The sequence below is a fragment of the Streptomyces sp. NPDC050211 genome, from assembly GCF_040656035.1.
Lineage (GTDB): Bacteria > Actinomycetota > Actinomycetes > Streptomycetales > Streptomycetaceae > Streptomyces.
Window position 1 is genome coordinate 166,643 of record NZ_JBFALC010000011.1, and the last position, 54,506, is coordinate 221,148.

General features: G+C 69.5%; 59 protein-coding genes and 1 pseudogene (2 of these 60 running past the window's edge). 28 read left to right on the forward strand and 32 right to left on the reverse strand.

The annotated features are described in order from the left end of the window. Positions 1-435 carry the 3' portion of a hypothetical protein gene (locus tag AB0I98_RS14725; RefSeq protein WP_362940571.1) on the forward strand. 93 nt of this gene lie to the left of the window's left edge, so 435 of the gene's 528 nt are visible here — the last part of the coding sequence; its start codon lies beyond the left edge, outside the window; its stop codon occupies positions 433-435. A 42-nt stretch (positions 436-477) separates the two neighbouring features. Here the strand turns inward: AB0I98_RS14725 and AB0I98_RS14730 are convergent, their stop codons facing one another. Both AB0I98_RS14730 and AB0I98_RS14735 read right to left on the reverse strand, forming a co-directional pair. Beyond that, positions 478-1,107 carry a proteophosphoglycan 5 gene (locus AB0I98_RS14730; RefSeq protein ID WP_362940574.1) on the reverse strand — a complete coding sequence of 210 codons (630 nt, stop codon included), beginning with the start codon at positions 1,105-1,107 and terminating at the stop codon, positions 478-480. 101 nt (positions 1,108-1,208) lie between these two features. Then, on the reverse strand, positions 1,209-2,192 hold the full coding sequence (locus AB0I98_RS14735; protein WP_362940577.1) for a helix-turn-helix domain-containing protein: 984 nt from the start codon (positions 2,190-2,192) through the stop codon (positions 1,209-1,211). A 172-nt stretch (positions 2,193-2,364) separates the two neighbouring features. On the opposite strand from AB0I98_RS14735, the gene AB0I98_RS14740 reads away from it, so the two are divergent. Continuing rightward, the gene (locus tag AB0I98_RS14740) at positions 2,365-3,378 is read left to right on the forward strand and encodes a methyltransferase (protein ID WP_362940580.1); all 1,014 of its coding nucleotides are present in this window, start codon (positions 2,365-2,367) and stop codon (positions 3,376-3,378) included. A 61-nt stretch (positions 3,379-3,439) separates the two neighbouring features. Here the strand turns inward: AB0I98_RS14740 and AB0I98_RS14745 are convergent, their stop codons facing one another. Both AB0I98_RS14745 and AB0I98_RS14750 read right to left on the reverse strand, forming a co-directional pair. Next, complete coding sequence (locus tag AB0I98_RS14745) at positions 3,440-4,123, reverse strand: SDR family NAD(P)-dependent oxidoreductase (protein WP_362940583.1); 684 nt, start codon at positions 4,121-4,123, stop codon at positions 3,440-3,442. A 22-nt stretch (positions 4,124-4,145) separates the two neighbouring features. Then, on the reverse strand, positions 4,146-5,204 hold the full coding sequence (locus tag AB0I98_RS14750; protein ID WP_362940586.1) for a methyltransferase: 1,059 nt from the start codon (positions 5,202-5,204) through the stop codon (positions 4,146-4,148). A 361-nt stretch (positions 5,205-5,565) separates the two neighbouring features. Between AB0I98_RS14750 and AB0I98_RS14755 the strand changes: the two genes are divergently transcribed. From AB0I98_RS14755 to AB0I98_RS14770, 4 genes are all read left to right on the forward strand, one after another. Then, positions 5,566-5,874, forward strand: coding sequence for a hypothetical protein (locus AB0I98_RS14755; RefSeq protein ID WP_155058054.1), 309 nt, complete (start codon positions 5,566-5,568; stop codon positions 5,872-5,874). A 194-nt stretch (positions 5,875-6,068) separates the two neighbouring features. Next, positions 6,069-6,434: a hypothetical protein gene (locus AB0I98_RS14760; RefSeq protein ID WP_362940589.1), complete on the forward strand. Its 366-nt coding sequence runs from the start codon at positions 6,069-6,071 to the stop codon at positions 6,432-6,434. Between the two features lie 323 nt (positions 6,435-6,757). Next, entirely contained in the window at positions 6,758-7,102 is a 345-nt protein-coding gene (locus tag AB0I98_RS14765; RefSeq protein ID WP_362940592.1) for a hypothetical protein, read from the forward strand. Between the two features lie 268 nt (positions 7,103-7,370). Next, positions 7,371-7,715 carry a hypothetical protein gene (locus AB0I98_RS14770; protein ID WP_362940595.1) on the forward strand — a complete coding sequence of 115 codons (345 nt, stop codon included), beginning with the start codon at positions 7,371-7,373 and terminating at the stop codon, positions 7,713-7,715. A gap of 87 nt (positions 7,716-7,802) precedes the next feature. On the opposite strand, the gene AB0I98_RS14775 is transcribed toward AB0I98_RS14770, so the two are convergent. The 3 genes from AB0I98_RS14775 to AB0I98_RS14785 all read right to left on the reverse strand — a co-directional run bounded on the left by AB0I98_RS14775 (position 7,803) and on the right by AB0I98_RS14785 (position 9,441). Next, complete coding sequence (locus tag AB0I98_RS14775; protein WP_362940598.1) at positions 7,803-8,144, reverse strand: hypothetical protein; 342 nt, start codon at positions 8,142-8,144, stop codon at positions 7,803-7,805. 265 nt (positions 8,145-8,409) lie between these two features. Beyond that, entirely contained in the window at positions 8,410-8,703 is a 294-nt protein-coding gene (locus tag AB0I98_RS14780; RefSeq protein ID WP_362940600.1) for a hypothetical protein, read from the reverse strand. A gap of 246 nt (positions 8,704-8,949) precedes the next feature. Then, on the reverse strand, positions 8,950-9,441 hold the full coding sequence (locus AB0I98_RS14785) for a hypothetical protein (RefSeq protein WP_362940602.1): 492 nt from the start codon (positions 9,439-9,441) through the stop codon (positions 8,950-8,952). Between the two features lie 413 nt (positions 9,442-9,854). On the opposite strand from AB0I98_RS14785, the gene AB0I98_RS14790 reads away from it, so the two are divergent. The 6 genes from AB0I98_RS14790 (at position 9,855) to AB0I98_RS14815 (ending at position 15,175) form a co-directional block, all read left to right on the forward strand. Next, complete coding sequence (locus AB0I98_RS14790) at positions 9,855-10,610, forward strand: hypothetical protein (RefSeq protein WP_362940604.1); 756 nt, start codon at positions 9,855-9,857, stop codon at positions 10,608-10,610. A gap of 62 nt (positions 10,611-10,672) precedes the next feature. After that, positions 10,673-10,945 (forward strand): hypothetical protein, encoded by a 273-nt coding sequence (locus tag AB0I98_RS14795; protein WP_301981997.1) that lies wholly within the window; start codon positions 10,673-10,675, stop codon positions 10,943-10,945. A gap of 91 nt (positions 10,946-11,036) precedes the next feature. Beyond that, entirely contained in the window at positions 11,037-12,278 is a 1,242-nt protein-coding gene (locus tag AB0I98_RS14800; RefSeq protein WP_362940607.1) for a wax ester/triacylglycerol synthase domain-containing protein, read from the forward strand. 23 nt (positions 12,279-12,301) lie between these two features. After that, positions 12,302-12,580, forward strand: a complete 279-nt coding sequence (locus AB0I98_RS14805; protein WP_210577809.1) for an acyl carrier protein — start codon at positions 12,302-12,304, stop codon at positions 12,578-12,580. Continuing rightward, positions 12,577-13,785, forward strand: a complete 1,209-nt coding sequence (locus tag AB0I98_RS14810) for a beta-ketoacyl-[acyl-carrier-protein] synthase family protein (RefSeq protein ID WP_362940610.1) — start codon at positions 12,577-12,579, stop codon at positions 13,783-13,785. The genes AB0I98_RS14805 and AB0I98_RS14810 overlap by 4 nt, the downstream gene beginning before the upstream one ends. Positions 13,786-13,840: 55 nt before the next feature. Continuing rightward, positions 13,841-15,175: a wax ester/triacylglycerol synthase domain-containing protein gene (locus AB0I98_RS14815; RefSeq protein ID WP_362940613.1), complete on the forward strand. Its 1,335-nt coding sequence runs from the start codon at positions 13,841-13,843 to the stop codon at positions 15,173-15,175. On the opposite strand, the gene AB0I98_RS14820 is transcribed toward AB0I98_RS14815, so the two are convergent. Beyond that, positions 15,111-17,087: a heavy metal translocating P-type ATPase gene (locus AB0I98_RS14820; protein WP_362940616.1), complete on the reverse strand. Its 1,977-nt coding sequence runs from the start codon at positions 17,085-17,087 to the stop codon at positions 15,111-15,113. The genes AB0I98_RS14815 and AB0I98_RS14820 overlap by 65 nt on opposite strands. A 134-nt stretch (positions 17,088-17,221) precedes the next feature. Here AB0I98_RS14820 and AB0I98_RS14825 point away from each other — a divergent pair, with 134 nt between their 5' ends. The 4 genes from AB0I98_RS14825 (at position 17,222) to AB0I98_RS14840 (ending at position 20,381) form a co-directional block, all read left to right on the forward strand. Then, positions 17,222-17,656, forward strand: coding sequence for a metalloregulator ArsR/SmtB family transcription factor (locus AB0I98_RS14825; RefSeq protein ID WP_362940619.1), 435 nt, complete (start codon positions 17,222-17,224; stop codon positions 17,654-17,656). A 110-nt stretch (positions 17,657-17,766) separates the two neighbouring features. After that, complete coding sequence (ugpC, locus tag AB0I98_RS14830; protein WP_362940622.1) at positions 17,767-18,903, forward strand: sn-glycerol-3-phosphate ABC transporter ATP-binding protein UgpC; 1,137 nt, start codon at positions 17,767-17,769, stop codon at positions 18,901-18,903. A 235-nt stretch (positions 18,904-19,138) separates the two neighbouring features. After that, a complete protein-coding gene (locus AB0I98_RS14835; RefSeq protein ID WP_362940625.1) occupies positions 19,139-19,585 on the forward strand; it encodes a hypothetical protein in 447 nt (148 codons plus the stop codon). Between the two features lie 55 nt (positions 19,586-19,640). Then, positions 19,641-20,381, forward strand: a complete 741-nt coding sequence (locus AB0I98_RS14840) for a nucleotidyltransferase family protein (protein ID WP_210577803.1) — start codon at positions 19,641-19,643, stop codon at positions 20,379-20,381. Between the two features lie 137 nt (positions 20,382-20,518). On the opposite strand, the gene AB0I98_RS14845 is transcribed toward AB0I98_RS14840, so the two are convergent. From AB0I98_RS14845 to AB0I98_RS14870, 6 genes are all read right to left on the reverse strand, one after another. Continuing rightward, on the reverse strand, positions 20,519-22,156 hold the full coding sequence (locus AB0I98_RS14845; protein WP_362940753.1) for a DoxX family membrane protein: 1,638 nt from the start codon (positions 22,154-22,156) through the stop codon (positions 20,519-20,521). Positions 22,157-22,279: 123 nt separating this feature from the next. Continuing rightward, positions 22,280-23,221, reverse strand: coding sequence for a 23S rRNA (guanosine(2251)-2'-O)-methyltransferase RlmB (gene rlmB, locus AB0I98_RS14850; protein WP_362940628.1), 942 nt, complete (start codon positions 23,219-23,221; stop codon positions 22,280-22,282). A 100-nt stretch (positions 23,222-23,321) separates the two neighbouring features. Further along, positions 23,322-24,722, reverse strand: a complete 1,401-nt coding sequence (gene cysS, locus AB0I98_RS14855) for a cysteine--tRNA ligase (RefSeq protein WP_362940631.1) — start codon at positions 24,720-24,722, stop codon at positions 23,322-23,324. Between the two features lie 104 nt (positions 24,723-24,826). Then, positions 24,827-25,318: a 2-C-methyl-D-erythritol 2,4-cyclodiphosphate synthase gene (gene ispF, locus AB0I98_RS14860; protein WP_362940634.1), complete on the reverse strand. Its 492-nt coding sequence runs from the start codon at positions 25,316-25,318 to the stop codon at positions 24,827-24,829. Continuing rightward, positions 25,308-26,060 carry a 2-C-methyl-D-erythritol 4-phosphate cytidylyltransferase gene (gene ispD / locus AB0I98_RS14865; RefSeq protein WP_362940637.1) on the reverse strand — a complete coding sequence of 251 codons (753 nt, stop codon included), beginning with the start codon at positions 26,058-26,060 and terminating at the stop codon, positions 25,308-25,310. The genes ispF and ispD overlap by 11 nt, the downstream gene beginning before the upstream one ends. Positions 26,061-26,352: 292 nt before the next feature. After that, complete coding sequence (locus tag AB0I98_RS14870) at positions 26,353-26,835, reverse strand: CarD family transcriptional regulator (RefSeq protein WP_003953493.1); 483 nt, start codon at positions 26,833-26,835, stop codon at positions 26,353-26,355. A gap of 580 nt (positions 26,836-27,415) precedes the next feature. Between AB0I98_RS14870 and AB0I98_RS14875 the strand changes: the two genes are divergently transcribed. Further along, entirely contained in the window at positions 27,416-28,081 is a 666-nt protein-coding gene (locus AB0I98_RS14875; protein WP_362940640.1) for a copper chaperone PCu(A)C, read from the forward strand. A gap of 70 nt (positions 28,082-28,151) precedes the next feature. On the opposite strand, the pseudogene AB0I98_RS14880 reads toward AB0I98_RS14875, so the two are convergent. The 3 genes and pseudogenes from AB0I98_RS14880 to AB0I98_RS14890 all read right to left on the reverse strand — a co-directional run. Continuing rightward, positions 28,152-28,223 (reverse strand): annotated as a pseudogene (locus AB0I98_RS14880) (DNA-binding response regulator); the annotation flags it as partial. Positions 28,224-28,337: 114 nt separating this feature from the next. Next, positions 28,338-29,018: a response regulator transcription factor gene (locus AB0I98_RS14885; RefSeq protein ID WP_015659563.1), complete on the reverse strand. Its 681-nt coding sequence runs from the start codon at positions 29,016-29,018 to the stop codon at positions 28,338-28,340. After that, complete coding sequence (locus tag AB0I98_RS14890) at positions 29,015-30,295, reverse strand: ATP-binding protein (protein ID WP_362940643.1); 1,281 nt, start codon at positions 30,293-30,295, stop codon at positions 29,015-29,017. Before AB0I98_RS14890 ends, AB0I98_RS14885 begins: the two co-directional genes overlap by 4 nt. Positions 30,296-30,530: 235 nt before the next feature. Between AB0I98_RS14890 and phoU the strand changes: the two genes are divergently transcribed. The 3 genes from phoU to AB0I98_RS14905 all read left to right on the forward strand — a co-directional run bounded on the left by phoU (position 30,531) and on the right by AB0I98_RS14905 (position 31,912). Continuing rightward, positions 30,531-31,232: a phosphate signaling complex protein PhoU gene (gene phoU / locus AB0I98_RS14895; protein ID WP_362940646.1), complete on the forward strand. Its 702-nt coding sequence runs from the start codon at positions 30,531-30,533 to the stop codon at positions 31,230-31,232. Positions 31,233-31,373: 141 nt separating this feature from the next. Continuing rightward, a complete protein-coding gene (locus tag AB0I98_RS14900; protein WP_301982014.1) occupies positions 31,374-31,538 on the forward strand; it encodes a hypothetical protein in 165 nt (54 codons plus the stop codon). Between the two features lie 125 nt (positions 31,539-31,663). Beyond that, positions 31,664-31,912: an SCO4226 family nickel-binding protein gene (locus AB0I98_RS14905; protein WP_210577794.1), complete on the forward strand. Its 249-nt coding sequence runs from the start codon at positions 31,664-31,666 to the stop codon at positions 31,910-31,912. A 70-nt stretch (positions 31,913-31,982) separates the two neighbouring features. On the opposite strand, the gene AB0I98_RS14910 is transcribed toward AB0I98_RS14905, so the two are convergent. Continuing rightward, positions 31,983-32,429: a VOC family protein gene (locus AB0I98_RS14910; protein WP_362940649.1), complete on the reverse strand. Its 447-nt coding sequence runs from the start codon at positions 32,427-32,429 to the stop codon at positions 31,983-31,985. 419 nt (positions 32,430-32,848) lie between these two features. Between AB0I98_RS14910 and AB0I98_RS14915 the strand changes: the two genes are divergently transcribed. Both AB0I98_RS14915 and AB0I98_RS14920 read left to right on the forward strand, forming a co-directional pair. Continuing rightward, on the forward strand, positions 32,849-33,475 hold the full coding sequence (locus tag AB0I98_RS14915) for a dihydrofolate reductase family protein (protein ID WP_362940652.1): 627 nt from the start codon (positions 32,849-32,851) through the stop codon (positions 33,473-33,475). Then, entirely contained in the window at positions 33,472-34,362 is an 891-nt protein-coding gene (locus tag AB0I98_RS14920; protein WP_362940655.1) for an alpha/beta hydrolase, read from the forward strand. The genes AB0I98_RS14915 and AB0I98_RS14920 overlap by 4 nt, the downstream gene beginning before the upstream one ends. 10 nt (positions 34,363-34,372) lie before the next feature. On the opposite strand, the gene AB0I98_RS14925 is transcribed toward AB0I98_RS14920, so the two are convergent. Further along, positions 34,373-35,134 (reverse strand): phosphoglyceromutase, encoded by a 762-nt coding sequence (locus tag AB0I98_RS14925; RefSeq protein WP_362940657.1) that lies wholly within the window; start codon positions 35,132-35,134, stop codon positions 34,373-34,375. A 171-nt stretch (positions 35,135-35,305) separates the two neighbouring features. Between AB0I98_RS14925 and AB0I98_RS14930 the strand changes: the two genes are divergently transcribed. Next, the gene (locus AB0I98_RS14930) at positions 35,306-36,556 is read left to right on the forward strand and encodes an MFS transporter (protein WP_362940660.1); all 1,251 of its coding nucleotides are present in this window, start codon (positions 35,306-35,308) and stop codon (positions 36,554-36,556) included. 16 nt (positions 36,557-36,572) lie between these two features. Here AB0I98_RS14930 and AB0I98_RS14935 read toward each other — a convergent pair whose 3' ends face one another. Continuing rightward, entirely contained in the window at positions 36,573-36,998 is a 426-nt protein-coding gene (locus AB0I98_RS14935; RefSeq protein WP_362940663.1) for a DUF2000 domain-containing protein, read from the reverse strand. 49 nt (positions 36,999-37,047) lie between these two features. Here AB0I98_RS14935 and AB0I98_RS14940 point away from each other — a divergent pair, with 49 nt between their 5' ends. Further along, positions 37,048-37,854 (forward strand): AraC family transcriptional regulator, encoded by an 807-nt coding sequence (locus tag AB0I98_RS14940; protein WP_362940666.1) that lies wholly within the window; start codon positions 37,048-37,050, stop codon positions 37,852-37,854. Here the strand turns inward: AB0I98_RS14940 and AB0I98_RS14945 are convergent. The 3 genes from AB0I98_RS14945 to mshA all read right to left on the reverse strand — a co-directional run bounded on the left by AB0I98_RS14945 (position 37,833) and on the right by mshA (position 41,456). Further along, a complete protein-coding gene (locus AB0I98_RS14945; RefSeq protein ID WP_362940669.1) occupies positions 37,833-39,494 on the reverse strand; it encodes a glycosyl hydrolase family 28-related protein in 1,662 nt (553 codons plus the stop codon). The two genes, AB0I98_RS14940 and AB0I98_RS14945, sit on opposite strands and share 22 nt — an antisense overlap. A 131-nt stretch (positions 39,495-39,625) precedes the next feature. Further along, complete coding sequence (locus AB0I98_RS14950) at positions 39,626-40,126, reverse strand: YbjN domain-containing protein (RefSeq protein WP_362940672.1); 501 nt, start codon at positions 40,124-40,126, stop codon at positions 39,626-39,628. Beyond that, a complete protein-coding gene (gene mshA / locus AB0I98_RS14955) occupies positions 40,119-41,456 on the reverse strand; it encodes a D-inositol-3-phosphate glycosyltransferase (protein ID WP_362940675.1) in 1,338 nt (445 codons plus the stop codon). Before mshA ends, AB0I98_RS14950 begins: the two co-directional genes overlap by 8 nt. Positions 41,457-41,625: 169 nt before the next feature. On the opposite strand from mshA, the gene AB0I98_RS14960 reads away from it, so the two are divergent. The 3 genes from AB0I98_RS14960 to AB0I98_RS14970 all read left to right on the forward strand — a co-directional run bounded on the left by AB0I98_RS14960 (position 41,626) and on the right by AB0I98_RS14970 (position 45,371). Beyond that, a complete protein-coding gene (locus AB0I98_RS14960) occupies positions 41,626-42,435 on the forward strand; it encodes a class I SAM-dependent methyltransferase (RefSeq protein WP_362940678.1) in 810 nt (269 codons plus the stop codon). A gap of 248 nt (positions 42,436-42,683) precedes the next feature. Next, positions 42,684-43,766, forward strand: a complete 1,083-nt coding sequence (locus AB0I98_RS14965) for an NlpC/P60 family protein (RefSeq protein ID WP_362940681.1) — start codon at positions 42,684-42,686, stop codon at positions 43,764-43,766. A gap of 294 nt (positions 43,767-44,060) precedes the next feature. Beyond that, a complete protein-coding gene (locus AB0I98_RS14970; RefSeq protein WP_362940684.1) occupies positions 44,061-45,371 on the forward strand; it encodes a SpoIIE family protein phosphatase in 1,311 nt (436 codons plus the stop codon). A gap of 95 nt (positions 45,372-45,466) precedes the next feature. On the opposite strand, the gene AB0I98_RS14975 is transcribed toward AB0I98_RS14970, so the two are convergent. The 5 genes from AB0I98_RS14975 to AB0I98_RS14995 all read right to left on the reverse strand — a co-directional run bounded on the left by AB0I98_RS14975 (position 45,467) and on the right by AB0I98_RS14995 (position 48,896). Continuing rightward, complete coding sequence (locus tag AB0I98_RS14975) at positions 45,467-45,799, reverse strand: DUF2516 family protein (RefSeq protein WP_362940687.1); 333 nt, start codon at positions 45,797-45,799, stop codon at positions 45,467-45,469. A 154-nt stretch (positions 45,800-45,953) separates the two neighbouring features. After that, positions 45,954-46,619 carry a hypothetical protein gene (locus AB0I98_RS14980; protein WP_362940690.1) on the reverse strand — a complete coding sequence of 222 codons (666 nt, stop codon included), beginning with the start codon at positions 46,617-46,619 and terminating at the stop codon, positions 45,954-45,956. A gap of 76 nt (positions 46,620-46,695) precedes the next feature. After that, positions 46,696-47,244: a helix-turn-helix domain-containing protein gene (locus AB0I98_RS14985; RefSeq protein WP_362940693.1), complete on the reverse strand. Its 549-nt coding sequence runs from the start codon at positions 47,242-47,244 to the stop codon at positions 46,696-46,698. 159 nt (positions 47,245-47,403) lie between these two features. Beyond that, the gene (locus tag AB0I98_RS14990) at positions 47,404-48,306 is read right to left on the reverse strand and encodes a hypothetical protein (RefSeq protein WP_362940696.1); all 903 of its coding nucleotides are present in this window, start codon (positions 48,304-48,306) and stop codon (positions 47,404-47,406) included. Positions 48,307-48,722: 416 nt separating this feature from the next. Continuing rightward, positions 48,723-48,896, reverse strand: coding sequence for a hypothetical protein (locus tag AB0I98_RS14995; RefSeq protein ID WP_351055728.1), 174 nt, complete (start codon positions 48,894-48,896; stop codon positions 48,723-48,725). 174 nt (positions 48,897-49,070) lie between these two features. Between AB0I98_RS14995 and AB0I98_RS15000 the strand changes: the two genes are divergently transcribed. Next, positions 49,071-51,203 carry a hypothetical protein gene (locus AB0I98_RS15000; RefSeq protein ID WP_362940699.1) on the forward strand — a complete coding sequence of 711 codons (2,133 nt, stop codon included), beginning with the start codon at positions 49,071-49,073 and terminating at the stop codon, positions 51,201-51,203. Positions 51,204-51,223: 20 nt separating this feature from the next. Here the strand turns inward: AB0I98_RS15000 and AB0I98_RS15005 are convergent, their stop codons facing one another. The 4 genes from AB0I98_RS15005 to AB0I98_RS15020 form a co-directional block, all read right to left on the reverse strand. Continuing rightward, a complete protein-coding gene (locus AB0I98_RS15005; RefSeq protein WP_362940756.1) occupies positions 51,224-51,352 on the reverse strand; it encodes a helix-turn-helix domain-containing protein in 129 nt (42 codons plus the stop codon). Between the two features lie 188 nt (positions 51,353-51,540). After that, on the reverse strand, positions 51,541-52,170 hold the full coding sequence (locus AB0I98_RS15010; RefSeq protein ID WP_362940702.1) for a class I SAM-dependent methyltransferase: 630 nt from the start codon (positions 52,168-52,170) through the stop codon (positions 51,541-51,543). 268 nt (positions 52,171-52,438) lie between these two features. Next, positions 52,439-53,011, reverse strand: coding sequence for a hypothetical protein (locus tag AB0I98_RS15015; protein WP_362940705.1), 573 nt, complete (start codon positions 53,009-53,011; stop codon positions 52,439-52,441). A gap of 248 nt (positions 53,012-53,259) precedes the next feature. Beyond that, a protein-coding gene (locus AB0I98_RS15020; protein ID WP_362940708.1) for a TniQ family protein crosses the window boundary here: on the reverse strand, positions 53,260-54,506 show its 3' portion. The gene runs 37 nt beyond the window's last position; 1,247 of the gene's 1,284 nt are visible here — the last part of the coding sequence; its start codon lies off the right edge, out of view; the stop codon is at positions 53,260-53,262.

The following is a 54,506-nucleotide window of genomic DNA, read 5'->3' on the forward strand; positions in this document are numbered from 1 at the left end:
GTCTCGACCTTCGACAGCGAGCGCACCGAAACGCAGTACATCCTCTTCGACGGCCACCGGCCCACATCGGCGTTCACCGACCCCGCCTGGTTCGGCCACCGCGATCTGCACCTGTACATCCCGTGGGGCTACAAGATCCTGCGGATGGCCCAGAAGGTGGCCCTCCACCGCCATGGTGACCTCGTACGGGAATGGCCGGTGCTGCACCGCGACCCTCGCGTCGACCCGGTGGACCCGCCCGCCGGCGAGACGCTGTACCTGGACAACTGGCGGCGCGGCGTCTGCGGATACCGGATCCTGACCTCGCCGACCACGATGACCGCCGCCGAGGACGCCTACGACTACGCCGCAGCGACCGAGATGGCCCGCGCCGCATCGCGAACCGAGGGCCGCGCTCTGGTGGTGTACATGTACGACGCCGAGGACTGGCACTGAGTACGGGCGACGTCAGCGCCGCCGCACGGGCCGGCGTCACGCTCAGGCAGCCAGGAACTCCCGGGCGGCCGCCGCCCCCGCCGCGGCGTCCCAGCCGCCCTTCCCGATCACGGCCGTCACCTGCGCTTCCGTCACGTCGCCGTCTGCTGCGATGAGTGCGTCGATGGCGTCCGCAGGAGGCTCCGCCCCGCCGAGTCCCGGCGCTCCCCGGGTGTGCGAGACGACGCTCTTGTGGATGCGGTCGGCATTCAGGGCGGGCAGGCCGACGCTGAGGAAGCCGTCCGCTAGGTCGTACTCGGCACGCTGCCACCGGGCGCCGTCGAAGCCGTACACAAAGCCCACGTACTCGTCCGACGCCATCACCTGGGACACCACCGGCCGCCACCAGTCGGGCGCCCCGGCGAGCAGGTCGGTCTCGTCCTCGCCGAAATACTCCGCCGCGGGGCCGTAGTACGTATCCGAATACTCATGGTCGTTGCCCAGCATGACCGCACGGCCCTCGCCGACGTGGTGCAGGTCCACCCAGTTGCCGCCGCCGTCGTCGAAGTGCCAGACGGAGCCGCGCGCGTAGCACCCGGATCCCCACCCTCGAGCCGCGCACACCGCGGCGAATGCCGCCCAGCGGCCCCGCATCCGTGCCGGCGCGGGCAGGTCGAGCGTCACAAGTCCCATGGTGGAGTCCGCCTCTCCGAGTCTGCCGTCGTCCCGGCGACGTTTCGGCGCCGCCCATTCAAGCGCGCACCTCTGACAGTCACCCCCGGTCCACTGCCAGGTCAGCCTTCGGCCGGCCTGGTCGAGGCCGCGTAATCGGCGGGTGTCTGGCCGTACCGCTTCTTGAAGGCGCGGATGAAGTGGCTGCTGTCGGCGAAGTGCCAGTGGGCGGCGAGTTCGGAGACACTCGGCCGCCGTCCGGACGGGGCGGTGAGGGCGAGGCGGGCTTCTTCCAGCCGCCGCCCGCGGATGTAGGCGGCCACGGACTCTCCCGTCGCGGCGAACGCCCGCTGCAAGGTACGTACGGAGACGTTGAGTTGACGAGCCAGCATCGCCGGAGACAGTTCGGGATCGGCGAGATGGATGTTGGCGAGGTCCTTCGCGGCCTGGGCGAGCGCGGGAGCCAGTCGGGGTTCCACGTCGTCGAACTGGCCCTGCACCACCGCCTTGGCCAGCTCGATCAGAGTGCTGTGAGCGGCGTGCACACCGGCCGGGCCGAGTTCGTCGATGGTCGCGTGGACCATGTTCGTGTGGGCCACCAGCAGGCGCACCTCGGCCGAGTCCGCCGGGCCGGTGATGATCCGGTTCCCGAGCACGGGGCTGAGCCTTGCGGCGGGCAGAGCGAGGATCTTCGTCGTCGTGTGCGGCGCCGTCTCGAATGCATAGGGCCGTACGAAGTGGCGAAGGCGAAACTGCCCGGCCGACACCGTGTGTTCGCCGCGATCAGGCGGGTCGTCCAACGTCCATGTGCCGCGCCGCACCACGTGCATCACCACCGCGTCGTGATCGTCACCCGGGGTGCCCGCGAGGGCTGACACGCTGCGGACATCGGCGATGGCCACGTCGTGCACCTTGGCGGCGCGGCCCTTGACCCGGAGGTCACCAATCGTGGCCGGACTGAAGCTCGGCAGTTGGAAGACATCGCCGATCTGCGTCTCCCATACGTGCCGTAAGGCGTCGAACCCGCGCGACCCGACGCCCGCGCTGGTGGAATCCAGTAAGAACGCCCCGCGCGACCCCTTCGCCTCCGGTGCGGCGTTGTTCATCGTCTGCCTCCCTGCGCTCCGACAACGTTGTCTCGTGGCGCGGATGTTCCGTTCTGATGCCGCTGTGGTTCAAGGTCGCGCCGCGGCGACCTTCCTAAGCTTCGGCGGGAGGAGCAAACCCAGGGCGGTTCCGGGTGCTTCGCACAAAATGAGGACAAAGAGGAGAGTGCTGATGAACCCGCCGACGCCGAAGCCGACAGACGTCATGTTGCAGATGACGGGAGGCTTTCAGGTCTCCCAGGCCGTCTATGTCGTGGCCAAGCTGGACCTGGCAACGATGCTGGACGAGGCCGGGGGCCCGCTCACGGTGAGCGAACTGGCGGAGAAATCCGGCGCGAAGGCCGAGCCCCTGCGCCGACTGCTGCGCACGCTCGCCTCGATGGGGTTGTTCGTCCTCGACGGCGACCGAGTGTCCCTGACACCCATAGGCGCGACGCTGTCCCGCAACGCCGCCGATTCGGTGCACGCGGTGGCGCTCATGTGGATGGAGACCCACTACGCGCCCTTCAGCGATCTGCTCCACACGCTCAGAACGGGCGAGCCCGCCGCGGACCACTACCTCGGCAAGCCCTTCTTCGACTGGCTGACCGAAGACCCGGACCGAACGCGGCAGTTCAGCGATGCGATGGCCTCGGTCACCAACGGCTTCCGCACCAGTATGTTCGACGACTACGCACTGCCCGCCGGTGAGCTCATCGCCGACCTCGGCGGAGCCGACGGCACCGTCCTGGTCGAACTCATCAAGGATCTGCCCCACCGCCGGGGGATCGTCTTCGACCTCCCCGCGATGACGCCGGCGGCGCGGTCCAACATCGCCGCCCGAGGGCTCGACGGCCGGGTCGAGGTCGTCGCCGGTGACTTCTTCGACAGCGTGCCCGCCGCGGACATCTACGTGCTCAGCTACATCCTTCACGACTGGGACGACGCCGCCTCCGTCAGCCTGCTCCAGTCAGCGGCCAAGGCGGGTGGGCCGGGTGCTCGGGTGCTGATCGTCGAGGCTGTGATGCCGGACGGCGACGAGCCGCACGTGGCCAAGACGATCGACCTCACCATGCTCGCCATGGGCTCCGGGAAGGAACGCACCCGGGCGGAGTACGAGTCGCTGCTGAACGCCGCCGGCATCAGCATCGACAGGGTCGTACCGACGTCGACTCCCTACTCGATCATCGAGGCGACGGTCAGCTGAGCGCGAGCGCAGCCAGGGCGCACGGGCGCCCTGGCTGCCGTATCGCCAGACGGTCAGCGCGTCACCACGGGACGACCCCGTCGGCACCGAGAAACTGTCCGGTCGGCCCGTCCGGGCCAAGAAGAGCGACCCTGGCGACGATCGCGGCTGCCTGGGCCGCCGGCTGCCCCACCTGCCCACCCATCATGTCGGTCGCGGTCAGACCCGGGTCGACGCAATTGATCCGCATAGCCGGGTACGCCTTGGCGTACTGCACGGTGAACATGTTGAGGGCCGCCTTGGAAGCGCGGTACACATCCTGCGGGTAGGCGGTGAACTCGTCGTCCGGATCGGCCGATTTGGCCAACGAGCCAATGCTGCTGGTCACGTTGACCACCGCCGGCCGCGCCGACTCCGCCAGGAGAGGCAGAAAGGCCGTCGTGACGCGTACGACTCCGAAGACATTGGTGTCGAAAACCTGGTGCACGAGGTCGGACGTGAGGTCTCCGATGTGCGTCGGCGGTTCCAGCACGCCCGCGTTGTTGACCAGGACGTCGAGTCGGCCGATGGTCGCGGCGGCAGCTCGGGCAGAGGCGTCATCGGTGACGTCGAGCCGTACGAATCGCCCGCCCAGCTCGCCGGCGGCGCGCTCCCCTCGGGCCTTGTCCCGACAGCCCATCCACACGGTGTGCCCCTCGGCGATGAGGGCTCGGGCCGTCTCGTAGCCAATTCCCCGATTGGCGCCGGTGATGAGAATTATTGACATGGCATTCTCCTGAACCCCCTGGTCAGATGGCCTCGAGTTCCATGGCGAAGTAGCCGCCGCCGACGGGGTAGGTCCTTCCGCGGTGCCAGCAAGTGGCCGCGAATAGCGTGTCGAACTCATCCAGGTCTCGCTCGATGCCGCCCGTGACACAGAGCATGGTCACGTCCGCGATCGTGGCGAAGTCGGGCTTGCCGATCTCCTGGTCGACGAGCATTTCCACGACCAGGGCGCGCCCGCCTTCGCCCGCCGCAGAACGGCAGTTGCGCAGGATCGTCGTACAGCGATCGTCGTCCCAGTCGTGGAGCACGGTCTTCAGGAGATAGAGATCCGCGCCGGGCACCTCAACGAAGAAGTCGCCCGGCACACCGGAGAAACGGTCGGACAGGCCCCGCCGTTCGGCCTGCCGGCTCGCATCCTCGATGGCGTGCGGCAGGTCGAGTACCTGGCCGTGCAGAGCGGGATTGGCCTCCATGAGTGCCAGTACGAGGTGTCCGTCGCCGCCACCAACGTCGACCGCGGTGGACAGGCCCTCGGTGTCGGCCTCGGCCAGAATGCCCTGCGTCACCATGCCGGCCAGGTCGCGCATGGAATCGGCGAACAGCTTGGCCTTGTCGGCCTTCTCGGGCCGCGCGTAGTAGTCGAAGACGTCCGCGCCCAACGCCTTCTTCGCCTGGCTCGCGCCCTGCCGCACCGCCTCGGGGAACAGGCTCCAGGGCTGCCAGTGCGACTCCCCGGCCTGAATCAACACCAAGGAACGCAGGGAGCCCGGCACGCCCGTACGCAGGAATTGCCCCCGCCCGGTCAGGCCGAAGCGCCCCGACCCTTCGTAGCTGAGCACTCCCAGCGAAGCGGCGGCACGCATCAGACGGAAGGTGGATCGCTCATGGCTGCCCTCGCGTTCGGCCACCTCCTTTGCCGTGCGTGCTCCATCGGCAACGTGGTCGGCGATGTTCAGTTCGGCAACCGCGTGCAGTGTCTGGAGGATCGCGCCGCCGGCGATCATCTGCATCAGGCTCGCGACATCCGCCGCCGGGTCGCCGGCGGCCTCGTCCGTTGCGCGTGTCGTGGTCAGGTCGGTCATGGAAGTCGTACCTCAGGCCTCTCGTCTCGCAGAGGCCTGCAATTTTGTTCGGGTTGGTGTGGGGGCGCTTGCAAATGAGCGACACATCGATGGGATTTCCGTGCCTTACGGCTCTGGGAGCTCACGCATTGAATCGCCGCGAGCCCGGCAGGCCGATCTTCAGACCTTCGTCAATTAAGCCCGCGTCAGCCCCTATTGAGCCGACGCCGCCGCAGAACAAGATCCCTCACACACCCTCATATCCCCGACGGGACACGGGATATCACCGGTGTGGAATAGCTTAGATCGCTACTGCTAGTGTTCGTTCAGTCACAGTAGGCAATCAGCCTCGACGTACATGTAGTGAAAGACCGAGGGTTCCATGCGCAAGCTTCAGCAGGTCATGATCGTCGCGGCCGCGGCCGGCAGCCTGACCGCCGTCGGTGCCGGTGCGGGCGCCACTGCCGCCTACGCCGACGGTGGCGGGCACGGCCACAAGTCCGACCGGCCGCACGTGTCCCACAAGCAGGCCCCCACCCGGGCGCAGGTGTCCGTCACCGACCTCTACCGGCCGTACCAGGAGTGCAGCCCGCAGACGGTGGCCGAGGGCGACCTCCCGATCGGCCTGCTCGGTCTCGCCGAGACCTTCGACACCACCTGCGGCCAGTTCAACAACGCCTTCACCGACTGAGGTCGACGCCTTCACGGGCCCCGAAGCACCAGCGCCTTCAGCAGGCCGGCCCTTCACTTCGTAAGCGAATTGGACCCCAGCGTCCCGGACATCGGCCGGACGCCGGGGTCCGCCTCTCCGACACCCCAGGACCCGGCGCGGCCGGTTCGCGGCGCACGACGCCCGGGGCACCCCTCACCAAGGAGACGCAACACATGTTCAACGGAAAGAAGATCGCGGCCGTCTCGGGGATTCTCGGCGGCCTCGCCATGACCTTCGTCGGCGTCACCCACGCATCCGCGGCAGGCGGCCCGGGCGTCTGCACACTCGACGCCGAGGGCAGCATCGTCTGCACCCAGCGGATCGTGGGCCAGACGCCCGAGGGTGACGGGTTCACCGTCCGCCGGAGCGTGAACTGCCAGCCGACGGAACCCCTGACCCTGCCCGCTCCCGGCCTGCTGAACAACGGGCAGACGCGGATCGGGCCGCACATCACCTGTGCCGGCCCGACGTCCGAGGCGCCGGCCGTCGACACCAGCAGCGACAACCGCACGGCGCTGCAACGCCTGCTGGGCGGCTGACCCCCCGTCAGCCTCCTCAACTCCCCTACGGCGGATGGCCGGACCAGGTCGACCTGGTCCGGCCATCCGCCGTTTCGGCAAACGGGTGACCGCGCCCCACTGGCCGTAACTCCCCCTCGGGGAACCGTCGTTGCCACAACGACGCCGGCTCTCTCACCCCTCTCCAAGCCCATGGCAATAGGCGGAGGAAAGGGGTGCCTCGGCATGAGCCGACACGACACACAGAAGGGCAATAGATCCCAAATTGCTACGGTTAGCGTGTATATGCTCACACTAAGTAGTCAAGCCAGGGCTTCACGCCCCGGAAAGAAAGGGTCAATTCAATGCGCAAGTTTCAGCGCGTTGCGGTCGTAGCCGCAGCGGTCGCAGGGCTGTCCGCCTTCGGTGCCGGCGCCGGCACGGCCTCCGCCCACGAGGGCGGCTGGGACGGACCGGACATCACCGCGGTGGCGACCTCGCAGGCCAACGCCGTGGCCACGTGGGGCGCTCCGTACGGAAAGCACTCCGCTCCGCACCGGGCTGCCGCGCCTCAGGCCGCTCCCCAGGCCGCTCCTCAGCCTGCCCCGCAGGCCGCTCCGCAGGCCGCCCCCCAGGCCGCTCCGTACGCTCCCCAGTACGCCGCGCCGGAGGGCTTCGGCGAGTACTCCGCTCCCTACATCGCCAAGTAAAGAAGCGCCGGGAGTTCGATGCGCGAATTTCAGGGCACTGCGATTGTCGTCATGACAGCGGCGGGGCATATCGCCTCGGAGCGTCACGGCAGGCGCATCGAATTTCATCGGAACACTTTATGCACATCACACGATGTGAAGGCAGCCCGGACGCGCGGCAGACCCACCAGGGTGCGCGGCCGGGCTGCGGCAATGCCATCGCCGGACGCAGCTGACATCGCGCCGGGCGATGGCTCTGGCATTTCGGATCCGCAAAGGAACGCAGCACATGATCGGTCGACAGAAGATCGCCACCATCTCGGGGCTCGTCGGAACCCTCGCCGTGATCTACGGCGGCGCCGGGCAGGTGTACGCCGCGGTGCCCTCGAATGATTGCAAGACCTCCGCCCAGGGTGACATCACGTGCGTTCGCAAGAGCGAGACCCTCCACAAGGGCAAGGACGGCACTGTCGTCCAGCAGAAGCACGACTGCTCGACGGTCGAACGGCCGCGCCTGGTGTTCCCCCAGCACGGGGTGGGGAACAGCGGGACCACGAGGGTCGGACCGGTCGTGGAGTGCTCCAACAATGTGCCGTTGCCCAAGGGGTTCAAGCTGCCTAAATTCGATTTCTGAGAGGCGATCGAAAAATGCCGGACCGGGATGTTCTCCCGGTCCGGCATTTTTCAGGGGAAGGGATCAGCCCTTACCGCCCTTGGTGCCTTACTTGCCACCGAAGGTGTTGTTGCAGCCCATGGACGAGCCCAGGCCGGTCTCCTGCGCGCCCGGGTTGCCCTCACCGTTCAGCAGGTTGCCGGCCGCACCGTCGAGGATGCCGACCTGGCCGAGGACGCTGACGTTGGCGTCGTGCGACTTGCAGGTCGTGCTCTGCGCGACGTTGAGGGTCGGGCTGCTCTTGCGGCCTTCGTGGTGGCTGCCGTGGTGGCCCCGATCGCCCGAACTCCAGCCGCCCGGACCGCCGTCGGCGTAGGCGGTACCGGCACCCAGGAGCCCGACGCTGCCGAGAGCGGCGACCAGGACGGCGGCCTTGCGGAGCTTGTGCATGTTCATCTCCGATGGAGTGAAGTGGTGCGATCTGTAACAGATCGGCTTCGTACGGTTACAGAGGGTAATAGGAAGAATTTTGGCACACTCGGCGGCACGCCGAATTCAGGGAATTCTCACCACCTTGGCCGATGCCAGTGAATTCCCTTTACTCAATATTAAATAGCAATATCAGTGCGCCATGCAAAAGGCCCCGGCACCGAGCCTGAGCTCGGTGCCGGGGCCTGTTTTCCGGCCGTCGGCCGCCTGTGCGACCGTCGCGCGATTAGAACGCGCTGTTGTTGCAGCCCATGGACGAGCCCAGGTGGGTGTCCTGACCACCCGAGTTGCCCTCGCCGTTGAGCGCGTTGCCCAGCAGGCCGTTGAGGACGCCGACCTGGCCGAGGACGTCGAGGTTCAGGTCGTGCGACTTGCAGTTGGAGCTCTGCAGGACGCTGAACTTGCCCCCGTCCTTGCCGCCGTGACCGTCTTGACCGTTGGCGCTGGCGGTGCCGGCGCCCAGGATGCCGACGCTGCCGAGGGCGACGACCACAACGGCGGCCTTGCGAAGCTTGTGCATGTCATCTCCGGTGGAGTGAGGTGTGGGTTCGATCTGTAAAAGATCGACTTCGTACAGTTACGGGAGGTTAATACGAAGTATCCCGGTATGTCCGGCGACGCGCCGGGTTTACCGATCGCGTGACGGAAGCACCCTGACGCCGCATCAGATACGAACGGGCCCTTGACGAGGTGATCCTCGAAGGGCCCGTTGCGGGTCGATCAGCTGACGTTCGGTCTGCTCAGGCGGACGGCCGCCCGTGCCGCCCTAGCGCGTGGTGGTGGCGCGGGCGTGGGCGAGGGAGTTTGCCTGGCTGTTGGTCTGACCGCAGTCGATGCCGCGGTTCTCGGCGGCGGCGAGTACGGCGACCGGGACAGCAGCGTTGAGCAGGGACTGCGGGCTGCACTCCTGGGACGGGCGGAAGAGGTTGGTCTGGCCGACCTCACCCTGCCCCGGGCCCGTGTGCGGGGCCGCCTGCGGGGAGATGTTCGGGCTGAGCTTCGGGTTGAACTGGGGGTTGACCTGCGGGCTGACGTCGGCGCCCCGCGTCGGGAGAGCCATCCGCCGCGGGGCCGACGAGCCGGAGTTCTGCGACGTGGCCTGCGCGGAGGTCATCGAGGTGGCCTGGGCGTCCTGCTGCGAAACCGGCGGCGGCGCACCGTTGTACGCCACAGGGGCGGAGTAGCTGGGGCCGGCACCGACGGTGGACAGACCTCCGGCTGCTGCGACGACGAGCGCGACTTGCTGAAGCTTGCGCATGAAACCTCGGCCCTTCATTGACCTGTGCACGGAACGTATTGCGTTGCTGATGACCAGTGCGGCTGTTGCTGGAACGAGCCAAGTGCGGCGCCAGTCACGTGAGTCGGGGTGTGGTCACCCATTTGCTGCGACCAAAAAACAGAACCGATAATCCGACCGTTGGCAAATGAGTGACGGTGTTTCTCACCCCGTGACCAGGCCGGGGGAAATTTCGTTGCCAGCTGAGAGAGGGCAGCGATCATGAATCAGGGAGGGCAATTGGGATCGGCTGTCGGCTCCGGCGTGAAGTCCACATGACAGCCCAGGAGTTACCCCTGTTAGGGCGCAGCACGAACATCAGACTGATCGCACGCAAGACTGCACTGAATACAACGGATTTTCCCTGTACAGGTAATGAAGGGCCGAGGGGTTCCATGCGCAAGCTTCACAAGGCCGCGCTCGTCGTAGCAACGGCCGGCGGTCTGTCCGCCATCGGCGCCGGCGTCAGCCATGCCGACTCTCCCGGGTACGGCGGTGTCAGCGCGGCGCCTCCTCCCCCGTACTACCCGGCACCTCAGTACTACGCCCCGGCGCCCGCGCCCCAATATCAGGCGCCGCCGCCGCAGTACTACGCACCGGCACCCGCCCCCCAGTACCAGGCGCCGCCGCCGCAGTACTACGCACCCGCGCCCGCCCCCCAGTACCAGGCGCCCCCTCCGCAGGCCTCGGCGGTGGCCCGTTCGCAGGGCACGGCGGAGGTCAGCGGTCCGCAGTCCTACGCCCAGCCGGCGCCCCACTACGCACCTCCGGCGCCCGCCCCAGCCCCGCACCACAGCGGTCAGGCCTCCGCCGTCGCCACGTCGACCGGCAACGCGCAGGCCTCCAGCTCACCGCACGGCTCGCACCACGCCCCCGCCCAGCAGCCGGAGGTCGTACCGCAGGTCTCCCCGCAGACGGCGCCGCAGGTCACTCCGAAGGTCGCCCCGCAGCTCGACGTACCGCAGGTCTTCGAGCCGGAGCCCGCGCCGCGCGTCGCCCCGCAGGTGAACCCGCAGTTCAACCCTGAGGTGAACCCGCTCATCAACCCGCTGATCGCGCCGACCGGCGGCACACCGCAGGTGCCCGGGCTCGGCCTCGGTCAGGTAGCGGCGCCGCCCGTGGGTCAGTTGGGTCTGCCCCGACTCGGCTGATCGCGTCACCGCAGTTCGTCATTCCGCTCGTTCAGTTCATCCGCTCGTTCAACGGAGAAGAAATGCGCAAGCTTCAGAAGGCCGCTCTCGTGGGTGCCGTCCTCGGCAGTGTCGGCTCCTTCGGCGTCAGCCCTGCCGTCGCCCACGGGCCGGGCAACGACTTCGACGTCAACCAGAGCATCGAATGCCGCTCGCACGACATGAACATCGACATCCTCGGCAGCATCGGCGCCATCAACGGTGCGCTGGGCAACGCGCTCAACGGCGAGGGGAACCCGGGTGCGCAGCCCACCGACCTCGGTTCGGACATGGGCTGCAACAGCGAAGCGTTCTGAGCAGACGGTTCGAGGCGATCGGCCTCGCAGTCCAACGCCCGCACCGTCACGGTGCGGGCGTTGGACGAGGAAGGGTATGGCGACCTATCGCATGAGACTGTCCTGTGCCGACGAGATGCTGCTGTTCAACGGGTGTCCGGGAGTTGTCGGCCTGGCGGCGGTCTTCGCCGGTGAGCAGCCCGATGTGGCGCAGGTGCGGGCGCGCGTCACCGAGCGGTGGGCACATCTGGAGCGGATGAACTGTGTGCTCGACCGTCCGGAAAGCGGCGGCGGGCGCGCGCGGTGGGTCGTACCGGGGCCGTTCGACCCCGACGTGCATGTCGTCCTGGCCCGGCACAAGGTGGACGACCTGTGGGCGCAGAGCGTGGACCGGCCGCTCGCCGGCGGGGTGCCGCCCTGGCGGCTGTACGTGGTCCCGGACGCGGCGTACGGCGGTTTCGCCCTGGCGCTCGTGGCGCAGCATGTGCTGCTGGACGGGCGCTCGCTGGCCACGTTGATGCGTGCGTTGATGGACGGCCCCGGAGCGGTGCGGGCGGCTGCCCGGCCGGCGCCGCTGTCGCGTGCCGGGCTGCGAGCGGTGGGCCGGGAACTCAGGGCGATGACGGCCGCGGGGCAGGCCCTGCCGATGCCGTCGCCGGGGCGGACGTACTCCTCGGTCGCGGTGAGTGAGCTGTCGGCGCACACGGTCCGGGCCGCCCGCCGGCAGCCTGCCGACGGGCGGGGATCGACGCTGAACGAGCTGCTGGTGGGCGCGGTGGCCGGGGCGATGCGGGATCAGTACGGTCCGGTACGGCGGTGGCGGCAGCGGGATGAACCCGTGTACACGGCCGTGCCGTGTGATCTGCGCAGCCGGGCCGATCCGGGCGAACTGGGCAATGCCCTCACGGTGATTCGGGTGCCGTTGCCCGTCGATGTGGACGAGCCCGTGGCGCGGCTGCGGGCGGGGCAGGCCGCGCTGGCCGCGGTTCCCGCGCGGGCCTCCGTGCACGCCTCGGTGCTGTTTCCCGCGGCGGAAGCGGCGCGGCGGACCGGTCCTTGGGTGACCCGACTTCTCACCAAGCGTGGTCGCCACTCCTGCTTCGCGGCGACCGCGACCACGGCCGTCAAGTGGCCCGGCGGATCGAGCACGTTCCAGGGCCACGCGCTCGTGCGCACGGTGGGGCTGCCGCCCCTGCACCACCCGGGCACCGCCAGCTTCGCCCTGGCCCAGGCAGGGGACGCGGTCACGCTGACCGTGGTGTGCAACCTGCGCCCGGACGACGCGAGTCGGCTCGCCGACGCGGTCGTCACGGAGTTTGAGACATGGGCTCGTACCTCGACGCCATCACTGTGAGCACCAGGAAACGGAGACGCTGCATGGACGTGGAACACGTGGACGTATGGGAAGCGCTGCGACCGCTGTGCGCGCGGGTGATGTCGGTGCCGGTGGAGGCGGTCGTGCCGCAGGCCCGGCTCGTGGCCGATCTGGGCGCCGACAGTCTGGACATCACCGAGCTGCAGGCGGCGTCGGAGGACGAGTTCGGGGTGTCCCTGCGGGGAACCGACACCTCCGGGGTGTCCACCGTGGGTGATGTCGCCGACCTCATCGTGAGGCTGCGCACCCACGCCGGCCACGGCCCCCTCGCCGCCCGGTGACGCCCCGCCACGCCGTCGCCGTCACGGGCCTGGGGGTTCGCTGCGCGGCCGGAGCTACTCCGGCCGCGCTGTGGGCGAGTCTGGTGGAGTGCCGTTCGGCGATCTCGCTGCATGCCTTCGACGACGAGGGAGCCGTCGTATATCCGGCGGGTCCGATGAGCGACTTCGACCCGAGCGGGCAGCTGACGCCCAAGGAGGTGCGGCGGGCGGACCGTTCGGTGCAGTTGGCGGTGTGTGCCGCCGTGGACGCCGTGGAGGATGCCGGAGGACTGCATGTGCCGGCCGGGCGGCGGGCGGTGGTCACCGGGACCGGCTACGGCGGGGTGATCAGTCAGGAGAACGGCATCGGGCGGCCCGATGTGCTGTACGCGTCGCGGCTGATGCACAACGCGGGGGCGTACTGGGTCAGCGCCAAGCTCGGTATCACCGGCCCCAGTCTGACGGTCTCCACCGCGTGTGCCTCCGGGACGCATGCGGTGGGTGAGGCGCTGCAGATGATCCGGGCGGGGGGCGCGGACGTGGTGGTGGCGGGGGGACATGAAGCTCCGCTGACTCCTACGACCGCGCTGGCCTTCGGGCGGTCCGGCGCGATGGTCACCGAGTGCGAGGAACCCGCGTCCGCGTCACGGCCGTTCGACGAGGAGCGGCGGGGCTTCGTCCTGGCCGAAGGGGCGGCTTTCCTGGTGCTGGAACGGCTGGACCTCGCCCGCGTGCGGGGTGCCCGGATCTACGCCACGCTCACCGGGTACGGGCGCACCTCCGACGCCTACCACCTCACGGCACCGCATCCCGACGGCGCCGGTGCCCGGGCGTGCATGGAGCAGGCGCTCGCCGACGCGGGCACGACGGCCGACGCCGTCACCCATGTCAACGCGCATGGCACCGGTACCCAGTTGAACGACCTCGCGGAGGCGCAGGCCATCACCGCCCTGTTCGGCCCCGGCGGGGTGCCCGTGACCGCCCCCAAGGCGGTGACCGGGCATGCGCTGGGGGCGGCGGGAGCGGTGGAGGCCGTGATCGCGGCCTGGTCGGTGCGTGAAGGGCTCGCGCCGCCGACCGCCCATCTCACGCGGCTGGACCCCCGATGCGAACTGGACGTGGTCACGGCCGAGCCACGCAAGATCCCGGACGGCCCGGTGATCAGCAGCAGTTTCGCGTTCGGCGGCCACAACGCCTGTGCCGTGTTCGACTCACCCGACGGTTGATCAACCGAGGCGGGGGCCCGGGCAGCTGCACCACCAAGGAAAGAGGCTGTGGAACATGAGGCTGTCGGCCTTCGACGAGGGGCACCTCCGCAATGGGCTGCCGGGGACGATCGGCATCGCCGCGGTGTTCCCCGGAACGCCGTTCGACCTGGAGCAGGTGCGGTCCCGAGTCCGCGAGCGATGGGGCGAACTGGACCGGATGAGCCAGGTGCTGCAGCCTCCCGCCGGGCCGGCGGCGCTGTCGGGCCACCGGTGGTCGGCCGCCCGGCCCTTCGATCCCGCCGCGCACATCACCGCCACGGACCAGGACCTGGACTCCCTGCTGACGGTCGGCGTCGGGCACCCGCTGCCGCCCGAACGGCCCCTGTGGCGGCTGCTGGTGGTCCCGCACGCCACCCCGGCGGGCGAGCACGCCATCGTGCTGCTCGCCCATCACGCGCTGCTGGACGGCAGATCGCTGGAGACGCTCTTCCGGATGCTGATGGACGACGCCGCACCGCCGTCCGCGCTCGGACCGGCCGCGGCAGCGGGGCGCCCGCGCATCAAAGCGGCCACCGTGTTCCGGGAGTTGCACCGCATCGGGGTTCCCAGCCAGCCCCTTCCGCCTGCGCCCGCCGACGGCATGCGGCCGTCGGTGGCCATGGTCGGCCTCGACCCGCAGACCATGCGCACGGCCCGCCGCCAGCCGTCCGGCGGGCGCGGAGCGACGCTCAACGAGCTGCTTCTGAGCGCCTACGCCGGCGCCCTCCGCGCCTGCTACGGGCCCCTGCGGTCCTGGCCCAAGGGACCGACCCCCCTGTACGCCACGGTGCCGGTCGACCTGCGGACCCGGCACAGCGCAGGGCAACTCGGCAACGGCGTCACCGTGCTGCGCATCCCGCTGCCCGTCGACATCGCCTCCCCGGTGGACCGTCTGCAGGCGTGCCAGGACCTGGTCGCCGCGCTGCATCACCGCTGCGACGCCCACCGCGCGATCCTGCCCGCACTGCAGGCCTCCGCGCGGACCGTGCCGTGGCTGGCCGAGGTGATGGCCAAGCGCCTTGCGCGCCCCGAGATCACCACCAGCCTGTGCACCGCGTTCAAGTGGCGGGACAGCCCCAGTCAGTTGTACGGCCGTCCCCTGGCCCGCATCGTTCCGCTGCCGCAGCTCTCCCCGCCGGGCACGGCGAACCTCTGCCTCGTCCACACCGCCGACGCCTACACCCTGACCGTCGTCAGCCATCTGCGGGCCGGTGACGCCGAGATGATCGGCGCCGCCGTGGCCCAGGAGCTGAAAGCGGTGGCGGCGTCCGGCGCCCCCGCCGCGCGTCGTACGGAGCCGCGGCTCAGCGCCCCGACTCACGCTCCGCCCGCTGCCACGCAGCCTCCCGCAGCAGCCGCAGACCGTTGAGGCCGACCAGCACGGTCGACCCCTCGTGCCCGAGCACACCGAGCGGCAGCGGCAGGGTCCCCGCCAGGTCCCAGGTCACCAGCGCCGCGATGAACACTCCGGCGACGACCAGGTTCTGCACCACCAGCTGCCGCGCCCGCCGCGAGAGGGCGATCACCGCGGGCACCGTGGTGAGTTCGTCGCGGACGATCACCGCGTCCGCCGTCTCCAGCGCGAGATCCGAACCCGCGCGCCCCATCGCGACGCCGGAGTGGGCGGCGGCGAGAGCGGGGGCGTCGTTGACGCCGTCGCCCACCACCATCACCTTGCGGCCCGCGGCCTCCAGCTCCTTCACCGCGGCGACCTTGTGCTGCGGGAGCAGCCCGGCGCGTACGTCGTCGATGCCGACCTCGGCGGCCAGCTGGGCGGCGGCGCGCGGGTTGTCGCCGGTGAGCAGCACGGGCTTGGTTCCGGTGAGGGCCGCGAGGGAGGTGATCGTGGCCGCCGCGTTCGGGCGCAGGCGGTCGGCGATGCCCAAGACCCCGGCCGGGGTGCCGTCGACCGTCACCAGGACCGCCGTACGGCCCTCGTCCTCCAGCCGTGCGACCAGGGCGGCCGTGTCATCGGTGTCGTCCAGCAGGCGTGCGGGGGCGCCCACGGCGACGATGCGGCCGTCGACCCCGGCGGTCACCCCGACGCCCGGTGTGGAGTCGAAGTCCTCGGTCTCCGGCAGCGTAAGACCGCGTTCGCGGGCCGCGGCCACGATGGCGCGGGCCAGCGGGTGTTCGCTGGGGTGCTCGGCGGCCGCGGCCAGGGTGAGCAGGGCGGATTCGTCGAGGCCGGAGCCCGGCAGCGGGGTTACGTCCGTGACGCGCGGGGTGCCCTCCGTCAGGGTGCCCGTCTTGTCGAGGGCGACGGTGTCGACCTGGCCCAGGCGTTCCATCACCACCGCCGACTTGACCAGGACGCCGTGGCGTCCGGCGTTGGCGATCGCGGACAGCAGCGGCGGCATGGTGGAAAGAACAATCGCGCACGGCGAAGCGACGATCATGAAGGTCATCGCCCGCAGCAGTGAGCCGGTGAGTGCGGCGCCGAGGGCGAGCGGGACGAGGAAGACGGCGAGGGTGACGGCGACCATGCCGACCGAGTAGCGCTGTTCGACCTTCTCGATGAACAGCTGGGTGGGGGCCTTGGTCTCGGAGGCCTCCTCGACCATCCGGACGATCCGGGCGATCACGGAGTCCGAGGCGTCCCGCTCGACGCGGACACGCAAGGCACCCGTGCCGTTGAGGGTGCCCGCGAAGACCTCGTCGCCGGGCTCCTTGGCGACCGGCAGCGGTTCGCCGGTAATGGTCGCCTGGTCGACCTCGCTGGCTCCGTCGAGCACACGGCCGTCGGCGCCGACGCGTTCGCCGGGGCGTACGAGGACGATGTCGCCGACCGTCAACTCCTCCACGGCGACGGTCTGTTCGCCGCCGTCGGCGGTGAGGCGGGTCGCGGTGGCGGGGGCCAGGTCGAGCAGGCCGCGGACCGAGTCGGCGGTGCGGGCGGTGGCCAGGGCCTCCAGGGCGCCCGAGGTGGCGAAGATGACGATGAGCAGGGCGCCGTCCATGACCTGGCCGATGGAGGCGGCGCCGAGGGCGGCGACGATCATCAGCAGGTCGACGTCGAGGGTCTTGTCCTTGAGGGCCTTGAGGCCTTCCCAGCCCGGCTCCCAGCCGCCAGTGATATATGACATGGCATAGAGCGGGCCCCAGGTCCAGGCGGGGGCGCCGGCCAGCTGGAGCGGCAGCGCGAGCAGGAACAAGGCGGTGGCCGCGGCGGCCCAGCGGGCCTCGGGGAGGGCGAGGACGCGGGTGCGGCGGCGGATGGCTTCCTGCGGCCGCGTCGGCGCGGTCCGGTCCGCCGTCGGCTGGGTGAGGGTGGAGGGCATGGGCGCGGGTGTCCTTCACGAGGGCATGACGAGTGGGCGGACAGCCGTGAGTCCGGCGCCGCTGGTTTCACCGTACAGGATTAGATGAAGACTCATTCATACGTTCATGGATGGGCGTCCGTAGGATGAGGGCCATGGGCCACGGAACGGACGCCAAGACCTCTGCCACGTCACGGGAACGCCTCGAAGCCGTGGGCGCCGCAGACGTCGCCACCACGCTGCAGGCCCTCGCCACCCCCTCACGCCTGCGGATCCTGGCCCGGCTCCAGGAGGGCCCGTGCGCGGCCACCGAGCTCGCGGACGCCGTCGGCATGGAACAGTCCGCCTGCTCGCATCAGCTGCGGCTGCTGCGCAACCTGGGGCTGGTGACGGGTGAGCGGCGAGGCCGTTCCGTGATCTACGCCCTCTACGACAACCACGTAGCCGAATTGCTCGACCAAGCCCTCTATCACGTGGAGCATCTGCGGCTGGGGCTGCGGGACGCTCCGACGGGGGTCCTCGAAAATTTCGGCGAAGTTCACACCGGTCCAGGTACTGACAGACCAGGTGAACGCCAGGTACCGTCCTGACCCAGTTCACTTATGTGGACTACACCACAACGGAACCACCCGTAGTGGCACCACCTTCCTACAACGGATCGTCCGGCACGTTCCTGCCGGTAGAAGGGGGCCCATTCACCATGGCCACTGTCTCGTTCGAAAAGGCGACCCGGATCTACCCGGGCACCGAGAAGCCCGCCGTCGATGGTCTGGACATCGAGGTCGGGGACGGCGAATTCCTCGTCCTCGTCGGTCCCTCCGGCTGCGGCAAGTCCACGTCGCTCCGGATGCTCGCGGGGCTCGAGGACGTCAACTCCGGCGCCATCCGCATCGGCGACCGCGACGTCACCCACCTGCCGCCGAAGGACCGGGACATCGCCATGGTGTTCCAGAACTACGCGCTCTACCCGCACATGACGGTCGCCGACAACATGGGCTTCGCGCTCAAGATCGCGGGCGTCAACAAGGCGGAGATCCGCCAGAAGGTCGAGGACGCGGCGAAGATCCTCGACCTCACCGACTACCTGGCGCGCAAGCCGAAGGCCCTCTCCGGTGGTCAGCGCCAGCGTGTCGCCATGGGTCGCGCCATCGTGCGTGAGCCCCAGGTGTTCCTCATGGACGAGCCGCTGTCGAACCTCGACGCCAAGCTCCGCGTCTCCACGCGTACGCAGATCGCGTCGCTGCAGCGCCGTCTCGGCATCACCACCGTCTACGTCACCCACGACCAGGTCGAGGCCATGACGATGGGCGACCGGGTCGCCGTGCTCAAGGACGGTCTGCTCCAGCAGGTCGACTCGCCGCGCAACATGTACGACCGCCCGGCCAACCTCTTCGTCGCCGGCTTCATCGGCTCCCCCGCCATGAACCTGGTCGAGGTCCCGATCACCGACGGCGGTGTGAAGTTCGGCAACAGCGTGGTGCCCGTCAACCGCGAGGCGCTCCGCGCCGCCGCCGACAAGGGTGACACCACCGTGACCGTGGGTGTCCGCCCCGAGCACTTCGACATCGTCGAGCAGAACGGCGGCGCCGCGGCGTCCCTGACGAAGGACTCCGAGGACGCCCCGGCGGGCCTCGCCGTCTCCGTGAACGTCGTCGAGGAGCTGGGCGCCGACGGCTACGTCTACGGCAGCGCCAAGGTCGACGACGTCCTGAAGGACCTGGTCGTCCGCGTCAGCGGGCGTGCGGTGCCGGAGAAGGGCGCCACGCTGCACGTCGTGCCGCGGCCGGGCGAGACCCACGTGTTCTCGACCTCCACGGGCGAGCGTCTCACCGACTGACGCACTGACGCCTCGCACCGAGGACAGGAAGTACAACCCCGGGTAATTCACCCAGGTTGACGAAGAGGGCCCCGCAGAGCGCTGCGGGGCCCTTCTCGTTGTCGACAAATACCCCGGCAGACCGGTCATTTCGAGCGCCGTACGTCAACGCCGTACCCGATTCCAGGCGGTTCTCTATCCCCCGAACCGGTGACTGAATGTCGCCAAATCATTACCGGACGCTACCCTCACTCGCGTGAAGCACTCCACTACCCAACAGACGCGACGCGGCCGGGGCCCCGCCCGCCGGATCGGCCGCTCCCTCGCCCTCGTCCTGCCCGTCGTCCTGGTTCTCTCCGGGACCCTCGCGGTCACCCGAGTCAACTGGTCGGGGACCTCCTCGAGCTCGGTGCTCACCGCGTCCTCCGAGGACTTGGCCGCGCCCGCCAAGAAGCGCGCCCCTCAGGACGTGCTGCGCCGGCAGCTCCTGACCGAACTCCAGGAGAAGGATCCGGGCATCGCGCTCACCCACCTCCAACAGGCGGTCAACGAGCGCCCGTCGCTGGCCAAGCACTGCGCCTCCCTCGCCCGCGAACTCGGCCGCGCCGCGGTCCGCGTCTACGGCGCGAACCGGGCCCAGTCCTTCTCCCGCCCGGTCTGCGACACCTCGTTCGCCTCGGGGGTCGCGGGCGCGCACAGCTGAGAGTCAGTGGTTGCCGCCAGAAGCGGCCGGCGGGACGCGACGTACAGTTCGGGTCATGACCGATCCGAACGCCGCGTCCCGCCCCGTTCAGGCCGTCGTCCTGGCCGGGGGCCAGGGCTCCCGGCTGCGCCCCTACACCGACGACCGGCCCAAGCCGATGGTCGAGATCCCCGGTACGGGGACGCCGATCATCGGCCATCAGCTTGTCTGGCTCGCCGAGGAGGGCGTCACGGACGTGGTGGTCAGCTGCGGCCACCTCGCCGATGTCCTGCAGAAGTGGCTGGAGTCGGCGGAGCTTCCCGTGCGGGTCACGACCGTCGTCGAGACCGAGCCGCTCGGGCGCGGCGGGGGCCTCAAGTACGCCGCCGCGCACCTTCCCCATCCGGACCAGCACTGGTACGCCACCAACGGCGACATCTGGACCCGGTTCTCGCTGCGTGACATGGCCGACTTCCACGCCGAGCGGGACGCCATAGCGACGCTCGCGCTGGCCCGGCCGCGGATTCCGTGGGGGGCTGTGCAGACGGACGGGTTCGGTCACATCACCGACTTCATCGAGGCGCCGCCGTCGACGTTCGAGATCAATGCGGGGGTGTACGTGTTCTCTCCCGAGTTCGCCGGGATGTTGCCGGAGCGGGGGGATCATGAGCGGACGACGTTTCCGCGGTTGGCTCGGGAGCGGCGGCTGGCGGGGTTTCCGCTTCCGCAGGGGGCGTATTGGCGGGCGATTGATACGGCGAAGGATTTGACGGAGGCGGCGAAGGAACTGCGTTCGCTGCGGGGTGGGGGCGCGTAGGTTGTTCGGTCGGCTGCGGGGTGGTGGGGGCTGGTCGCGCAGTTCCCCGCGCCCCTAACGGGGCGCTGTAGTCCCCGTATGACGAACAGGGTCCGCACTCATGGAGTGCGGACCCTGTCGTCGTGTCAGTCAGTGGGCTAGCCCAACAGGCCGCCCACCAAGCCCGGTTCCTCGGGGGTGGTGTCTCCGCCGCCGCCGGTGCCGCCTGGGGAGCCGGTGGTGCCGCCTGAGGTGGGGCCCGTGCTGGTGCTGGGGGCCTCGTCGGCTGGGGAGGACTGTTGGGGTGGGGCCTGGCCGGCTGTGCCCTGGGTTTGGCTGGGGGAGCCGGGGAGGGTGCCGGTGTCTCGGGTGGCGCCGGGGGTGGTGGCGGCGCCGGAGGGGCTGGCCGTGCCTGAAGTGGCGCCCTGGGTCGGTGGGTTGGAGGCGCTCGGGGTGCGTTCCTGGGCGCTGGTGCCGGGCTTCTTCGGGAGCGGGGAACCCGGGAGTTCGTTGCGGGGTGCCTCGCCGGGGCCGGGGACGACCACGCGGTCGGCGTCACGGACGGCGCCGCCGAGCAGGGAGCCCACGAGCAGGGTGAGGCCGACGACGACGGTGGTGATGAGGGCGCCGCGGCGCAGGACGTACTGGCGCAGCTCCCAGATGTCGGCGCGGGGGCCGAGGCGGCGCCAGGCGCTGCCGCCGAGACGGCCGTCGATGGAGTAGACGGGGGCGCCGGCGATGATCAGCGGGGACCAGGCGGCGAGGTAGATGATGTCGGGGGCGTCGTAGGCGGGGACGCTCTTCCAGCTGACGGTGACCAGCAGCGCGGCCGACAGCAGTGCGCCGACGACCGCGGCGACCCGCTGCCAGCAGCCCAGGACCGTGAGGACGCCCACGATGACCTGGAAGAAGGCGATGACCAGGCCGGAGCCCACGGGGTGTTCGAGGGCGAACTGGCGCAGTGGCTCGGCGACTTCCCACGGGTGCAGGGTGTTGAGCCACTTCGTCATGGAGCCGCGTTTGCCGCCGTCGAAGTAGACGGGGTCGCAGAGCTTGCCCATGCCGGCGTAGATGGAGATGAAGCCGAGGAAGATGCGCAGCGGGAGCAGGACGACGCCGAGGTTCATCCGGCGGCCGGGATAGTAGGCGTGCCGGGCCGGGTCGTCGCCGTGGCGCTTGGTCGGCGCGTCGGTGTCCGGCTCGTCGTCGTCCTCGTAGCCGTGGTCCTCGTCGAACCGCTCGCGCTGGTAGGCGGGTTCGTCGTAGGCGCTGCCGGCCGAGCGCATCTGGGGCAGGAGCCGGGTCTCGCCGGCGTCGGGGCTGCTGCGCTGGGCGCCGACGATCGGGGTTTCGAGGGTCTGCTCCGTGAGGTCGTCGCCGTAGCCGTGCCGGTAGCCGCCCTCGTCGATGCGCGGGATGACCTGGGTGGCTCCCGCGGCGTCGGAGGCGGGCTCCTCGCCGTGCCGGACGCTGCCGCCGCGCACCGCCTGGAGCAGCCGGTGCGCGCCGGTGTCGTCCGGGTCGGACTTCCCGCTCCAGACGACGGGGGCGCGGCGGCGGGTGCCCGGGGCGGAGGCGGCGGGGATGCGGGCGGTGTCCTCGGTGGCGCGCAAGTGCCGTGCGACCCGCGGGGATTGAGTCCGCCGGGTCGAGGCTCCCAACTGCACGCGGAAGCTCACATGATTGACGATGACCTGCGCCGGATCGCTCGGCACCTTCACCATGCTCAGCGCGGGAGCGTCGTCGTATCCCGACGAGCGGTCCCCCGTGGGTGTGCGGGGTGTTCTGGTGTCCACACTCAACTAACCGAGTGACATGGAGTTAGGACACTGCTTTGACTCGCCGGAAGTGTCCGGACCGCGTCAAGGTTGTCCTGGACGCCAGGATTACCCCGCACGGGCGAGCCCGTGGACGGGTGTTCAGACCCGGCGCCGGGCCGCCTCGTACAGGACGATGCCCGCTGCCACACCGGCGTTGAGCGACTCGGCGCCGCCCGGCATCGGGATCCGTACGCGGAAGTCGCAGGTTTCGCCGACGAGTCGGGACAGGCCCTTGCCCTCGCTGCCGACGACGATGACGACCGGGCCGCCGAGAGCGTCCAGATCGCCGATCTCGGCCTCGCCGTCGGCGGCGAGGCCGACGACGGTGATGCCCGCCTTCTTGTACGACTCCAGGGCGCGGGTGAGGTTCGTGGCGCGGGCGACCGGGGTGCGGGCGGCGGTGCCCGCGGACGTCTTCCAGGCACCGGCGGTCATGCCGGCCGCGCGACGCTCCGGTACGACGACGCCGTGGCCGCCGAACGCGGAGACGGAGCGGACGACGGCACCGAGGTTGCGCGGGTCGGTCACGCCGTCGAGGGCGACGATGAGCGGGTCCTGGCCCGCGTCGGCGGCCGCGGCGGCGAGGTCCTCGGGGTGGGCGTACTCGTACGGCGGGACCTGGAGGACGAGGCCCTGGTGGTTGAGGCCGTTGGTCATGCGGTCCAGCTCGGGGCGCGGCGCCTCCATGAGGTGGATGCCGCCGCGCTCGGCCGCGAGCTGGAGTGCCTCGCGGACGCGCTCGTCGTTGTCGATGAACTGCTGGACGTAGAGGGTGGTCGCGGGCACGCCGTCGCGCAGCGCCTCGAAGACCGGGTTGCGGCCGACGACCATCTCGGAGGTGCCCTTGCCGCCACGGCCGCGGGGCGCGGGGCGCCGTACCGACTGCTTCGCCTTGGCGCCCGCGACACGGTTCTTCTTGTGGCCCTTGCGCATCTCGGCGGGCGGGGTCGGTCCCTTGCCCTCCAGGCCCTTGCGCCGCTGGCCGCCACTGCCGACCTGCGCGCCCTTCTTGCCGGACATGCGGCGGTTGTTGGCTGCCATGACCTACCTGTCTGTTCTCGGAGCACGCCGGAGCATGCGTATGTGCGTATATGCAGTGTGCCGCCCGGATGGCCGGGCGGCACAATCGATCAAGAAAGGCTCAGCGCGGACCGAGCGTCCAGCGCGGGCCCGTCGGGCTGTCCTCGATGACCAGGCCCGACTGGTTGAGCTGGTCGCGGATGGCGTCGGCGGTGGCCCAGTCCTTGCGGGAGCGGGCCGCTTCACGCTGGTCGAGGACCAGGCGTACGAGGCTGTCGACGACGCCGTGAAGGTCTTCGCCCCGGTCGCTCTCCCCGGCCCAGTGCGGGTCGAGCGGGTCCAGGCCGAGGACGCCGAGCATGGCGCGGACCTCGGCGAGGCGGGCCACGGCGGCTTCCTTGTCGTCGGCCGCGAGCGCCGAGTTGCCCTGCCGGACCGTGGTGTGGATGACGGCGAGCGCCTGCGGGACGCCCAGGTCGTCGTCCATCGCCTCGGCGAAGGCGAGCGGCACCTCGGGAGTGGGGTCTACGGCTCCCCCGGCCAGGTCGACGACGCGCTGCACGAAGCCCTCGATCCGCGCGAACGCCGACTCGGCCTCGCGCAGGGCCTCCTCGCTGTACTCGATCATCGAGCGGTAGTGCGGGGTGCCGAGGTAGTAGCGCAGGACGATGGGCCGCCACTGCTTGACCATCTCGGACACGAGTACGGAGTTGCCGAGCGACTTGGACATCTTCTCGCCGCTCATGGTGACCCAGGCGTTGTGCAGCCAGTACCGGGCGAACTCGTCGCCGTAGGCCTTGGCCTGGGCGATCTCGTTCTCGTGGTGCGGGAAGATCAGGTCGAGTCCGCCGCCATGGATGTCGAAGGCGGAGCCCAGGTACTTGTGCGCCATCGCCGAGCACTCCAGGTGCCAGCCGGGGCGACCGCGTCCCCACGGCGTCTCCCAGCTCGGCTCGCCGGGCTTCGCCGCCTTCCACATGGCGAAGTCACGCGGGTCCCGCTTGCCGGTCTCGCCCTCGCCGGACGGCTGGAGCAGGTTGTCCAGCTCCTGGTTCGACAGCTGGAGGTACTCCGGGAACGACCGCACGTCGAAGTAGACGTTGCCGTCGGCCTCGTAGGCGTGTCCGCGCTCGATGAGGCCGCGCATCATCTCGACCATCTCGGTGATGTGGCCGGTGGCGCGCGGTTCGTACGTCGGCGGCAGGCAACCGAGGGCGTTGTAGCCGTCGTTGAAGGCGCGCTCGTTCTCGTAGCCGATCGACCACCAGGGGCGGCCCTGCTCGGCCGCCTTCGTGATGATCTTGTCGTCGATGTCGGTGACATTGCGGATGAACGTGACGTCGTAGCCGCGGTACTGGAACCAGCGGCGCAGGATGTCGAAGTTCAGGTAGGAGCGGACGTGCCCGATGTGCGGTGCGGCCTGCACGGTGGCGCCACACAGGTAGATCGAGACACAGCCCGGCGTGAGCGGGGTGAAGTCACGGATCTGCCGGGCGCTGGTGTCGTACAGGCGAATAGTCACGGTGTCCAGAGTAGTAGGCGGTGAGGGGTGTGCGGGAACGTTGTCGGGTGCGGGGCCGTGGGGGCTGGGCGCGCAGTTCCCCGCGCCCCTTAAGGTCGGACCAGTCAGCCCTTCTTGACCACCAACGCCGTCGCCACCGCCATAAGCCCTTCGCCCCGACCCGGAAACCCCAACCCGTCCGTCGTGGCCCCCGACACCGACACCGGTGCCCCCGCCGCGTCCGACAGGATCTTCTGGGCCTCTTCCCGGCGCTTGCCGATCTTCGGTCTGGGGCCGACCACCTGGACCGCGATGTTGCCGATCTGGAAGCCGGCGTCGCGGACGATGCGGGCGGCCTCGGTGAGGAGGGTGATTCCGGAGGCGCCCGACCACTCGGGGCGGCCCGTGCCGAAGTGCTGGCCCAAGTCGCCCAGCCCTGCGGCCGAGAAGAGGGCGTTGCACGCCGCGTGGGCGACGACGTCCGCGTCGGAGTGTCCGGCCAGGCCCGGGCCCTCGCCCTCCCACTTCAGGCCGGCGCACCACAGGTCGCGGCCGTTCTCGAAGGCGTGGGTGTCGGTGCCGATGCCGACCTGGGGAAGCGGCGCCTCAGAAGCCATCGTTCAGCCTCCTGCGGGCGAGGACCGCCTCGGCGAGGACGAGGTCCAGGGGGCGGGTGACCTTGAAGGCCTCCTCGTGGCCGGGCACGACGACGACACGCGGCCCGAGTTGCTCGACCATGCTCGCGTCGTCGGTGACGTCGTCGGTCACCGTCTCGTGCGCCCGGACCAGCGTCGCCCGGTCGAAGCCCTGCGGTGTCTGCACGGCGCGGAGACGGGAGCGGTCCGGCGTGGCGACGACCGGCTCGGGGTCGCCGGGCGTCGGGGCCGGCTCGACCTGCTTGACGGTGTCGGCGAGCGGAAGGGCGGGCACCACGGCCGTCGCGCCTTCGCGGACCGCCTCGATCACGGCGTCCACCGTGTCCACGGGGACGAGCGGCCGGGCCGCGTCATGCACCAGCACGATGTCGTACTCGGGGGGCAGGGCGTCCAGGCCCAGCTTCACCGACTCCTGGCGGGAGTCACCGCCGGGCACGACGAGGAAGTCCGTCCGCTCCGGCAGCGCATGGGCGTCCAGCATGGACTTGACCTCGGCGGCGCCATCCGGCGGAGCCACGACGACCACGAGGGAGACGGCACGGGACGCGGCCATCGCGCGCACCGCGTGGATCAGCATGGGGGTGCCGCCCAGCGCACGGAGTGCCTTGGGGGCGCCCGGACCGAGGCGTACGCCCCGACCTGCGGCCGGAATCACGGCCGCGGTGCGGGCGGACGCGGGCGAAGGGCGCGAATCGTCAGACATCGGTTCCTGTCAGGTTTGTGTGCTCGGCCTACTTGGGTATGGCCACACCGTGCCGGGCGCGACGCCTTGACCGGAACCCTTCCGTGACCCCGGTCGAGCCAGCTGCCCGGGCCCGGCACGCCAAGTACGGGGGTCCCCATCCTCGGCGTACGGATTGCGTACGACATCACCGCGCGGTGTCTGCGGTAGCGCTGGGCGCGAACATGCCGCAGCGCCCGGCGACAGTAAATACGTCATCGGGCACCACGGCATTTCCATGTACTGAGGCAGTGCGGCGTGCGTGTCGCCTGCGTCAGGACGCGAGGACCTCGTCGAGCAGGGCCTCGGCCTTGTCCTCGTTCGTGTTCTCCGCGAGGGCGAGTTCGCTCACCAGGATCTGGCGGGCCTTGGCGAGCATGCGCTTCTCACCGGCGGAGAGTCCACGCTCGCGCTCACGACGCCACAGGTCACGGACGACTTCCGCGACCTTGATGACATCGCCGGAGGCGAGCTTCTCCAGATTTGCCTTGTAACGACGAGACCAGTTCGTGGGCTCCTCGGCGTACGGCGCGCGCAGCACCTCGAAGACCCGGTCCAGCCCGTCCTGACCGACCACATCACGCACGCCGACGAACTCCGCATTGTCCGCTGGCACACGCACCGTCAGGTCACCCTGGGCGACCTTCAGCACCAAGTAGGTCTTGTCCACGCCTTTGATCTGGCGAGTTTCGATGGCCTCGATCAGCGCGGCCCCGTGATGGGGATAGACCACGGTGTCGCCAACCTTGAACGTCATGTGACAGGTACCCCTTCCGTGGCTATCCAGAGTAACACGGAAACGGCGGGTTCTGAATGGCGTTTTCGCAGGTCAGGGCATATCTCGGGGCTTGACAACAGCAACAGGAACGTGCTTCGCGGGCCGAGTGGAAGAAGGTATTCGCAGGTCGGAGCGGCTCTCCGGGGGAAGTGAAACGCGCGCGTTACACACATCCGGAGGCCCCTCCAAGTGGACGAACGTCCCCATATGTCCGGTTCCAAGTGCTCGACTTCCGCTACTCCGTTCGGTGCGTGGAGTGGGGTGTGCGACGAATCCGGAATTGATCACAGGAGACCGGCTCGGCGGTCGGTGATCAATTATCTGAGCGGCCGTGCATTCCTTCACGGAAAGTTTGTGCACCGGTGGTTCCACTATGCCGACGATCGATCTCGGCCACTTATGTGAATGGCCGACGAGCGCCGCCCGGTGAGGGAAGCGGGGCGCTTGGGGAGGGTCGGGTGCGGTCGCGCGGGAACGGGTCGGTAGCCTAAGGCCGCTGACAGACACTTAGGGCGGCTTTACGCGCCCGCCCCGTTCGAGTCAAGGAGTTGCCGCCCCCGTGAGCAGCAGCCTTCGACGCGGCGCCCTCGCCGCCGCCGCCATCGCGTTCTCGATCGCCTCGCTCTCCGCGTGCGCGGCCGGCAACAACGCCCAGACCCTGGAGGTCAAGCCGGACAACGCCGCCACGACCGTCGGGGACGTCAAGATCCAGAACGCCGTCGTCATCACCCAGCCCGACGAGGAGTCGACCGGCCCGGCAGCGATCGCCGCGACCGTGTTCAACAGCGGCAACAAGGCGCAGACGCTCGACTCCATCACCGTGGACGGCGCCGGCACCGCCAAGCTGACCGCGCCCAAGGGCAAGAGCCTGTCCATCCCGGCCGGGGGCTCGCTGATCCTCGGCGGCGAGAACAACGCCGCCGCCGTCCTCACCGGCAGCCGCGAGGCCCTGAAGGACGGCGACGCCCAGAAGGTCACCTTCACCTTCTCCACGACCGGCGACGTGAGCCTGGAGGCCTTCGTCGTCCCGGCCGAGAGCTACTTCTCCAGCTGGGGCCCGACCGAGGTCCCGGCGGCGCCGGGCGGCTCCGCGAAGCCGGGCGACGGTGCCTCCGGCTCGCCCACCGGGTCGGCCTCCCCGTCCGGCAACGCCACCCCGAGCGACGCCGCCTCCGGGAGCGCCACGCCCACCGGGTCCGCCTCGAACGAGGCCGCCGGCCACTGAGCGGCCGTACGCGAAACGAAGGGCGGGACCTCCAGCGAGGTCCCGCCCTTCATCGTCGTACGAAATCGGTTTACGGCTCGAACTTGTAGCCCAGACCGCGCACCGTCACCAGATACCCGGGCGCGCCCGGGTCCGGCTCGAGCACCATCCTCGACGCACCCCTCGCACCGCTACGCGGCCACGCCGCGGTAGCGGCATATCGGGCACTGCGGGGTGCTGCGCCGGACTCCGTCCGGCGGCTCTGACCAAGCTCGGTTTACGGCTCGAACTTGTAGCCCAAGCCACGCACCGTCACCAGGTACCGGGGCGCCCCCGGGTCCGGCTCGATCTTGGCGCGGAGGCGCTTGACGTGGACGTCGAGGGTCTTGGTGTCGCCGACGTAGTCGGCGCCCCAGACGCGGTCGATGAGCTGCATGCGGGTGAGGACGCGGCCGGCGTTGCGCAGGAGCATCTCCAGGAGGTCGAACTCCTTGAGGGGGAGGTCGACCTTGGAGCCGGAGACCGTCACGACGTGGCGGTCCACGTCCATGCGGACCGGGCCCGCCTCCAGGGCGGCCGGGGTCACCTCCTCCGGCTCGCCGCGGCGGCGCAGGACGGCCCGGATACGGGCGACCAGCTCGCGCGACGAGAAGGGCTTGGTGACGTAGTCGTCGGCTCCTATTTCCAGGCCGACCACCTTGTCGATCTCGCTGTCCTTGGCGGTGACCATGATCACCGGGACATTGGAACGACCGCGCAGCTGGCGGCAGACCTCGGTGCCCGGCAGGCCGGGCAGCATCAGGTCGAGGAGGACGAGGTCGGCGCCGTTGCGCTCGAACTCGTCGAGTCCGTCGGGCCCGGTGGTCGCGACGGCGACCTCGAAGCCCTCCTTGCGGAGCATGTACGACAGGGCGTCGGAGAAGGACTCCTCGTCCTCGACGACGAGCACTCGGGTCACGGAAGGACCTCCGGGGCGGGAAGCGGTTCGTACTGGGATGAATCAGGGGAATCAGGGGACGGGACGGCGGATGCGGACTGTCCGGCCTCGTCGTCGAGGGCGGAGTGTTGCGTCGCGCGGTCGCGGGCGACACCCGCCTCCGGCAGCCGCAGGGTGAATGTGGAGCCCTGTCCCTCGGAACTCCACACCGAGACCTCCCCACCGTGCGAGGCGGCCACGTGTTTGACGATAGCCAGCCCGAGGCCCGTACCGCCTGTGGCACGGGAGCGGGCGGGGTCGACGCGGTAGAAGCGCTCGAAGACGCGCTCCTTGTCCTTCTCCGAGATGCCGATGCCCTGATCGGTCACGGCGATCTCGATATGGGCGCCGCCGGACGCGGTCACCTTGCGGGCGGCTATGCCGACACGGGTGCGGGCGGGCGAGTAGTTGACGGCGTTCTCGACGAGGTTGCCGAGGGCCGCGGCGAGCTGGCCGCGGTTGCCCCAGAGGTGCAGGTCGGCGGTGCCGCCGGCGGCCATGGTGATCTGCTTGGTGCCGGCCGCGTGCCGGCAGCGGTCGATGGCCTCGGCGACGAGTTCGTCGACGCGGACCGGCTCGGCGTCCTCCAGCGGGTCGTCGTTCTGCACCCGGGAGAGGTCGATCAGCTCCTGGACCAGGTTGGTCAGTCGGGTCGCCTCTATCTGCATACGGCCGGCGAAGCGCTCCACGGCCTCCGGGTCGTCCGAGGCGTCCATGACGGCCTCGGAGAGGAGGGAGAGAGCGCCCACCGGCGTCTTCAGCTCATGGCTGACGTTCGCGACGAAGTCGCGCCGTACCGCCTCGATGCGTCTGGCCTCGGTGAGGTCCTCGACCAGGAGCAGTACGAGTCGGGAGCCGAGGGGCGCGACGCGCGCGGAGACGGCGAGGGCCTCGCCCCGGCCGGTTCCCCTCCTCGGCAGATCCAGCTCCACCTGGCGTATCTCTCCGTCCCGCCGAGTGTCGCGGGCCATCTGCAGCATCGGCTCCACGGCGAGCTTGCCGCCGCGGACCAGGCCCAGGGCGTACGCCGCCGAGCTGGCCTTGACCACGGCGTCCCCCTCGTCGAGGACGACGGCCGAGGAGCGCAGCACGGACAGCACCGTGTCGACGCCCGGTGGCAGGACCGGGTCGGTGTGCAGAGAGGTTCTCGTGGGTCGCTTCTGGTCGCGTTCGCTCCAGCGGAACGCCAGCATGGCGATGACACCGGTGAGCACACCGGCGATCGCTGCCGCTGCGGCGACCGCCGCGTTCACGTCCATGCATCCAGGTTAGGCATGGGATAGTCCATGCCCACAGCCATCGGAGTGCGACCTCGAACACTCGTCGCCCAGAGTTCACCTTGGAGCTAGGGTTGGTTCATTTGGGATGGCGAAAACGGACGCGTACGGGCCGGAACGTGGAAGCGTGGGGTGCGAAGCGCCGGTTTCAGCAGGACCTGATGCACCGGGCCCGGCCCCCGGCTGCCACTGAAACAGACGTACGAGAGGAACCCTGATGCGGGACGCGTACCACGAGGAACTCGACTCGATCGGTGACGGTCTGGTCGAGATGGCCCGGCTGGTCGGATCAGCGATCGGGCGCGCCACGACGGCGATCCTCGACTCCGACCTGAAGCTGGCCGAGAGCGTCATCGAGGGCGACAAGAAGGTCGACGAGCTCCAGCACGACCTCGAGGCCAGGGCCATAGCCCTGCTGGCACGCCAGCAGCCGGTGGCGACCGACCTGCGCATTGTTGTCACCTCGCTGCGGATGTCGGCCGACCTGGAGCGCTCGGGCGACCTGGCCCAGCACGTGGCCAAGCTGGCCCGGCTGCGCTTCCCGGAGCGCGCGGTCCCCCACGACCTGCACGCCACCATCCTGGAGATGGGCCAGCTCGCCCAGCGCCTGATGGCGAAGGCCGCCGAGGTCATCATCACCAAGGACGTCGACCTGGCGATGCAGCTCGAGCAGGACGACGACGAGATGGACCTGCTGCACCGCACGCTCTTCCAGCACCTGCTGGACGAGAAGTGGAAGCACGGCATCGAGACCGCCGTCGACGTCACCCTGCTCGGCCGCTACTACGAGCGGTACGCCGACCACGCCGTGGCGGTCGCCAAGCGCGTCGTGTTCCTGGTCACGGGCGAGCACGCGGACGAGCTCCAGCCCGACATCCAGCCGGACATCCAGCCGGTGACGGGCACCGAGGGCTCTTGAGAATTCGCACGGGCCCCTGAGACTCCGCGCGGGAGCCTGAGACCTTCGCACGGGGGCGTGCGTCAGAGCCTCCGTGCGCCGTTGATGCGACCGGCTGGGCGGGCATGGAATGGGCACAGGCTCCAGCCTTGAGGAGGGACCATGGCCGAATCCCCCAGCATCTCCGGTACGACACCCGACCCCACCCAGGAACGTCCGACCGAGCAGCCCGCCGAGATCAAGAGCCTGACCTTGATCGGCGCGTGCGGCTGCGGCTCGGGCTGCCAGTGCGGATGCCAGTCCGGCAATCCGTGCCAGTGCGGCTGACCGACCCGTTCTTCGCAGGGGCCCCGGCATCACACCGGGGCCCCTGCGCTGGTTGGTACGGCCGTACGGGCGCAGCATGGAGGAACAGCACGCGCAGCGCACGGGCGAGAAGGAGGTGCGAGGCCATGGCTCAGTTCATGGACGTACACACCGGGATGAAGGGCATTACGGCCGAACAGCTCAGGGAGGCCCACCAGGCGGACCTCGCCATCGAGAAGGAAGAGGGCGTCCACTTCGAGCGGGCCTGGGCGGACCCGGAGTCCGGCATCGTCTACTGCCTCTCCGAGGCGCCTTCGGCCGAAGCGGTCCAGCGCATTCACGAGCGGGCGGGGCACAAGGCGGACGAGGTCCACAAGGTTCCGCTGTCGATCTGACCGCCCGACCGCAGCTGTTCGCGCCACCACCGGACACCGGGCGAGGGTACGGGGATGACCTTCGCCCGGCTCACATCACCGGCGCTCCGATGGCAAGCAGGTTTCCCTCGCTGTCCCGGAACCAGGCACCGCGCTCGCCGCGTGCGCCGGTGCTCGGGTAGTTGCCCTCGACTTCGAGGATCCCGTCCACGGTCCGCCCGCCGCCGTACAGCGCGGGCATCTCGACGTCCTCGAACTCCACGCCGCGCGCCTTGAGTTCGGCGACGACCGCGTCGATGTCGTCGACCTTCCACGCCATCTGGGTGAAAGTGCCGGGCGCGGATCCCGTCGACTCGAACACGATGAACTCCACACCACCGGTCCGGTACTTCAGCCCGCCGGGCCGCTCCTCGACGGGCTCAAGACCGAGCCGCTCGGAGTAGAAGCGCCGCGCCCGCTCCAGATCCTGCGCGGGCAGCCGGGTCGCCGGTGTCGCACCGGCCAACAGGTTCGTGTGATGCGCGTCCACTGCGTCCATACGTCCACTGTGCCGCGAGCGGGGCGGGAATGCCGTACGAACGGGCTGGGGCTACCCGCACTCGCGACTCGGTAGGGCACTCCATGGTTCGGACGGGCGGACGGCGACATCGTAGAACCCAGCAGGTCCCCGAGGCCGGCAGTCCTCATCCGGAAGGAACCTCCCATGAACTCGCTGCTCTCCACACAGACCAGCACGACGACGGCTGCCCTTCCCGAGGCCCCCGACGAGACCGAACTCACCCTCCTGCTCACCGCCTGAGACCAGGCCCACCCCACCCTCCCCGACCCCGAGTGGCGCCACCTCCTCGACGAGATCGCCCACCCGCGCACCACCGAGGCGTTTCAGCGCCTGGCGGAGGCGGCGGCTTGAAGTGGTGTGAGCGATGAGTTTGGGCGGTGGCGCGGGTCTGCCCTGGTATGACTCGGATCATCGCTGACATCTCGGTGTCCCTCGACGGCTTCGTCACCGGGCCCGACCCCGGCCCGGACAACGGTCTGGGCACCGGTGGTGAGGCCCTGCACAAATGGGCGTTCTCCGACGACCCCGACGACCGCCGGGTCCTGGGCGAGGCGACCGCGCGCTCGGGCGCCGTCGTCCTTGGCCGCAAGCTCTTCGACGTGGTGGACGGGCCGGGCGGGTGGGACGACAAGACGGGCTACGGTGCCGGCGAGGTCGGCAAGCCCGCGTTCGTCGTCGTTACGAGCTCGCCGCCCGAGGCGGTGCGGCTGACCGACCTCGACTGGACGTTCGTCACCACAGGGCTGCCCGACGCTGTCACCGCCGCGCGCGAGCGTGCCGAGGCGGCGTCGTCGGACAGCGGCAAGGATCTCGACGTCGTCCTCATGGGCGGCGGTGCCACGGTCCGCTCGGCGTTCGACTCCGGGCTGGTCGACGTGCTGACGCTGCACCTCGCACCCGTCGTACTGGGCGCCGGGACGCCACTGTTCACCGGCGGACCGCCGCGCATGCTGGCGCAGCGGAGCGTGACGTCGACTTCGACCGCGACGCACCTGACGTACGACGTCCTGGAGGTGATCCGATGATCACCGTCGACGTCAATGAGATCGCCTTGGGCATCGAGTCGTTCGGCGACGACGACGCGCCACTCGTCCTGCTCGCGGGCGGGCCGACGATGCTCTCCTGGCCCGACGCGCTGTGCGAGCGCCTCGCCGCCGGCGGACGCCGCGTGGTGCGCTACGACCTGCGCGACAGCGGAGAGTCGACGACGGCGGACCCGGAGGCGCCCGACTACACGCTGCGTGACCTCGCCGCCGACGCGGCAGCCCTTGCCGACGCGCTCGGCGGCGCCCCCGCGCACGTCGCGGGGATCGGCGTCGGCGGGATGGTCGCCCAGGTGGCCGCGCTCGACCACCCGGGCGCGTTCTCGGCGCTCACCCTGGCCGGCACCCGCGCGGTCGCACCCGGCCCGAGCGACGACGACCTGCCCGACCATGACCAGGCGACGATGAGCCGGCTGTTCGCGCATCCGATGCCCGACTGGACCGACCGCGAGGCGGTGGCCGAGTTCGCCGCCGCCGGCGCGGAGATCCGCGGCGACGACCCCGCCGCCGCGCGCACGATCGCCGCGCGCATCTGGGACCGCACGCCCGGCACCGCACCCCCGATCCAGATGGCCAACCAACTGGGCATGGTGTTCTCCAGGCTCGACTGCACACCCCGCTGGCGCGAGCGCCTGCCCGAGATCGAGATCCCCACCCTCGTCGTCCACGGCCGCCGCAACCGGTTCTTCCCCGTCGGCAACGGCGAGGCGATCGCACGCGAGATCCCCGGGGCGCGGCTGCTCGTCCTCGAGGAGGCCGCCACCGCGATCCCCGATGCGGCGGTGGACGCGGTCGCCGAGGCGATGCTCACGCTCGGGTACCACCAAAAAGCCCCCCACCCGCGGACAACCCGCAGGCAGGGGGCTTGATCAGTCAGGGTTACTTCTTCTTGCCCTGGTTCTTGACCGCCTCGATCGCCGCCGCAGCAGCCTCAGGGTCGAGGTAAGTGCCGCCGGGCTTCACCGGCTTGAAGTCGGCGTCCAGCTCGTAGGAGAGCGGGATGCCCGTCGGGATGTTGAGGCCCGCGATGTCGGCGTCGGAGATGCCGTCGAGGTGCTTGACGAGGGCGCGCAGGGAGTTGCCGTGGGCCGCAACCAGGACCGTGCGGCCGGTGAGGAGGTCGGGGACGATGCCGTCGAACCAGTACGGGAGCATGCGGACGACGACGTCCTTGAGGCACTCCGTCTGCGGGCGCAGCTCCGGCGGGAGGGTCGCGTAGCGCGGGTCGTCGAACTGCGAGTACTCGGCGTCGCGGTCCAGCGGCGGCGGAGGCGTGTCGTACGAGCGGCGCCACAGCATGAACTGCTCCTCGCCGAACTCGGCGAGCGTCTGGGCCTTGTCCTTGCCCTGGAGGGCGCCGTAGTGACGCTCGTTCAGGCGCCAGGTGCGGTGGACCGGGATCCAGAGGCGGTCGGCGGCCTCCAGCGCGAGCTGCGCGGTGCGGATCGCGCGCTTCTGGAGGGACGTGTGCACGACGTCGGGAAGCAGACCGGCGTCCTTGAGCAGCTCACCGCCGCGGACTGCCTCCTTCTCGCCCTTCTCGTTGAGGTTGACGTCCACCCAGCCGGTGAACAGGTTCTTCGCGTTCCATTCGCTCTCGCCGTGGCGGAGGAGGATCAGCTTGTACGGTGCGTCGGCCATGCGCCCGAGCGTAATCGAAGGCTTTGATCGCTTGTACGGCCGCCCGCGGACCGGACGGTTGACGGGATCTGTTAATTCAGTGGCCCCGCGCGACAGCGTCCTCGTAAGTTGTGCTCACCGCCTGAGCCGCTTACAGGCACTTACAGCCGGCTGACTGCCGTGGGGGACCCGATGTCGCTCGCCTCTCTGAGACGCGCCGCCCGAGAAACCGTCTCCGGACTCCCCCGCGAGTTCTGGTGGCTGTGGACCAGCACCCTCGTCAACCGGCTCGGCGGCTTCGTCGCCACCTTCATGGCGCTGTACCTCACCCTCGACCGCGGCTACTCCGCCACGTACGCCGGTCTGGTCGCCGCCCTCCACGGACTCGGCGGAGTCGTCTCCTCCGTCGGCGCGGGCGTGCTGACGGACCGGCTCGGGCGGCGGCCGACGCTGCTCGTGGCGCAGGCGTCCACGGCCCTCTCGGTCGCGCTGCTGGGGTTCATGCACCACCCCCTCGCCATCGCCGCCGTCGCCTTCCTGGTCGGCATGGCCAGCAACGCCTCCCGGCCCGCCGTGCAGGCGATGATGGCCGACATCGTCCGCCCCGAGGACCGCGTCCGGGCCTTCTCCCTCAACTACTGGGCCATCAACCTCGGGTTCGCCGTCTCCTCCATGGCGGCCGGCTTCATCGCCGAGTTCAGCTATCTCGCCGGCTTCCTCATCGAGGCGGGCATGACCATGATCTGCGCCATCGTGGTCTTCCTGAAGCTGCCGGAGTCCCGCCCCGAACGCACCGCGGCCGAGAAGGCGGCGGACGACACCGGCCTCGGCACGGTCCTGCGCGACGGCCGCTTCATGGGCGTCGTCGGCCTGTCCTTCCTGATCGCCCTGATCTTCCAGCAGGGCATGGTGGGCCTGCCGGTGGCGATGGGCGAGGCCGGCTTCACCCCGGCCGACTACGGCCTGGCCATCGCCGTCAACGGCGTCCTGATCGTCGTCCTCCAGATCCCGGTCACCCGCTACATCGAACACCGGGACCCAGGGCGCCTGCTGGTGATCTCCGCCCTCCTCGCCGGCTACGGCTTCGGCCTCACCGCCTTCGCCGGCTCGGTCGGCGTCTTCGCCCTCACCGTCTGCGTCTGGACCCTCGCCGAGATCGTCAACGCCCCGACCCAGACCAGCCTCGTCGTCCGCCTATCTCCGGTGCACGGGCGCGGGCGCTACCAGGGCATGTACACCATGTCCTGGGCGGTTGCCTCCCTCGTCGCGCCGCTGATGTCCGGTGTCGTCATCGACCGGTGGGGTGCGGAGTGGCTGTGGGGGCTGTGCGCGGTCATCGGGACGGTGGCGGGGATCGGGTACGGCGTCCTGATGCGGGGGCTTCCGTCGGAGGACCCGGCGCAGGAGGCGTCCCCCGCGAAAACAGAGGTCAAAGCCGCCTGACTCGCAAAAGAAGTCGTTACGGATGCATCCGCGCCCCCTTCACCGCCTTGTCCACCGCGTTCCGCGGCCCGTACACCGCCAGCCCCACCAGGTCCAGCTCCCCCGTCGGCACGGCGCGCACCGCCGCCCGGTTGTCGCGGTCGTTGCCGGTGGCGAAGAGGTCGGAGGTGAAAAGGGCACGCGGGAGGGAACGGGAGAGCACGCGCGCGTGGGCTGCCGTCAGGGTCTCCTTGGTGGCCTCGAAGACCAGGACGGGCTGGCGGAACATCGGCAGGTACGGGACGCCGTCCGCGTCCTCGTAGGGCTCGCCGATCACCTCGGGGAGCTCGGTGCCCAGGCCGCTGACCAGGAACGCGGTGACGTTCAGGCGCTGCCAGGGCTCCAGGTCGTCGCGCAGGAGGACGGCGATTTTGGTGTCGAAGCGAATCGGCTCAGTGCTCATGCTTCGAGACTGCCGATCGTCGTACGCCATCGTCTTGTACGTTCTTTGCATGGCCACCCGGCGTGACGTCTCCGCCTGGCGCCCGCACATCCCGGGCGTCATCGAGGTCTTCCACGCGCACTTCACCGAGTACGCCTATCCGATGCACGTCCACGAGGCCTGGACGCTGCTCATCGTGGACGACGGCGCCGTACGGTACGACCTCGACCGGCACGAGCACGGCACCCCGCACGACACGGTGTCCCTGCTGCCGCCGCACGTCCCGCACAACGGCTCCGCCGCCACCCCGCACGGCTTCCGCAAGCGCGTCCTCTACCTCGACGCGACCCATCTCACCGACGACCTGATCGGCCCCGCCGTCGACTCCCCCGACCTGCGCGATCCCGTCCTCCGGCAGCGTGTGGGCCAACTGCACTCCGCGCTCGCCCATCCCGGCGACGAGCTGGAGGCCGAGAGCAGGCTGACGCTCGTAGGAGACCGACTCCGGACCCATCTGCGGGCGCGTTCGGCCGTCGGGGAGCGCCGTGACCCCGCCCTCGCCGGCGACCTGCGCCAACTCCTCGACGCCCGCGTCACCGAGGGCCTCACCCTTGACGAGGCGGCCCGGCTGCTGCACGCCCACCCCGCCCACCTGGTACGGGCGTTCAGCTCCGCCTACGGCATCGCCCCGCACCAGTACCTCAACTCCCGCCGTGTCGACCGGGCCCGCGCCCTGCTGCTGCGCGGCGCGAGCCCGGCCGAGACGGCCACCGCGACCGGGTTCTACGACCAGGCCCATCTGACGCGGCACTTCAAGAAGCTGGTCGGGGTGACCCCGGGCCGCTATCGCCTCAGCTATCGCAGCAGCGCGCGCTGAGCGTCGTACAGATTGCGCGGCCGTACGGCGTCCGTCGTGCCGTACAGCTCCAGCCGGGAGTGCAGATCGCCGGTGAAGTCGGGGACGTCGATCTGGTCGAACTCGCGCACCTCGTTGATGCCGACCGTGGCGGACCAGGGCGCCAGGCCGTCGATCTTCATCAGGCCCGCGCGGCCGTTGGTCACCCGGATGTTCCAGTGCGTGAAGCGGGCGCCGAACAGCGGGCCCGCGGTCGCGTCGCCGCCGTGCCGGCCGGTGTTGTCGACGGTGATGTCGGTGCGGACGTTCGCGAAGGGCAGGCCGCGGTGGCTGTCGAAGGTGCCCATCCCCATGTCGCCGCGCGACCAGACGTTGTACGACGACAGGCCCTCGACGTTGATGCCGTGCAGCTGCGTGCCCGCCGGGGCGGGGGCGGTGCGCCGGTCGATCGTGAAGTCCTCGACGAGGTTGTCGTGCGAGCCCTCGCGGCAGAAGTACGGGTGATGGGAGCCCCGGCCCGACACGCGCGTGCGGCGGAGCGTGCAGGCGGAGGCGGCCACCAGGCCGAAGCCGTTGTCGACGTGATGGACCGTCACATCGTCGACCCAGCAGTCGTAGGCGCATTGGAGTACGACGCCGTTGTGCCCGTTGTCCAGCAGGTGCGGCTGCTGCGGGGTGTGCGCCGCCTCCAGGGTGAGGCCCTCGACGCCCGCGCCCGTCAACTCCTGGACATGCGTGGTCAGTCGGGGGTCCCACTCGGGGCGTACGTCGAGAGGGAGCGGGCGTTCGAGGGTGACCTTGTGGCCGCGGACGTGGGCGATGCGGACGGGCCATTCGTAGGGGACGTACGAGGTCAGCTTCGTCTTGTCGTCCCAGGTGTACGCCTCGGGGCCGGGGCCGCCGCCGCACATGTGCTCCAGGAGCGTGTGGCCGGGGTCGTCGGCGAGGCGGAGTAGGACGAGGGTGCCGGGGCGGAGCATCGACGGGTCCGCGACGGTGATCGTCCAGGAGCCCTGGCGGGCGGGTTCGACGGTCGTCAGCGTCCGCCACTCGTCGCGCTTGTTGCCGGTCCAGCCTTCGAAAGGCCAGGTCTTGGCACGGATGGCGGCGGTGAGGGACTCCCAACGGGCCGTCGGGGCAAGCCAGATGAGCCCGCCCGCCCATGACCACGACGACTTGTCGCCGCCGTAGCGCGATCCGTACACGCCGATGAGCTCGGTGAGGTTCTTTGTCGCGTACAGCGTCGTACGGCCGCTGCCGGCGCCGCGGAGGACCACGTTCGAGTGGCAGATGCGGATGACGTCGTCGATGCGGAAGGTGCCGGGCGGGATGGAGACCGTGCCACCGCCGGCTCTTCCGGCAGCGGCGATGGCACGGTTGATCGCGGGGGCGGAGTCGGTGGTGCTACCCGCCACGGCGCCGTACTTCCGTATGTCGGCGACGACCGGGCGGCGCGGGAAGCGGGTCGCTCCGCGGTGGCAGCCCGCGCGGCCGATGTACGGGATCTGCGGGTGGGTGAAGGGGGTTCGGGTGAACTCCCGCCAGAGGGCGGGGACTTCGGCGGCTTGTGCCGTGCCGCCGGTGGCGGCCGTGGCTGCCACCGCTGTGGCGGCGGCGAGCAGTGTGCGTCGTGTGACTCCCGTTACGTGCTGATGGCTCATGCCTGATCGTCCTTCCATGCGGCTCTTCATGGATGTGAACGACGTTCAGATCTGCGTCGGCGGTGAGCATGACACGAGACCCCTGCACCCGGAAGAGGTTGTGCAGGGGTTAGTTGGTCCGGACCTTGAGATCAGTCAGAGGGTCGCTGGATCAGATGCATGAACGCATCCAGATTCCGCGTCGACTCACCGCGCGACACCCGCCACTCGTACTCCTTGCGGATCGCGGACGCGAAACCGAGCTCCAGGAGGGTGTTGAAAGAGCCGTCCGCCGCCTCCAGGACCTGGCCGAGCAGCCGGTCGATCTCGTCCGGGGTGACGGCGGAGAGGGGGAGCTTGGCGGTGACGTAGATGTCGCCGAGCGGGTCGACGGCGTAACTGACGCCGTACAGCTTGAGGTTGCGCTCCAGGAGCCAGCGGTGGACGCCGCCCTCGTTCTCGTCGGGGTGGCGGACGACGAAGGCGTTGAGGGAGAGGGAGTGGCGGCCGACGAGGAGGGAGACGGTCGTGGAGAGCTTGCGGGTGCCGGGGAGCTTCACGACATAGTTGCCGGGCTCGGGGCTCTCCCACTCGAGCTCGGCGTCTCCCAGGAAACCCTCGATGACCTGCGCTGTCTTCGATGCCTCAGCCATGGTGGGAGCGTACGCGACGGCGGTACGACTGGGTCGCCGCCGTGTAGACGTCCGCCGTGGCGGCGGCCGCGGTGTCCCAGCCGAAGGACTGCGCGTGCCGGGCGGCTGCCGCGCCCATGCGTGCCGACAGCGCGGGGTCGTCGGCGAAATCGCCCAGCACGCGCGCGTAGTCGACGGGGTTGTGTCCCTGGACGAGGAATCCGGTACGTCCGTCCCGTACCGCCACCGGAAGGCCGCCGACCGAGGCCGCGAGCACAGGCGTGCCCGCCGCCTGCGCCTCGATGGCGACCAGGCCGAAGGACTCGCTGTAGGAGGGCATGACCAGCACGGAGGCGGCCCGGAACCAGTCCGCGAGCTGGTCCTGGCCGACGGGCGGGCGGAACCGTACGACATCCGCGATCCCGAGCCGGGAGGCCAGCTTCTGCAGGCCCTCCGGCTTGGCGAGCCCGCTGCCGCTGGGGCCGCCGACGACGGGGACGAGGATGCGGGAGCGCAGCTCGGGGCGCTCGTCGAGGAGGACGGCGACCGCGCGCAGCAGTACGTCGGGGGCCTTGAGGGGCTGGATGCGGCCCGCGAAGAGCGGGATCAGGGCGTCCTGCGGGAGGCCGAGGCGGGCGCGGGCGGCGGCACGGCCACCGTCCGGGCTGAAGCGCTCCAGGTTGACGCCGGGGTGGACCACGGCGACCTTGTCGCGCTCGGCGGCGTAGTGCCGTACCAGTTCCTCGGCCTCTTCCGCGGTGTTGGCGATGAGGCGGTCGGCGGCGGCGACGATCTGGGTCTCGCCGATGACGCGGGCGGCGGGCTCGGGGGTGTCGCCGTCGGCCAGGTTGGCGTTCTTGACCTTGGCCATGGTGTGCATGGCGTGCACCAGGGGGACGCCCCAGCGCTGGGCGGCGAGCCAGCCGACGTGGCCGGAGAGCCAGTAGTGCGAGTGCACGAGGTCGTAGTAGCCGGGGCGGTGACCGGCCCAGGCCTGCATGACGCCGTGGGTGAAGGCGCACAGCTGGGCCGGGAGGTCTTCCTTGGCGAGGCCTTCGTAGGGGCCCGCGTCGACGTGCCGGACGAGGACGCCGGGGGCGAGTTCGACGGTCGGGGGGAGGGCGGCGGTGGTCGCCCTCGTGAAGATCTCCACCTCGATGTTGATGGCGGCGAGGCGCTGCGCCAGCTCCACGATGTAGACGTTCATGCCGCCGGCGTCGCCGGTGCCCGGCTGGTGGAGCGGTGAGGTGTGCACGGAGAGCATCGCGACACGGCGGGGACGGCGGTGCAGCCGCAGCCGCGGGTGCGCGGCCGGGGAGCGCCGTCCGAGCCTGCTGACGTACTGGCTCACGTGGCGTTCCTCCTTGGTCCGGGCATGCCTTCGGGAGGACGTGCGGGCCCTCCAGAGGAGGAACACCGGACGATGGCACTCCATTTCCGGTTCGGGGTTCTTTGCCGAATCATTACCGCTGGTCGCTCAACCGTTCGAGGTCGAAGTGCGTTCGCATACCCTCGTAGCCATGACATCCCGCGCCCCCCGCCCTGTGGGAACAGTGACGCGCGGGACCACCAACCCGAACCGGCTCCGCCGCATGGACCGCTGGATCGCGGCCACGCACGGCGCCACACTGCGCCGCAGCGCCGACGCCGTCGCGGTCGACCTCGGCTACGGCGCGGCCCCCTGGACGGCCGTCGAACTGCTCGGCCGCCTCCGTACCGTCGCCCCACGCGCGCGGGTCGTCGGCGTCGAGATCGAACCGGCACGGGTCGCGGCGGCACGGCCGTACGAGCGCGAGGGGCTGGTGTTCCGGCACGGCGGGTTTGAGATCCCCATCCCTCAGCGGCCGTTGCTGGTCCGCGCCGCCAACGTGCTGCGCCAGTACGACGAGGAGGAGGTCGCCGCGGTCTGGGAGCGGCTGTGCGCCCGGCTCGCGCCCCGAGCGGACGGCTCCGGCGGCGGACTGCTCGTCGAAGGCACCTGCGACGAGATCGGGCGGCGGCATGTGTGGGTGGCGCTCGGTCCGGAGGGACCGCGCACGGTGACGTTCGCGGCCCGACTCGGCTCCCTGGAGCGGCCGTCGGACCTCGCCGAGCGCCTTCCGAAAGCGCTCATCCACCGCAATGTCCCCGGCGAACCGGTCCATGCCTTCCTGCGCGACTTCGACCGCGCCTGGGCGGCCGCCGCGCCCTACGCCTCCTACGGCGCCCGCCAGCGCTGGATGCGCGCGGTCCGGGATCTGACCGCCGACTGGCCGGTGACGGACGGGCCGGTGCGCTGGCGACAGGGTGAAGTGACCGTGCGCTGGACGGCGTTGGCGCCCAGGTTCTGACGGTTCCGGGGCACAGGACCGGACGGCTTGGGGCACAGGACCGAACGGGTTTCCCTCTCGTTTCCCCGGGCGGCCGGACGAGCGGGAACGATCTCTGGGAGTCGTTCGTCACAAAGGCGGGGAGATCGTCGTAGTAGCGGTTGAACGGGGGGAGAGAGTCCTTGCCTCTGTCGTTTTGTGCCCTCTCGTGGCACGATCCCCCGGGTGTCCGTAAGTTACTGACGGTAAATCAGTTTGGGGGCAGTGGTATGGGTACGGGCAAGCGGGGCCTGATCTCGGCGGCCGTGACCGTGGTGTGCGCGGTCACCGTGCTGGCGATAGCACCCGGCACGGCATTCGCCGCACCGACCCCCACGCCGACTCCCTCGGCGTCCGCTCCCTCGACTCCCGTGACGAACGGGGAACTTGAGGTCGTCCGCGAGAAGATCGACAGGCTCTACCGCGAGGCCGCCGCCGCCACGGACGCGTACAACGCCGCCGAGGAGAAGGCCAAGCAGCAGTCCGCGGAGATCGTCGGCCTGGCCAACAAGATCGTCAAGGGCCAGGCGAGGCTGGACGACCTCAAGAAGCGCGCCGGCGCGGCGGCCCGCGCCCAGTACCGCAGCGGCGGGCTGCCGGACGAGGCGCATCTGATGCTCAGCGACGACCCTCAGGAATTCCTCGACGGTGCGGGCCGGGTACTGCAGGGCGAGCGCGCCACCAAGGCCCTGATACAGGAAATGACCCGCACCCAGCAGGACTTGGAGCAGTACGCCAAGGACGCCTCCGCCCAGTGGAAGAAGCTGGAGGCCAACCGCAAGGACAAGGCGACCGCCCAGAAGAAGATCAAGAAGCAGATCGCGGCGGCCGAGAAGCTCGAGTCCGAGCTGGAGAAGGACGAGAAGAAGCGCCTCGCCGAGCTGGAGCGCCAGGCCGCGTACGAGGCACAGACCGCCTGGCTCGACACCGGCGTCCTCGACGACGTCCAGGGCAAGGCCACCGCGGCGGGCAAGAAGGCGGTCGCGTACGCGACGGCTCAGATCGGAAAGCCGTACGAGTGGGGCGCCGAGGGCCCGAAAACGTACGACTGCTCGGGCCTGACCTCACAGGCGTGGCTCGCGGCCGGCGATGTGATTCCGCGCACCTCGCAGGAGCAGTGGAAGCAGCTGAAGTCGGTCGACATCAAGGACATGCGCCCCGGCGACCTCATCATCTATTTCGACGACGCCAGCCATGTCGCCATGTACATCGGCGACGGCGCGATCGTCCACGCCCCGCGCCCGGGGCGGACAGTGACGGTCGCGGGCGCCGGGTCGATGCCGATACTCGGGGTCGTGCGGCCGGGGGCGTGAGCGTCCCGTATGCCCCATGCATAACGGCACGTCCGTTTCGTGACTCGCACCACGTGACCTGGCCCACCTGGCACGGGCGTTCAAACATCCGTGGACGTGACCTTCGTCATCCCCGCCTCATGGTCGCCCTGTCCAACTGCGGTACGGAAAGCGGCATATGACAGCGGCCGAGTGCCGAGCGGCGTGCGTCACACCATTCCTTTACGGCGTCGACTACCGCTATGGTCCCGGTCGGTGGGAGGACTTCCTCGTCCCCCGGCCATGCCCTCGGGGGGAGGGAAGGAACCCAACACAATGCCCGTACCCGTACCGCGGCAGAGAGCAGTCCCGGCCGTGGAAAGTGGTCAGGCGCCGGCCGCGTCCACAGTGCGCGGCCCCTCCAAGCAAGAGGCCCCGCGCACGGCAGAGCCGGTCGACAACTCGAGCGGCAATGCCGCGAACCTGACCCTGCTGGTGATCGAGGACGATCCCGGCGGCTCGCCGATCGTGCCCGAACTGCTCGATTCCTCCGGCAAGCCGATCCGCATCCGCACGGCCCGCAATCTCACCGAGGCCGAGCGGCTGCTGACCGATGACGTCCACTGCATCCTGCTCGACCTCGCGCTGCCCGCGCCCGGCCGGGCCGATGCCGAGGACGAGCTGGCCGTACTCAAGCACGTCCTGGAGCTCGCGCCCCGGCACGCCGTTCTCGCGCTGACCGCGTCCGGCGACACCGAGCGCGCCGCCGAGGCGGTCCGTGTGGGCGCGCAGGACTATCTCTTCCGGGATGAACTGGACGGTCGGCTGCTGAGCAGGGCGATCCGGTACGCCGTGGAGCGGAAACGTTCCGACACGGCCGAGCGGCGGCTCGCCGAGGGCCGGATGCGGGCGCAGGAGAACCGGCGCCTGGAGCGCGGCCTGCTGCCGACGCCGCTGCTGGAGGGCTCCTCGCTGCGGTTCGCCGCCCGATACCGCCCGGGGCGCTCGCGTGCGCTGCTCGGCGGTGACTTCTACGACGTCGTCCGCACGCCGGACGGCACGGTGCACGCCATGATCGGCGACGTCTGCGGGCATGGCCCGGATGAGGCGGCGCTCGGCGTGGAGCTGCGGATCGCCTGGCGGGCGCTGACCCTGGCGGGGCTGTGCGGGGATGAGCTGCTCGGCACGTTGCAGCAGGTGCTGGAGCATGAGCGCGCCGACGAGGAGATCTTCGCGACCCTGTGCACGGTGGATATCGCGCCGGACGGGCGGCGGGCGGGGCTGTGCCTTGCGGGGCATCCGGCGCCGCTGGTGGCTCGGCCGGGGCGGCCCGCGCGGTTGCTCCCGTACGACAACAACGGGCCTGCGATCGGGCTGCTGCCCGGTGCGCGGTGGCCGCGGACGCAGGTGGAGCTCGGGCGGGAGTGGAGCCTGATGCTGTACACCGACGGGCTGATCGAGGGGCATGTCGGTGAGGGGCGGGAGCGGCTCGGTCAGGACGGGATGGTGTCGCTTGTCCGTCGGCAGCTGTCCGAGGGGCTGGGTGGGGAGGCGTTGTTGCGGGCGGTCGTCAATGAGGTGCGGGCGCTCAATGGGGGCGAGTTGACTGACGACGTGGCGGTGTTGCTGTTGGATCGGGCGGGCTGAGCGGGGGCTCGCCGTAGCGGGTTCTGTCGTATGCCGACTGCTGGTCCGTTGTGGCTGGTCGCGCAGTTCCCCGCGCCCCTATCGGGGCGCTTTGCTTACCGTCCGCCGTTGTAGGGGCCGTACGGGCCGTCGCTGCTTGAACCCCTCTTCGGGCGGCCGCCTCCGGGGAGGCTGCGGATTGCCGGGCGGACGTCGACCATGTACACGATCGTGGCGATGAGGCCGATGATCGGCAGGAACGACAGGATGTTGAAGATCAGGTTCACCACGAAGGCGATCCCGAGGATGATCAGCCAGAACGGCTTGGTCTGCTTGTCGGCCGCGCGGTAGGCGTCCTCGCGGCGCGTGGCGGCGTCGAAGAGAGCGAAGCCGCTGAAAAGGATCAGGGCGACACTCAGCAGCCACATGAACCCTGCGAACCCCTGCATCAGCACAACGTCCACCACCCGACTCGGTTAGTCCCTACGCGGTCACCGTACCCGTAACCGGAAAGCCGCTACCCGCAGAACGGGCCGAGCACTCCAGGAGTGCCCGACCCGTTATCGCACGGCGGACGGAACGACCCGCCCGTCTGTGCCTGCCTTACTTGGCCGGCGGCGTCGTCTTCTTGGCCGTGGTCTTGCGGGCGGCCGGAGCCTTCTTCGCCGCGGTCTTCTTCGCCGGGGCGGGCTCGGCCTTGGCCTCGGCGGGCTTCTCGTCGGCCTTGGCCTGGCCGGCGTCCTTGACCTCGACCGGCTCGGCCTTGGGCTCGACCGCGACGGCGAGCTCCTCGATCTCCTCGGCGGCCTCGCCGCGCCAGGTCTTCACGGCCTGCTCGCCGTGCTCGGCGACCTTCTCGTAGGTCTCGCGGGCCTTGACGGCGTACTCGGCGGCGACGCCGACCGAGCGCAGCGCGATGTCCTGGGCGGTCTCGCCGAGCTTCTTCAGGTCGGCGTCAAGGGTGCTGCCGAGCTTCTTGATGTCGGCGTCCAGCGAGCCGATGAACTCGTTGACCTTGGTCTGGACGTTCTCCTGCGTTCCCTTGACCTTGGCGCCGACCTCCTTGGCGCGGGCGGTGGCCGTCTCCTGGACGGACTTCGGGTCGGTGTTGCGTACGGCCTCGATACGGGCCGGCGCCTCGGCGCGCAGCTGCTCCACCAGGGAGGGCACCTTCTTGGCCTGCTGGAGGGCCAGGTCGGCGGTGCCGGCGGCGAAGTAGAGCGGGGTCGGGTCGCTGAGGGTCTTACGGAGGTCGTCGGTGATGGCCATGGTGATGGTCCTCCCGGGTCACGTGCGCTTGAGGGTTTTGGGTCCCGCGGGTCAGTCGGCGTGGTGCTGGGTCACGTCAGCCCGCCGACTGCTGCGGGGCGGCGTCGCTGCCGCCGGCCTTGCGGGTGCCGCGTACGGCGGTGTCGCTGTGTCGGGCGTCGTCCTGAGCGTCGTCATCTTTAGCGTCGTCCGCTATGTCCTGGGGGTCCGCGTCCATGTCCTGAGGGACCGCGTCGGCCGCCCCGTCGCGGCCTTCCTCCACCGTGGTGCCGGTCTCGAACCCGTTCTCCTTGCGGAAGGACTCGTAGACCTGGAGCAGCACCTGCTTCTGCCGCTCGTTCAGCGTGGGATCAGCGAGGATGACCGCACGGGTCTCCACCTCGTCCCGGTCCCGCTCGGCGTCGAGGATCCCGGCCCGCACGTACAGCGTCTCGGCGGAGATCCGCAGCGCCTTGGCGACCTGCTGCAGCACCTCCGCGCTCGGCTTGCGCAGCCCGCGCTCGATCTGGCTCAGATACGGATTGGACACCCCGGCGGCGTCGGCGAGCTGCCTGAGCGACAGCTGCGCATTGCGCCGCTGCTCGCGCAGGTACTCACCGAGATTGCCGACGTTGAGCGATGCCATGTCCCCACCTTGCACCACCCCCGCTAACTATTGCAAGCACCCGCTTGCAAAAGTGCGCCACACCACGCCCGTTCGGCCCTGTGACTTCACGCGATAGGTGTCACCTTCCAGCGATTCTTGTCACCAGTGGTCCCGCACATGTCAGGCGGGCAACCGGAATCAGGAGTCGCCGTGCTCGGGCGCCGCGCTCAGGGTCAGGATCTCGCCGAGGGCGATGTAGGTCTGCAGGAAGATGAAGCGGGCCTCGTCGATGGTGACCTCAGCGTGAGTGCCTGCGGAGCACCGGGCGTAGAGATCGGACAAGGTCCGACGTAGCCGGTCCCTGCGACTCTTGGACGCCCCACATGCGTGGGTGTGGGCCTGGAGCCGATTCAGCACCTGCTGCGGCCCGACCTTCAGGTCGACCTCGTCCCCGATCTTGTACAACTCGTCCCGGGCCGGGAACAGGTAATCCGCGGAGGAATCGATCAGCCGACGGCAGGTGGTGAGGGCCTGGCTGACAGACTCGCGGTCCCCGTCCCGGAGGCGGTCAGAGATGCGCTCGATCTTTTCGAGCGCAGTCCCGCTCGCCGCCGCCAACGCCCCGTCGACCCTCGCCTGGGTGTTTGCGAACAGACTCGCCTGGAGCTCGCTGAACAGGAGCTCGTGGTAGATCTCGGTGATCATGTCGTAGACGGTCGCGACAACTTGCCCGCAGATCCCGGCCCACGTGCCGAAGACGGCCGAGGACTGGAGGATCCGTTCGTCGTGGCGGCGCGAGGCAAGTAGGGCATTGTCGCCCGAATAGTTGCCCCCGCCGCGCATGGCGTCGATGGCCTGCTGGGCAGACTCGACCTGCGCCTCCACTTTCGCGATCGAGCCGGTGTGGAGGGTCTTCTTCTCCTTGTCGGCCCACCGGCCCGCTCGTCCGATCCAAGGCCTGACGGAACCGTCGGTCGGGTATCCGTTGCGCTCGAATCCGAGGAACTCCGTCAACTCGGTGTGGCCGACCAGCCGGGCGAGCCGGCTGGCCTTCAGGACGACCTCGGACGCCTTCAACCGCTTGAGCTCGATGTCGGCCAAGAGCTCATCCGCAACGCGGATCGCTTCTTCCTGTCGCCCCACTACTGACCGCCCGTCTGCTAGAACTCTGCTGCGCTGCAGTCGTACCACGCGGGTCGGACATGTCTGTGCCGATTATTTCGGCGACCACGACAGCCTTCGCATCGTGGCCACCCACCACCAGGTTCACGGGCTGTCGTTAACGAACGGGTCACGAGCCGCAGATGCCGTTGATCATTTGTTGCTTTCGGCGGCGTTGACCTGGGTTGTCCGGCAGTATGCGTGTTCGTGGGCGACTGCCGGTGGGGATGGATGAGCTGGTTGAGCACTGGACGGTACTCGACGAGTTGGAGCTCGTGGCGGGCAAGCGGAGTGCGACGACGCTCGCCACCGGCGCCCCACCCGGAGGGGCGCCCGGTGACGAGGCTGATGGGCCGTCATCTACGGCTGCCGCGCACGGCACGGATCACCTCGGCGACAGCCTTCAGCACCGTGGCGCGGTCACGCGAGGCGGTGCCCTTCACCACGACGATGACGATCAGCACAGCCGCGGCAGCGGCGACGAGCGCGATGGCGACGGGCACCAGGGTGGCCCAGGCGGTGATGTTCATGGCATTCCCTCCCTTCGTGCAGCCATCGGATGGGCCGCACGAGGAACATCACAGCTGACCGCCCCGCAGGGCTGAAGCTTTACCGGACCGGACAGATACCAGCATCAAAAGCCCAGTTCACAGGAGTGCTGAGCAGGCCGTCGGACGGATCCGCAGGACCGGGGAGGGTGTGCGGTGAGCAAGAGGACGGACCTGAGTACCGGACGAGAGATCTTGCGTTCGGAACTGCGCAAGCTGGAGGCCAACGCGCTTCAGGGCCGGGACCGCACGGACGCCATCGCCGAGGCTGGCCGTCGGCTCCAGCAGTCCCTCTCGCCAACCACCGTCGGCGGCTGGTTCGAAAGGGGCGCCCCGGCCAAGGACTTCAAGACCCTGTGGACCCTGGTCGAGGTCCTGCTGGAATGGTCCGGGCAACCTCGACCCGACACACTCACCGGACCGGACCGCGCCAAAGCGACAGGGCAGTGGGTGAGCACGAAGGAACTGTGGAAGAAGCGGTGGGAACAGGCCAGAACACCTCAACCCGTCACCGCCGTACCACCTGGTACCCGGGCGGTAAGCCGCTACGTCGGCCGCCCCATTGCCGAGTTCGACGATCGGCTCGTTCTGAACGACCTGGAGGTACACCCGGCCCTCGACGGCGGCGCCGCAGTCGGCAGGATCAGCGCACTACCCGCCTACGTCAGACGTGAGTTCGACACTCGGCTGGGCTCGCTGGTGGCCGCCGCCGCGAACGGGCAGAGCGGCATCGCGGTACTGGTCGGCGGGTCTTCCACGGGCAAGACCCGGGCCTGCTGGGAAGCGGTCAAGAACCTGCCGGACGGATGGCGGTTGTGGCATCCGATCGAGCCCGATCAGCCGACAGCCGTGATCAGGAACCTGGAACTGGTGGCGCCGCAGACCGTGGTGTGGCTCAACGATGCCCAGCACTACCTCCTTGACCGTGACCACAGCGCGCAGGTCGCCTCTGGCCTCCGTGAGCTGCTGAACGACCCCGAACGCGGCCCGGTGCTGATCCTGGGCACCACTTGGCCCGAGCACTGGGACACGCTCACCGATGTCCCCAGGACTAGGCCCGTACCACCAGACCCGTACGTGCAGGCCCGCCAACTGGTCTCGAACAAGAGCATCACCGTCCCCGAGGCCTTCACTGTTGAGGAACTCACGACTGCACAGGCCACCACCTGCGACCCCCGTCTGTCCGAAGCTCTTCAGCACGCGGAGCAAGGGCAGGTCACCCAGTACCTGGCAGGCGTCCCCGCCCTGATCGAGCGCTACAACAACGCATCCCCAGGTGCAAAGGCGCTGATCGAGGCCGCGATGGACGTGCGCAGCCTTGGTCACGGCCTCGCCCTGCCCCTGGCTCTGCTGGAGGCCGCCGCCGAGGGCTATCTCACCGAGACGCAGTGGGACCTGCTGGAGGACGACTGGCTCGAACGGTCCCTCGCCTATGTCGCCTGCCCGGTGCGCGGCACTCGCGGCCCGCTGACCCGTATCCGGCCACGACGCGGCCACCCCGCCTTCGCTCAACCCCACTACCGTCTCGCCGACTACCTCGAACAACACTGCCGGCACAGCAGCACCGTTCCCCCGGTTCCCGGAGCCCGTGACGCTCTCGTCGTTCCGGTTCCGGCTCATACATGGGTCGTTCTGATTGACCACGGCACTCCGTCGGGCCGTGCATCACTCGCCCGCGCAGCCCACGCCCGTGGTCTTCTCCGCATCGCCATGCGCCTGTACCAGGGCGCCGTCGAGGCTGGTGCCACCCGTGCTCTGAGACCGGCGGCCGACATCCTGCGCACGGCCGACCGGGAGGAAGAAGCGATCGCTTGGTATCAGCGCGGCGCCGAAACTGGTGACCTTCTCGCTCTGGGATGGGCAGTCCTGTTGCTGACCAGACGCGGTATGACAGACGAGGCCTTGACATGCCATCGGCTTGCTTCCGAGGCGAGCGATTCCGCCCCCTTGGGGATGAACGCTCTGCTGGAGAAGATGCAGCAGATTGAGGACGCCGATGCCTGGGTCCAACGCAACGTCGTCGACGGCGCGAGGGTCACCACGCAGTGGGCTCCCCTGATGCTGCGGGACGACTACGCCTGGCTGCTGCAGAGGCCCACACGGATTGCCGAGGCCCTGGAGCGGCTGAGAGCCCATGCTGAAGCTGGTAACACTGGCTCCCTGACCTTGGCCACCGATCTGCTGCACGCGGCCGGGCGTGTGGACGAGGCGAGAAGACTGAGACGGTACGGGTGGGAGCCGAAAGGATGGATCGCCTCGCCGTGGGAGGCTCCGCCGCCAGGTGATTAAACGGTCGTCACCGTAACGCGTCAGCTATGCACGTCGCTGGACGGTCGGGCCCACTCCAGAACGCGGTACACCGTCGCTCTCGACACAGAGAACAACTCGGCGAGGTCGGCGATGGGAGTGCTCGCCGGTGGAGTGCTGCGCGACCCTATGGACCTGCTGCCGAGCCGTCAGCTTGGGCGGTCTGCCCTTGAGCTAGCCACAATGATCAACCGCGGTTGCGGCTGGTGACACGTTCGCAAACGGCACCCGTTCAGGCTGAGAGTCTTCAGTTTCCGCAATTATCTGAGGAGCTGTAAGGCATGTTGACCGAACTAACTCAAGAGTTTTCGCAGGTCAGCTACGGGCGGCGGGCCAGGAAGTGTGTGTCGAGGAAGCCGCGCTCGGACGCTGGGTCGTGGAGCAACCGAGCCACAGTGACGAGCCCGGCCTCGGCCAGCAATTTGGCAAACTGCTCCGTCGGCCAGCTATAGGCGGGCGCCACCTTGTGATCGAAGCGGACCGGTTCCGGCCCCTCGGTCCCGAAGAAGGACACCAGGAGCAGACCCCCTGGTGCCAGAACACGCGCCTGCTCAGCGAGTAGCGCGGGCAGTTCTTCAGGTGGGGTATGGATCATCGAGTAGTGGGCCAGCATTCCACCGAGCGTGCCGTCCTCGACCGGCAGGGCCTCCATTCGCGCTTCGTCGAACCGCAACGCCGGCTGGGCCCGCCGCGCGTGGTCGACCATGGCCGGGGAGAAGTCGATCCCAAAGGCGTCCAACCCCAAGTCGTGCAGCATGGCCGTCAGATGACCGGGTCCGCACCCGATGTCGGCTACCCGCAAGTTCCCCGTATCACGCACGAGCTCGGCGAAGGTGCCGATCATGTTCCGCGCGAACGGCCGCGTCTCCAACCGGCTAGTGAACATCGACGCATAGATCTCGACGACCCCGTCGTAGGCCGCCCTGGTCTCATCCTGGTGGTCTAACACGGGCAGGAAGCTAACACCCCGCCGACCTCCGGCCCATACCGGCCCTTCCCCTCGGGACTGATCGTCGCGTCACCCGATCACGGGACGCCCCCGGTAGTTCGGAGAAGGCACGTAAAGCAAGTGGACCCTGTGCAGGGCCTCGGACACGGTGACCTCCAGGAGCCTGTCTGAACGAACCGCATACTCCCAAGATCCAGCGGTTCGTTCAGAACACCCGACGGTGCCACCGATCAGCTGACGGCCCAACGAGTCGCTGGCACCTTGGGGCTCAGGCAGCCTCAGCTCTGGGGATGGCCTCGTCGCGCATCCAATCGAGGAACCGGCGCAGCGCGGGGATCAGTTCTTCGCCAGCGCATTCCCCGCTCGTGAAGACCCATGTTCGGCGGTAGGTCAGATCCGCCGCACCGCTGTCCGTGGGGGACGCCGAGGGCACGCTGAAGGTGTACCGCGCTGGCGCGGTACCGTCTCTGACTACGTCGATGTGGGACTCGGTGATCACCGAAGGGTTGTAGGCGGTCGCGCGCGCCATCGCCGCATCGGAGACGAGAACCTCGTGTTGGACCTGGGCCGCTTCCCCTGCCTCTTTGAGAACCAGGTCCCTCGCGCCTTTGACGCACTTGAGCCGAGGGTCGTCGGCGGTTCCCCGCCACCACTGACCAAATCCGGACGTCCGCCCCAGCACCTTCGACTCGGACTCGACCGCGTGACCGACTCTGCGGATCACGGCGATGGCGCCGACGAAGGAGTCCTGGAACTCCTCTTGGTCGTCGGCGAGCTCCTCCAGGATCTCCAGATACTTCTCCGCCAGTGCGAGGGCCTTCCGGCTCTTCTCTAGTCTCATAGGTACATTTCAGGCGCTGCGCGGTGATGCTGCTACCGCGCTCTCTGTACTGGCCGATCCGATCCTCCTCAGAGGCCATTCTGAACAGACCGCCGGTTCGATCGACTCCGGTGCTCGTTCAGGGTTGCATCGGAGGCTTGACTACGTGCCTAACGGCTCCAGATGCCTGCTGACCTGCTCGGACAGCCGATGAACCCATGGGGATCACAGCCCTGTGCCCGCATAGCTACGGAGAAGTGACAAGTAGCTCATGGTGACGACCGGGTCGCGGTTCCTGCCGAGACGGCTTGGATAACGTCGCTCCGGCTTCTCGGCTTTCCCTGGGGGCTGTAGGCGAGGACGACTCGGAGGGGAATCGAGGCGCCGCGGGGGCTGCGGAGGGTGTAACTGAGCGGCTGGTGGATGCGCTTGGCTTCGTCCGCGAGGGGGACGAGGAACTGTGCTGCGGCTTCTTCGTCTGGTGTGCGTAGGAAGCGGTCTGCGATTTCCAGGACGGCGCCGGTGGCGACGGGATCGTCCGGCGGGTCGGTGTATGCGGTTGACCGCAGGTTCTTCCGTGGCTGTGCACCGCGACGATGGAACAGTCCGTGACGCCGTTCGGCCTCGGTATCGATGATTCGCGCCAGTTCAGGGGTGGCCGCGTGGGGCCGGGCTTCGGGCCAGGTCATGAAGATCAGGGCGACGACGCCGCGGAGGTCCTGAAAGTACTGTGCCGTGGGGGTCAGCCAGCCGATGCTGCTGACCTGCTCGGGGCCGTCCGGGGACAGGAACGACAGGTACTTCTTCTGCAGTGTGAAGAGGACGTCACGTGATTGGTGGTCCCGGGGCATTGGCTCCTCACTCCTGGGAGCTTGGGTGAGGTCGGCTCCGCAGGCTGGGCTCACTGCCCGGGGATTCCCCGGCTTCGGGGTCGCTCGGCATAGGACGGGATGCAGTTCGCTGTCTCGCGGCCGGGCAATCAGGTCGTTGCTGTGGCGATTCTGGGCCAGTTCGCCGCAGAGGTGGCAGTAGCGGCGGAGGAATCGTTCATGGTGCGGGCAGGAGAAGACCGGCGGGAGCCTCCAGAGCCTGCGCCAGGCGCCGCCGTGACGCTGCTGGATCTCCGAACCGTCTCCGACGAGACAGTCGGGGCAGTACTGGGTCCGCGTGGTCAGGAGCCAGGGGTTGTTGTATTGCAGGCGCCTGGTGCCGGAACTGCTCCGTCCGTGAAATTCGGAGCTCAAGGGGCCGTAGCGGGTTCCGAGCGAGGCCAGCAGCAGGCCGGCTGTCTCCTGGCGGGAGAGACGGGTGGTGTGGCAGAAAGCGTCAAGGTCGGCTTCGCCGAGACTGATCGCGCAGGAGATCGGGATGCGGATGAGGGTCGTCCTGTCCTTCCGGCTGCTGGGGATCCCCATGCGGAGGATCAGCGGTCCTGGTCCGACGCCCAGCCGGTGCGAAAGCCGCAGCACATAGCCGGGCAGTGACTCATCCTCCAGTGGGTCCAGGCTCCTGGGCA

Coding starts and splice junctions, on each gene's coding strand:
- AB0I98_RS14730 (WP_362940574.1), bottom strand. CDS start 1,107: ATGGGACTTGTGACGCTCGACCTGCCCGCGCCGGCACGGATGCGGGGC.
- AB0I98_RS14735 (WP_362940577.1), bottom strand. CDS start 2,192: ATGAACAACGCCGCACCGGAGGCGAAGGGGTCGCGCGGGGCGTTCTTA.
- AB0I98_RS14740 (WP_362940580.1), top strand. CDS start 2,365: ATGAACCCGCCGACGCCGAAGCCGACAGACGTCATGTTGCAGATGACG.
- AB0I98_RS14745 (WP_362940583.1), bottom strand. CDS start 4,123: ATGTCAATAATTCTCATCACCGGCGCCAATCGGGGAATTGGCTACGAG.
- AB0I98_RS14750 (WP_362940586.1), bottom strand. CDS start 5,204: ATGACCGACCTGACCACGACACGCGCAACGGACGAGGCCGCCGGCGAC.
- AB0I98_RS14755 (WP_155058054.1), top strand. CDS start 5,566: ATGCGCAAGCTTCAGCAGGTCATGATCGTCGCGGCCGCGGCCGGCAGC.
- AB0I98_RS14760 (WP_362940589.1), top strand. CDS start 6,069: ATGTTCAACGGAAAGAAGATCGCGGCCGTCTCGGGGATTCTCGGCGGC.
- AB0I98_RS14765 (WP_362940592.1), top strand. CDS start 6,758: ATGCGCAAGTTTCAGCGCGTTGCGGTCGTAGCCGCAGCGGTCGCAGGG.
- AB0I98_RS14770 (WP_362940595.1), top strand. CDS start 7,371: ATGATCGGTCGACAGAAGATCGCCACCATCTCGGGGCTCGTCGGAACC.
- AB0I98_RS14775 (WP_362940598.1), bottom strand. CDS start 8,144: ATGCACAAGCTCCGCAAGGCCGCCGTCCTGGTCGCCGCTCTCGGCAGC.
- AB0I98_RS14780 (WP_362940600.1), bottom strand. CDS start 8,703: ATGCACAAGCTTCGCAAGGCCGCCGTTGTGGTCGTCGCCCTCGGCAGC.
- AB0I98_RS14785 (WP_362940602.1), bottom strand. CDS start 9,441: ATGCGCAAGCTTCAGCAAGTCGCGCTCGTCGTCGCAGCAGCCGGAGGT.
- AB0I98_RS14790 (WP_362940604.1), top strand. CDS start 9,855: ATGCGCAAGCTTCACAAGGCCGCGCTCGTCGTAGCAACGGCCGGCGGT.
- AB0I98_RS14795 (WP_301981997.1), top strand. CDS start 10,673: ATGCGCAAGCTTCAGAAGGCCGCTCTCGTGGGTGCCGTCCTCGGCAGT.
- AB0I98_RS14800 (WP_362940607.1), top strand. CDS start 11,037: ATGAGACTGTCCTGTGCCGACGAGATGCTGCTGTTCAACGGGTGTCCG.
- AB0I98_RS14805 (WP_210577809.1), top strand. CDS start 12,302: ATGGACGTGGAACACGTGGACGTATGGGAAGCGCTGCGACCGCTGTGC.
- AB0I98_RS14815 (WP_362940613.1), top strand. CDS start 13,841: ATGAGGCTGTCGGCCTTCGACGAGGGGCACCTCCGCAATGGGCTGCCG.
- AB0I98_RS14820 (WP_362940616.1), bottom strand. CDS start 17,087: ATGCCCTCCACCCTCACCCAGCCGACGGCGGACCGGACCGCGCCGACG.
- AB0I98_RS14825 (WP_362940619.1), top strand. CDS start 17,222: ATGGGCCACGGAACGGACGCCAAGACCTCTGCCACGTCACGGGAACGC.
- ugpC (WP_362940622.1), top strand. CDS start 17,767: ATGGCCACTGTCTCGTTCGAAAAGGCGACCCGGATCTACCCGGGCACC.
- AB0I98_RS14840 (WP_210577803.1), top strand. CDS start 19,641: ATGACCGATCCGAACGCCGCGTCCCGCCCCGTTCAGGCCGTCGTCCTG.
- rlmB (WP_362940628.1), bottom strand. CDS start 23,221: ATGGCAGCCAACAACCGCCGCATGTCCGGCAAGAAGGGCGCGCAGGTC.
- ispF (WP_362940634.1), bottom strand. CDS start 25,318: ATGGCTTCTGAGGCGCCGCTTCCCCAGGTCGGCATCGGCACCGACACC.
- ispD (WP_362940637.1), bottom strand. CDS start 26,060: ATGTCTGACGATTCGCGCCCTTCGCCCGCGTCCGCCCGCACCGCGGCC.
- AB0I98_RS14870 (WP_003953493.1), bottom strand. CDS start 26,835: ATGACGTTCAAGGTTGGCGACACCGTGGTCTATCCCCATCACGGGGCC.
- AB0I98_RS14890 (WP_362940643.1), bottom strand. CDS start 30,295: ATGGACGTGAACGCGGCGGTCGCCGCAGCGGCAGCGATCGCCGGTGTG.
- phoU (WP_362940646.1), top strand. CDS start 30,531: ATGCGGGACGCGTACCACGAGGAACTCGACTCGATCGGTGACGGTCTG.
- AB0I98_RS14900 (WP_301982014.1), top strand. CDS start 31,374: ATGGCCGAATCCCCCAGCATCTCCGGTACGACACCCGACCCCACCCAG.
- AB0I98_RS14905 (WP_210577794.1), top strand. CDS start 31,664: ATGGCTCAGTTCATGGACGTACACACCGGGATGAAGGGCATTACGGCC.
- AB0I98_RS14910 (WP_362940649.1), bottom strand. CDS start 32,429: ATGGACGCAGTGGACGCGCATCACACGAACCTGTTGGCCGGTGCGACA.
- AB0I98_RS14915 (WP_362940652.1), top strand. CDS start 32,849: ATGACTCGGATCATCGCTGACATCTCGGTGTCCCTCGACGGCTTCGTC.
- AB0I98_RS14920 (WP_362940655.1), top strand. CDS start 33,472: ATGATCACCGTCGACGTCAATGAGATCGCCTTGGGCATCGAGTCGTTC.
- AB0I98_RS14925 (WP_362940657.1), bottom strand. CDS start 35,134: ATGGCCGACGCACCGTACAAGCTGATCCTCCTCCGCCACGGCGAGAGC.
- AB0I98_RS14930 (WP_362940660.1), top strand. CDS start 35,306: ATGTCGCTCGCCTCTCTGAGACGCGCCGCCCGAGAAACCGTCTCCGGA.
- AB0I98_RS14935 (WP_362940663.1), bottom strand. CDS start 36,998: ATGAGCACTGAGCCGATTCGCTTCGACACCAAAATCGCCGTCCTCCTG.
- AB0I98_RS14940 (WP_362940666.1), top strand. CDS start 37,048: ATGGCCACCCGGCGTGACGTCTCCGCCTGGCGCCCGCACATCCCGGGC.
- AB0I98_RS14945 (WP_362940669.1), bottom strand. CDS start 39,494: ATGAGCCATCAGCACGTAACGGGAGTCACACGACGCACACTGCTCGCC.
- AB0I98_RS14950 (WP_362940672.1), bottom strand. CDS start 40,126: ATGGCTGAGGCATCGAAGACAGCGCAGGTCATCGAGGGTTTCCTGGGA.
- AB0I98_RS14960 (WP_362940678.1), top strand. CDS start 41,626: ATGACATCCCGCGCCCCCCGCCCTGTGGGAACAGTGACGCGCGGGACC.
- AB0I98_RS14965 (WP_362940681.1), top strand. CDS start 42,684: ATGGGTACGGGCAAGCGGGGCCTGATCTCGGCGGCCGTGACCGTGGTG.
- AB0I98_RS14970 (WP_362940684.1), top strand. CDS start 44,061: ATGCCCGTACCCGTACCGCGGCAGAGAGCAGTCCCGGCCGTGGAAAGT.
- AB0I98_RS14975 (WP_362940687.1), bottom strand. CDS start 45,799: ATGCAGGGGTTCGCAGGGTTCATGTGGCTGCTGAGTGTCGCCCTGATC.
- AB0I98_RS14980 (WP_362940690.1), bottom strand. CDS start 46,619: ATGGCCATCACCGACGACCTCCGTAAGACCCTCAGCGACCCGACCCCG.
- AB0I98_RS14985 (WP_362940693.1), bottom strand. CDS start 47,244: ATGGCATCGCTCAACGTCGGCAATCTCGGTGAGTACCTGCGCGAGCAG.
- AB0I98_RS14995 (WP_351055728.1), bottom strand. CDS start 48,896: ATGAACATCACCGCCTGGGCCACCCTGGTGCCCGTCGCCATCGCGCTC.
- AB0I98_RS15015 (WP_362940705.1), bottom strand. CDS start 53,011: ATGAGACTAGAGAAGAGCCGGAAGGCCCTCGCACTGGCGGAGAAGTAT.